Origin of the sequence: Streptomyces cyaneofuscatus (assembly GCF_042718795.1) — a bacterium.
In the GTDB taxonomy this organism is placed as follows: domain Bacteria; phylum Actinomycetota; class Actinomycetes; order Streptomycetales; family Streptomycetaceae; genus Streptomyces; species Streptomyces cyaneofuscatus_A.
The window spans coordinates 1-57,671 of record NZ_JBHXOX010000025.1 but is presented as its reverse complement, the minus strand read 5'-3'; the positions used below and the strand labels follow the sequence as shown (position 1 = coordinate 57,671).

General features: G+C 73.1%; 35 protein-coding genes and 1 pseudogene. 13 read left to right on the top strand and 23 right to left on the bottom strand.

Features of this window, described 5'->3' with window-relative positions; all coding sequences use genetic code 11:
• Positions 1-138 precede the first annotated feature (138 nt).
• The 18 genes from ACFWRT_RS26710 to ACFWRT_RS26625 form a co-directional block, all read right to left on the bottom strand.
• Entirely contained in the window at positions 139-738 is a 600-nt protein-coding gene (locus ACFWRT_RS26710) for a 4'-phosphopantetheinyl transferase family protein (protein ID WP_380952179.1), read from the bottom strand.
• A 35-nt stretch (positions 739-773) separates the two neighbouring features.
• On the bottom strand, positions 774-2,111 hold the full coding sequence (locus ACFWRT_RS26705; RefSeq protein WP_380952180.1) for an MFS transporter: 1,338 nt from the start codon (positions 2,109-2,111) through the stop codon (positions 774-776).
• A 49-nt stretch (positions 2,112-2,160) separates the two neighbouring features.
• On the bottom strand, positions 2,161-3,207 hold the full coding sequence (locus ACFWRT_RS26700) for a polysaccharide deacetylase family protein (protein WP_380952181.1): 1,047 nt from the start codon (positions 3,205-3,207) through the stop codon (positions 2,161-2,163).
• The gene (locus ACFWRT_RS26695) at positions 3,204-4,577 is read right to left on the bottom strand and encodes a condensation domain-containing protein (protein ID WP_380952182.1); all 1,374 of its coding nucleotides are present in this window, start codon (positions 4,575-4,577) and stop codon (positions 3,204-3,206) included. The genes ACFWRT_RS26700 and ACFWRT_RS26695 overlap by 4 nt, the downstream gene beginning before the upstream one ends.
• Positions 4,578-4,682: 105 nt before the next feature.
• On the bottom strand, positions 4,683-5,528 hold the full coding sequence (locus ACFWRT_RS26690; protein ID WP_380952183.1) for a hypothetical protein: 846 nt from the start codon (positions 5,526-5,528) through the stop codon (positions 4,683-4,685).
• Positions 5,525-5,866: an acyl carrier protein gene (locus ACFWRT_RS26685; RefSeq protein WP_380952184.1), complete on the bottom strand. Its 342-nt coding sequence runs from the start codon at positions 5,864-5,866 to the stop codon at positions 5,525-5,527. The genes ACFWRT_RS26690 and ACFWRT_RS26685 overlap by 4 nt, the downstream gene beginning before the upstream one ends.
• Positions 5,866-6,858 carry a 3-oxoacyl-[acyl-carrier-protein] synthase III C-terminal domain-containing protein gene (locus ACFWRT_RS26680; protein WP_380952185.1) on the bottom strand — a complete coding sequence of 331 codons (993 nt, stop codon included), beginning with the start codon at positions 6,856-6,858 and terminating at the stop codon, positions 5,866-5,868. The genes ACFWRT_RS26685 and ACFWRT_RS26680 overlap by 1 nt, the downstream gene beginning before the upstream one ends.
• Positions 6,858-7,682 carry an SAM-dependent methyltransferase gene (locus ACFWRT_RS26675; RefSeq protein ID WP_380952186.1) on the bottom strand — a complete coding sequence of 275 codons (825 nt, stop codon included), beginning with the start codon at positions 7,680-7,682 and terminating at the stop codon, positions 6,858-6,860. Before ACFWRT_RS26675 ends, ACFWRT_RS26680 begins: the two co-directional genes overlap by 1 nt.
• A gap of 39 nt (positions 7,683-7,721) precedes the next feature.
• On the bottom strand, positions 7,722-7,955 hold the full coding sequence (locus tag ACFWRT_RS26670) for a phosphopantetheine-binding protein (protein ID WP_380952187.1): 234 nt from the start codon (positions 7,953-7,955) through the stop codon (positions 7,722-7,724).
• Positions 7,956-7,971: 16 nt separating this feature from the next.
• Positions 7,972-8,397, bottom strand: coding sequence for a holo-ACP synthase (locus ACFWRT_RS26665; protein ID WP_380952188.1), 426 nt, complete (start codon positions 8,395-8,397; stop codon positions 7,972-7,974).
• The gene (locus ACFWRT_RS26660; RefSeq protein ID WP_380952189.1) at positions 8,394-9,425 is read right to left on the bottom strand and encodes a class-II aminoacyl-tRNA synthetase family protein; all 1,032 of its coding nucleotides are present in this window, start codon (positions 9,423-9,425) and stop codon (positions 8,394-8,396) included. Before ACFWRT_RS26660 ends, ACFWRT_RS26665 begins: the two co-directional genes overlap by 4 nt.
• A complete protein-coding gene (locus ACFWRT_RS26655; RefSeq protein WP_380952190.1) occupies positions 9,422-10,294 on the bottom strand; it encodes a diiron oxygenase in 873 nt (290 codons plus the stop codon). The genes ACFWRT_RS26660 and ACFWRT_RS26655 overlap by 4 nt, the downstream gene beginning before the upstream one ends.
• Before the next feature lie 275 nt (positions 10,295-10,569).
• Complete coding sequence (locus tag ACFWRT_RS26650; protein WP_380952191.1) at positions 10,570-11,196, bottom strand: pyridoxamine 5'-phosphate oxidase family protein; 627 nt, start codon at positions 11,194-11,196, stop codon at positions 10,570-10,572.
• The gene (locus tag ACFWRT_RS26645; RefSeq protein WP_380952192.1) at positions 11,193-12,230 is read right to left on the bottom strand and encodes a LuxR C-terminal-related transcriptional regulator; all 1,038 of its coding nucleotides are present in this window, start codon (positions 12,228-12,230) and stop codon (positions 11,193-11,195) included. The genes ACFWRT_RS26650 and ACFWRT_RS26645 overlap by 4 nt, the downstream gene beginning before the upstream one ends.
• 551 nt (positions 12,231-12,781) lie before the next feature.
• Positions 12,782-15,550, bottom strand: a complete 2,769-nt coding sequence (locus tag ACFWRT_RS26640) for a BTAD domain-containing putative transcriptional regulator (RefSeq protein WP_380952194.1) — start codon at positions 15,548-15,550, stop codon at positions 12,782-12,784.
• Positions 15,551-15,869: 319 nt separating this feature from the next.
• A complete protein-coding gene (locus tag ACFWRT_RS26635; protein WP_380952195.1) occupies positions 15,870-18,869 on the bottom strand; it encodes a hypothetical protein in 3,000 nt (999 codons plus the stop codon).
• 12 nt (positions 18,870-18,881) lie between these two features.
• The gene (locus ACFWRT_RS26630; protein ID WP_380952196.1) at positions 18,882-20,738 is read right to left on the bottom strand and encodes an HSP90 family protein; all 1,857 of its coding nucleotides are present in this window, start codon (positions 20,736-20,738) and stop codon (positions 18,882-18,884) included.
• 110 nt (positions 20,739-20,848) lie between these two features.
• Complete coding sequence (locus tag ACFWRT_RS26625) at positions 20,849-21,844, bottom strand: tetratricopeptide repeat protein (protein ID WP_380952197.1); 996 nt, start codon at positions 21,842-21,844, stop codon at positions 20,849-20,851.
• Positions 21,845-22,070: 226 nt separating this feature from the next.
• Between ACFWRT_RS26625 and ACFWRT_RS26620 the strand changes: the two are divergent.
• From ACFWRT_RS26620 to ACFWRT_RS26610, 3 genes and pseudogenes are all read left to right on the top strand, one after another.
• Positions 22,071-22,403: pseudogene (locus tag ACFWRT_RS26620) on the top strand (CYTH domain-containing protein); the annotation flags it as partial.
• A 157-nt stretch (positions 22,404-22,560) separates the two neighbouring features.
• Entirely contained in the window at positions 22,561-25,608 is a 3,048-nt protein-coding gene (locus ACFWRT_RS26615; protein WP_380952198.1) for an AfsR/SARP family transcriptional regulator, read from the top strand.
• Positions 25,609-25,664: 56 nt separating this feature from the next.
• Positions 25,665-26,714 (top strand): DUF1015 family protein, encoded by a 1,050-nt coding sequence (locus tag ACFWRT_RS26610; RefSeq protein ID WP_380952199.1) that lies wholly within the window; start codon positions 25,665-25,667, stop codon positions 26,712-26,714.
• Between the two features lie 58 nt (positions 26,715-26,772).
• Here ACFWRT_RS26610 and ACFWRT_RS26605 read toward each other — a convergent pair whose 3' ends face one another.
• The 5 genes from ACFWRT_RS26605 to ACFWRT_RS26585 form a co-directional block, all read right to left on the bottom strand.
• Entirely contained in the window at positions 26,773-28,587 is a 1,815-nt protein-coding gene (locus tag ACFWRT_RS26605; RefSeq protein ID WP_380952200.1) for a fatty acyl-AMP ligase, read from the bottom strand.
• Between the two features lie 71 nt (positions 28,588-28,658).
• Entirely contained in the window at positions 28,659-30,050 is a 1,392-nt protein-coding gene (locus ACFWRT_RS26600) for a condensation domain-containing protein (protein ID WP_380952201.1), read from the bottom strand.
• Complete coding sequence (locus ACFWRT_RS26595) at positions 30,047-30,337, bottom strand: acyl carrier protein (protein ID WP_380952202.1); 291 nt, start codon at positions 30,335-30,337, stop codon at positions 30,047-30,049. The genes ACFWRT_RS26600 and ACFWRT_RS26595 overlap by 4 nt, the downstream gene beginning before the upstream one ends.
• A 77-nt stretch (positions 30,338-30,414) precedes the next feature.
• The gene (locus tag ACFWRT_RS26590; protein ID WP_380952203.1) at positions 30,415-32,109 is read right to left on the bottom strand and encodes an acyl-CoA dehydrogenase; all 1,695 of its coding nucleotides are present in this window, start codon (positions 32,107-32,109) and stop codon (positions 30,415-30,417) included.
• Positions 32,106-34,019 carry an acyl-CoA dehydrogenase family protein gene (locus tag ACFWRT_RS26585; protein ID WP_380952204.1) on the bottom strand — a complete coding sequence of 638 codons (1,914 nt, stop codon included), beginning with the start codon at positions 34,017-34,019 and terminating at the stop codon, positions 32,106-32,108. The genes ACFWRT_RS26590 and ACFWRT_RS26585 overlap by 4 nt, the downstream gene beginning before the upstream one ends.
• Before the next feature lie 211 nt (positions 34,020-34,230).
• Here ACFWRT_RS26585 and sbnA point away from each other — a divergent pair, with 211 nt between their 5' ends.
• The 10 genes from sbnA to ACFWRT_RS26535 all read left to right on the top strand — a co-directional run bounded on the left by sbnA (position 34,231) and on the right by ACFWRT_RS26535 (position 57,583).
• A complete protein-coding gene (sbnA, locus tag ACFWRT_RS26580) occupies positions 34,231-35,214 on the top strand; it encodes a 2,3-diaminopropionate biosynthesis protein SbnA (RefSeq protein WP_380952205.1) in 984 nt (327 codons plus the stop codon).
• A gap of 5 nt (positions 35,215-35,219) precedes the next feature.
• A complete protein-coding gene (sbnB, locus tag ACFWRT_RS26575) occupies positions 35,220-36,209 on the top strand; it encodes a 2,3-diaminopropionate biosynthesis protein SbnB (RefSeq protein ID WP_380952207.1) in 990 nt (329 codons plus the stop codon).
• Positions 36,210-36,294: 85 nt separating this feature from the next.
• Positions 36,295-36,492: an MbtH family protein gene (locus ACFWRT_RS26570; protein WP_272586797.1), complete on the top strand. Its 198-nt coding sequence runs from the start codon at positions 36,295-36,297 to the stop codon at positions 36,490-36,492.
• Positions 36,493-36,582: 90 nt separating this feature from the next.
• Positions 36,583-41,622: an amino acid adenylation domain-containing protein gene (locus ACFWRT_RS26565; RefSeq protein ID WP_380952208.1), complete on the top strand. Its 5,040-nt coding sequence runs from the start codon at positions 36,583-36,585 to the stop codon at positions 41,620-41,622.
• Positions 41,619-52,532 carry a non-ribosomal peptide synthetase gene (locus ACFWRT_RS26560; protein WP_380952209.1) on the top strand — a complete coding sequence of 3,638 codons (10,914 nt, stop codon included), beginning with the start codon at positions 41,619-41,621 and terminating at the stop codon, positions 52,530-52,532. Before ACFWRT_RS26565 ends, ACFWRT_RS26560 begins: the two co-directional genes overlap by 4 nt.
• A gap of 71 nt (positions 52,533-52,603) precedes the next feature.
• Positions 52,604-53,566: an ornithine carbamoyltransferase gene (locus ACFWRT_RS26555; protein ID WP_380952210.1), complete on the top strand. Its 963-nt coding sequence runs from the start codon at positions 52,604-52,606 to the stop codon at positions 53,564-53,566.
• Positions 53,563-54,819 (top strand): MFS transporter, encoded by a 1,257-nt coding sequence (locus ACFWRT_RS26550; RefSeq protein WP_366379984.1) that lies wholly within the window; start codon positions 53,563-53,565, stop codon positions 54,817-54,819. The genes ACFWRT_RS26555 and ACFWRT_RS26550 overlap by 4 nt, the downstream gene beginning before the upstream one ends.
• Entirely contained in the window at positions 54,816-55,757 is a 942-nt protein-coding gene (locus ACFWRT_RS26545) for a TauD/TfdA family dioxygenase (protein ID WP_380952211.1), read from the top strand. The genes ACFWRT_RS26550 and ACFWRT_RS26545 overlap by 4 nt, the downstream gene beginning before the upstream one ends.
• Before the next feature lie 6 nt (positions 55,758-55,763).
• A complete protein-coding gene (locus ACFWRT_RS26540) occupies positions 55,764-56,591 on the top strand; it encodes a 4'-phosphopantetheinyl transferase family protein (protein ID WP_380952212.1) in 828 nt (275 codons plus the stop codon).
• Between the two features lie 14 nt (positions 56,592-56,605).
• The gene (locus ACFWRT_RS26535; protein WP_380952213.1) at positions 56,606-57,583 is read left to right on the top strand and encodes a TauD/TfdA family dioxygenase; all 978 of its coding nucleotides are present in this window, start codon (positions 56,606-56,608) and stop codon (positions 57,581-57,583) included.
• The last annotated feature ends 88 nt before the right edge of the window (positions 57,584-57,671 follow it).

The following is a 57,671-nucleotide window of genomic DNA, read 5'->3' as shown; positions in this document are numbered from 1 at the left end:
GGCCGACCGGTGTCAGGCCCGGCCGACCGGCCACGAGGGGGCGTCTGCCCTCCATGGCCGTGTGGCGCTCGCCGTCGGCTGTGTAGCGCTCGCCGTCGGCCGTGTAGCGCTCGCCGTCGTGCCGTTCTCTGCCGCCGCTCAACTGGCCGCCGGAGGCGAGGCGTTCCACGCGCAGCCGACCGGGACCGGTTCCCCGTCGCGCGGGGCGCACCAGCTCACCCGCCCCCAGTCACCCACCTGTTGGCCGAGGTCCACCGGCACGTCCCACGGGCGGCCGGAGAGCCCCCGCCCGACGGCCTTCACACACGCCTCCTGGACCGTGAAGACCCAGGCGAACTCACGTCTGCGCCGGGCCTCGGGCATAGCGGCGAGCGCCTCGGCGTCCACGGGCGGACAGCACAGGCGCAGCAGCCGGTCCCCCACGGCGGCGGGGGTCTGCACATCGACGCCGACGTCACGGCCCCGGCCGACCGCGGCGGCGACCCAGCCGGAGGAGTGCGAGAGGCTCACGCCCAGGTCCGGCCGGCCGGGCAGGTACGGCCGGCCGCTCGGGCGGGCGGCGACCGGCCCGCCCTCCAGGTCCTCGCCGGTCTCCCGCAGCAGGGCGCGCAGCAGCGTCCGCGCAGCGGCGTACTCCTCCGCACGCCACGGCGGCAGCCGCGATGCCGCCGCCCGGTCCCGCGCGGCGACGGGCAGCGCGTCCAGCACCTCCGCGCCCCGGCCGACCACGTAGTGCACGCCCTCGGCGGCCGTGCGCAGGCGGAGGGCCGCGCTCAGAGCCGGTCCGGCACCCGCCGCAGCTCGCGGATCGGGCGGGCGATGAGGAGCGAGGAGGCGGTGAGGAAGGAGACCACGACGCCCACCATGAGCACCGTCTTCGTGGAGAACAGGCCGACCGCCGGGCCGGCCAGCGCGCTGCCGATCGGGTACATGCCGACGGAGCCCGCGACCTCGTACGCGTGGATGCGGTTGAGCATCTCGCCCGGCACCTGGGTCTGCACGCTGGTGGACCACATGACGCCCCAGATGCCGATGCCGGTCCCGACCGCGATCTGGGCGACGATGAGCATCCAGACCGGCCAGCCGAGCACGATGCCGAGCGGGTAGAGCGGGTACGCCATCATCGCCACCGCCCCGGCGGCGAGGGGCCGTTCGGGCTTGTAGCGGATGGCCAGCAGTCCGCCGATGATGGTTCCGGCGCCCAGTGCGGCGTTGACCAGGCCGAAGGCGCGCGCACCGTGCTCGGGGACGATGACCCCGGCGGCCAGGGAGAGTTGGGGGCCCCAGGCGAGGACCGCGTAGAACATCCAGATCACGATGACGCCCCAGAGCCAGCTACGGGACCAGAACTCCCGCCAGCCGACCGCCAGGTTGTGCCACATCGACTCACCGGCCGGCGGGGCGGGCACCACGCCGAGCCTGAGCACGAACAGGCAGAGCGCGCTGGTCCCGTAGGCGACGGCGGAGATCACCATGACCCAGCCGGTGGACCCGAACCCGACCAGGGTTCCGGCCAGCGCCGGGCCGCCGAGACCGGTGATCGCCTCCGAGGTGCGCAGGATGCCGTTGGCGCCCTGTACGTCACGGGAGACCAGCGGGACGGTGGAGGCGGCGCCGGGCTGGAAGAGCGCGTTCGCGGTACCGGCGACCACCAGCAGCGAGTAGAGCTGCCAGAGGTGGTCGATGCCGTGGATGAAGAGGAGGGCCAGCAGGACGTGGGCGACCAGGTTCGCCAGGTCGGCGAGGATCATCATCCGGCGGGCGGTGAACCGGTCGGCCAGCACCCCGCCGAACAGCACCAGACCGGCGAACGGGGCGACCAGGAAGGCCATCGAGTAGCCCGCGGTCTCCAGGCCGTACCCGTCGATGAGCAGGCCGGCGGCGACGGCGACGGGCAGCATGGCCCAGCTGAGAAGCCCCGCGCTGCGGCCGACGAAGTAGAACTTGAAGTTACGGGACCAGATCGCCGGCTCCCCCGCCGACGGGCCGCCGTCGGACCCGCTCGGCCCGCCGGACCCGCCCGGCCCGCCGGGTCCGTCCTTCGATGGCGGTGGCGGGGGCGGGGGCGGAGGTGATTCCGCCGCTGCGTGCTCTGCCAGGCGCTCTTCCATAGCCGTTCAATCCTTCGGTCGTTGATCGGTGACTTCGTGAGGGGTGTGTTCAGACGGCGTCGGGCGGCGCCGCCAGCTCCCCCACCGGGACCAGTTCCAGGCCGCGCTCCAGCAGGCCCTCGATGATCGACGGGAGGGCCTGTACGGTCTGGGCGCGGTCGCCGGCCCCCTCGTGCATCAGCACCACCGAGCCCGGCCCGGCGCCCTCCAGGACGGTCGCGGCGATCTGCTCGGGCCCCGGCCTCGACCAGTCGCGGGCGTCCACGTCCCACATCGCCAGGGTGGTCGGGTAGCCGTCCAGGGCGGCCAGCACCTCGGGGGTCAGGGACCCGTACGGCGGCCGGAACCACGCCGGGGCCGCGCCGGCCACCCGGGCCAGCTCCTCCCCCGTACGGTCGAGCTGCTCACGCAACTGCTCCGGCGTCAGGTCGGGCAGGAACGGGTGCGACCACGAGTGGTTGCCCAGCTCGTGTCCGGCCGCCGCGATCCGGCGCACCTCGTCGGGCAGCGCCGCGACATGGTGGCCGACACAGAAGAACGTCGCGCGGGCCCCGTACCGCCCCAGGATCTCCACCACCTGGCGGGTGAACACCGGGTCGGGCCCGTCGTCGAAGGTGAGCGCCACCCGCCGGTCGTCGCGGCGGCCGTGGTCGAAGCAGCCCCCGGCCGCCGTCAGCGCCGCCCGGGCCGGCTCACCGCGCTCGACGCCCTCGAAGTACTCCTCGGCGCGGCCGGTCAGCGTGCCGCCCTCGGCGGTCACCCGGGCCAGCGCGCCGGGTGCGGTCCGGGCCTGCTCCGCGAGCTGTACGGCGGTGACGGAGCCGAAGTCCGGGCGCGGCGGCAGCAGCCAGGGGTCCGCCCGGTACACCTCAAGACCGGCCGCCGTCATCGGGCCGTCGAGCAGCCCGTTGGTGCTGTCCAGGACGACCGCCGGGACCTCCTGGCCGTCACCCAACTGGCGCAGCCAGCCGATGAGTTCGGCGACCCGGTCGCCGCTCCAGCTCCTCGGCTCGGCCACCTGGCGTCCCGCGTCGTCCAGGACCTCGACCCGGTACCCCTCCGCCGCCCAGGCGATGCCCGCGTACCGCTTGCTCATCGCCCCTCCAGCGCGATCGCCCTGGCGACGATGTGCCGCTCGACCCCCCGCAGGAACTGCTCCATCCCCGGACGGCTGATGACGGCCGGGTCGGCGGTCATGGCGAGGTCCAGGGCGCCCGGGGCGGTCAGCGCGTCCACGGCGATCGAGACGTTCTTCCGGGGCAGGAACTCGGTCGGCCAGCTCAGCTCGGTCCGGCCGGTCAGCTCGCTCAGCGGGACGTCCGGGCGCTCCACGGTGTCGAACGGAGTGACGGCCGGATCGCGGGTGTCGTTCCACCAGTACGAGTGGTCGGCGGCCGCCTCCTTCTCGACCAGCCCCGCCACCTCGCGGTCCAGCGCCCACTTGTCGTACGCGGCATGGCGGAACGCGCTGAAGGCGACCGACCGGGTCCGCCGCACCGCGTCCTCGAAGTCCCGGTCCGCGTCGGTGAGCCGGAACAGGGCCTCCTGCGCCACCGTGGAGACCACTGCGGCGGCGGCCGGCTGGAACCGGTTGCCCACCACCACCTGGAAGAGCACGTCGCTGCTCCCGGACGACAGGGCCAACTGGTGGGAGACCGCGCCCAGCAGCACGGCGGCATCGCTCACCCCCAGCTCCTCGGCCACCCGCCCGACGGCCACGGCCAGCGCGGGCGAACGCAGCAGGGCGCCCGGGAAGCGGCGGTCCGGGTCGTCCGCGAGCTCGGGGGCGGCGGGGTTCCGGAAGATCTGCCGGGGGCCGGCCGTCAACTGCTCGGTCCAGTAGCGGCGGGCCGCCTCGTCCCGGCGGCGGCCGAGCGGGGACGCCTGGACCTCCGCGGCCTCCAGGGGCTGGAGGGCGGAGCGGGAGTCACGGAGTGAGGCGGCGGTCTCCCCCGCCTGGACCGACTCCAGGTCGCGGAGCAGCCGGCCGAGGCCCCAGTAGTCCATCCCGGTGTGCGCGCCGACCAGCACCAGCCGGTGGACCAGGCCCTCGCTCTCCACCAGGCCGACCCGCAGGGGCCACTCCCGGGTGTGGTCGAAGGCGCGCCCGCCCAGCTCGGCGAGCAGGGCGGCGCCCACCTCCTGGACCTGCCCGGGCGCGCTCGTACGGAGCTCCACGGGCAGCTCGCCGCTGCCGTCCACGACCTGTTCCAGGCCGTCCTCGCCCTGGGGGAGGAAGCGGGTGTGCAGGCTGTCGTGGAGCAGCAGCAGCTCCGTCAGGTCCGCGAGCACGCGAGGGACCGGGCGGGGCGGGGAGAGCGGGAGCGCGACCGGCAGGTTGTACCGGGGGGCGTCGTCGCCGAGCCGGGAGACGACCCCCCAGATCGCGCGCTGCCCCCAGGTCGCCGGGCCTCGCCCGGCTCTCGCGGAGTCCAGCCTGATGGTCCGGTCCTCGGCCGTCGTCATCGTGTTCCCGCCTTCCCTTCGTTTCGTTGCCTCTGGTGTCCGTGGTGGCTCTCTGCGGTGACCGGGCCGGACGCCTCACCGCGTCCGGCCCGGTCACCAGGCGCCCTAGGCGGCGGTGGCGGCAGCGGCGTCGGCGTTGGCGAAGAGCGCCACATGGCTGCGGCCGGAGCGCGGGTCCGTGTCGCACAGCACGATCCGCCGGTGGTCGCGCTGCCACTCCTGCCAGTGGTCGGCCAGCTCCAGCCAGAGGCTGGTGCAGTAGCTGCCCGGGGCCACCCGGTGCACCGCGCCGTGGTCCGGGACGTCCTCGCTGACCCAGGGGCCGAGGACCAGCAGCGTCCCGTCCGCCCCGCCCTTCCTGTCCTCCCCCAGCTCCCGGCCGAGGGCGGCCGCCGCCGAACCGGCCGCGTGCGCCCGGACGAACGCCGGCCCCTCCCCGGTGGAGGCCCCGAGGACCAGGGCCGCCGCCGAGTCGGTCAGCGGGGTCTCGTCCGGGAGCGGCAGCGGGAACGGTGTCGGCAGGGTCGTCTGCTCCAGCACCGTGATCACCACCTCCGCCGCCCGCCCCGAGCGCTGGTATGCCGAGGCGATCCGCAGCGCGGTGAAGGGCGCGGCCAGACCCTGCTGGCCGATCGCGAAGTTGACGGCCCGGCCGCCGAGCCGCTCCGTCAGGTGCGGGGCGACGGCGGTGAACGGCACCACGTCCGGCAGGGCATGGGTGACGATCGCCAGCTCCGGCCGGCTCCGGCCGACGCCCTCGTCGGCGACGAGCAGGTCCACGAGGTCGCGGTGGTGAACGTGGGGGCCCCGGCTGAGCAGCTCCTCGTCCGGCTTCTCGCCGAAGGGGGTGAGCAGATCGCGGAAGTAGTCGAGCGCGGCCGGGACGCCTTCCGGCGCCCGGCCCCGCGGTGAGCGCACCGATGCGGCGGCCCGGAGAGCGAGCCCGCTCATGACGTCCCCTCTTCCTTGCGGATCTCTTCCTTGCGGATCTCTTCCTCGCCGGTCTCGTCCTCGCCGGTCTCGTCCTCGCCGGCCTCTTCCTTGCGGATCGCGGCCTCGACGTAGTCGGCGAAGGACCCGAGCGTCCGCAGGTCGTCGATGTCGAGCCCCTCCGGGTCGACCGAGATCCCGGTCGCCTCCTCGACGCTCATCAGCATCCCCAGCACGGCGAGGGAGGTGAGCTGCAGCTCGTCGAAGAGCGCGGTCTCCTCCGTGAGCCCGCTGACCGGCCGCTCCAGCACCTCGCTGAGCGCCTTCTCGATGGTCAGCACCAGTTCCTGACGCTCCATCAGGCGCCGCCTCCCGCACGGTGGGTGATCACCATCGCGCCGAAGGTGGCGCCCAGGCCGACGGAGACCAGCAGATAGTGGGCGCCGTCGACCAGGCGGCCCGCGTCCCGCAGGGTGGTGTAGTTGACGAAGACGTCGGAGGCGTAGGTGTGGCTGAAGCGCGGGACGTTGTCCAGGAACACCTTCTCCGGCTCCACCTCCAGCTCCTTGATGGTCTGCCGCCAGGCCAGCTTGTTGACGTTGTGCGGGATCACCAGGTCGACGTCGTCGAGGCTCAACCCGGCCTCCTTCAGGGCCTCGTGGATGACGTCGGCGATCCGCCGGCCGTACTGCTCCCCGAACTCGGTGTTCTGCTCGGGGGTCAGCTCCAGCCACTGCGCGTACTCGCCGAGCGTCCGGAGGGCGAAGGACCGGACCACGTCGCCCTCGCCGTCCAGGGTGATCAGGCAGGAGGCCGCGGCATCCGCCATGATCGAGGTGTTGGGGATGTGCTGGACCATCGGCGAGTACGCCTGTTCGCCGGTGACCATGAGGGCGTACGCGCCCTCCTCCCCCTCCGCGCGCAGCAGTTCACCGAGCACCTCGATGGCGCCCAGACTGCTGACGCACGCCTGGTGGCTGAAGCCGAAGGCCTCGGCATCGGGGAGACCGAGGTCCTCGCCGACCGCCTGGGCGATGTCCACATCGGGCGGGGCCACCGCCTGGGTGGTGTGCGCGTACGCCAGGTAGTCGACCCGGCCGCCCTCGGGCAGGGCGGCCAGGGCGGAGCGGGCGGCGGGCCGCAGCAGGTCGAGCAGCGGGAGTTCGGGGTCGAAGCGGAGGGTGTCCAGCCCGTAGAACTTGCGGAACACCCCGAGCTGGGCCCGGTGCAGGCCCAGCCGCTCGCCCAGCTCCTCGATCCGTACGCTGCGCTCGGGCACGTACGACTCGATCCGCTCCAGCGTGATCCGGCGCTCCGGGGCCGGGGGCCGGTCGGTGGTGGCGTGACCCATCAGCCCGTCACGACCTCGGCGCGAATCAGCCACAGCCGGTTGGCGCCGCGACGCCCCCGCGGCTGGACCTCGTACGGCCAGCGGCCCTCGCCCGCGCCTGGCTGCCCGGGCTCCCGCAGGTCGGTGGTCTTCCAGCCGTGCGCGGTCAGGAACTCCTCGGGCTCGTCGGTGCCGAACACCCACGGCGTTCCGTCGGCGGCGAGGGCGTCCAGGAAGCGCTTGGAGAACGGGCTGCGCAGCATGGCGCGCCCGAGGATGTCGAAGGCCAGGTGGCTGCCGGGGGCGGAGGCCGAGGCGAGCAGCTCCAGCAGCCCGCCGGCCTGCTCCTCGGTGAGGAAGAAGGTGAGCCCCTCGGCGACCCACAGCGTCGGCCGGCCGCGGTCGAACCCGGCCGCCTCGAGCTCCGGCAGCCACTCGGTGGTGAGGTCGGCGGAGACCTCGCGCCGGTCGGTGCGCGGCTCGGCGCCCAGGGCGTCGAGGCGGCGGCGCTTCTCGGCGATCAGCGGTCCGTGGTCGACCTCGTAGAGCTCGGTGCCGTCCGGCCAGTCGAGCCGGAACGCGCGGGTGTCCATGCCCGCCGCGATCAGCACCACCTGCTGGATTCCGCTTCCGGCGACGATCTCCTTGATGGCGTCGTCCAGGAAGCGGGTCCGGATGGAGATGAAGGGGATCACGCCGCCACCGACGTACCGCTCGATCAGTTCGAAGCCCCGGGGTGCGGCCAGGTCACGGGCGAGCGGGTCGACGAAGAGCGGGTCCTCCCGCTCGGACTCCTGTGCGCGTGCCGCGGCCATCCACTGGGCGGTGTAAGAGACTGCATCCATGGTGAAGACCCCTCCTCGGGATCGGAAGAACCCTGGGGATCAGGCGAAGAAGGCCTTTTCGATGGTGGCGAGGGTCTGGAAGTCCTCGATGTCGATGGTGTCGAAGTCGATCTCGATGCCCGCCGCGTCCTCGATGGTGTAGACGAGCTCGACGAAGGCGAGCGAGTCGACCAGCCGGCTCTCGATGAGGTCGACGTCGGCGGCGAGCTCGGTACGCTCGGGGTGACGGCCGAGGATCCAGTCCCGGACCTTGTCGATACCTGCGGAACTCATGGCATTCCCTTCGAAGTCACTGATCCAGCGGGATGAGGTGGTCGAGCGGTGGTGTTCGTGAGGTGGTGGCCGCCGCGACGGCGATCGCGAAGCCGCCGTCGTGGCTGATGCTGACGTCGATGGGGCCGAGTCCGGCGTGCTGCGCCAACTCGGCCGCCGTACCCGACAGCCGGACCCCCGGGCGGCCGCCGGGGCCGCGCAGGACCTCGATGCCCTGCCAGGGAACCGGCCGCCCGACCGCCCCGAGGAGCTTGAAGACGGCCTCCTTGGCGGCCAGCCGCCCGGCGATCCCGGCCCGGTCCGGTTCCCCGTCCGGGGTCCGGGACGCGGCCAGTTCGTCGGCGGAGAGGAACCGCCCGAGCACCGGCCCGGCGCGGGGTTCCAGCAGCTCGCCGACCCGGGCGAGCGGGACGAGGTCGACGCCGATCAGGGGCTGGCTCACGACGGTTCTGCGGCGGCGGGTGACGGCGCTTCCTGTGCCGCCGTGCGTACGGCGTCGAGCGCGGCGTCGAGGTCCGACGCGAAGTGCTCGGTCAGCACGGCGAGCCAGCGCTCCAGGCCGAAGGCCACACAGGAGGTGTAGGCGTGCTCGCCGGAGTCCAGCCGGATCGAGCACCGCTCGCCGAAGAAGTTGCGGTGGGTGTTGACCGAGGCGATCGCCAGGTCGCCGTACTGGAACTCGTACTTCACCGGGCTCAGCTTCTGCATCAGGGCCCGTCCGCTGTCGTTCTGGAAGAACGGGTCGCCGGCCGCCTCCCGGCCCAGCTCGATGCCGAGCGCGGCGGCGAAGGCCTGGATGCGTCCGGTGAAGCGGGCCAGCACCTCCTGGGTGTGGTCGAAGCTGCCGAGCGCGACGATCTCGCGCATCTGGAAGCTGGCGAGGCGGCGCAGCCCGCTGTAGTGGTCCTCGTTGCGGAAGCAGCGGTTGACCAGGGTCACCAGGGAGTCGTCGGCGACCTGGCCGCCCTCGTGGAAGAGGTACGCGCCGTAGCAGGTGGCGTGCGGCAGCCCGTACCGCGCCTCGGTGACGGCACCGGGCCCGAACTTCCCCTCCACCGGCTTGAACTGGTTGTCCGTCAGTGCCAGTGAACCGGCCACCCAGGCGAGATGGGGGAAGTTGGTGTAGACGTCGAACTTCTCCAGGTCGGTCACCGGGAAGAGCGGCGGGGCACTGATCTCCTCGGCGCCGTCCGCCAGGCCCCAGCCGGTGAAGATCCCATCGAGCTCCTTGACGAGCGCGGTGGCCTGCGGGCCCAGGATGGCGAGGGCGGGCTCACCGTCGCTGCCGGTCAGCCGGGTCGCTCGCGTCGCTCCGGCCTCTCCCGTCTCCCCGGCCTCTCGGGTCGGTCCGGCCGCTCCGGCCTCTCCGGTCTCCCCGGCCTCTCGGGTCGGTCCGGCCGCTCCGGCCTCTCCGGTCGCTCCGGCCTCTCGGGTCGCTCCGGCCTCTCGGGTCGGTCCGGTCACCGTCATCGGATGAGTCCCGTCTTCTCCAGGAACTTGGCGGTCTTACGGAAGGTGCGCGACTCGGCCTCGGCCCGGGCCGGGGACTCCAGCAGGGCCCGGCGCAGCTCGTGCGGGCGCTCGATACCGGCGTCGCGGTAGACCTGGGGGTGGTAGAGGGATTCGAAGCTGTGCCGCATGTAGCGGCGCAGGTACGTGGAGACCTCGTCCAGCTCCTGCTCGGTGGCGGTCAGCTTCAGGTCCTGGTGCAGCAGGTTGACCAGTTCGCGCCCGAAGGCGATGTGCCGGGACTCGTCCTGGTGGTGGATGCGGTTGATGCCGCGGATCGTCTCGTGCAGCCGCTCGTCCTCGGCCATCGCCGAGTTGAAGTGGTCGACCAGCTCCTCGAAGATCAGGATGCGGGCGAAGACCAGCAGGCTCTGGACCTTGTCCGAGGGCGCGGCCGTCTCGGCGCCGCCGGCGGGCTGCCGGTAGATCTTCTTGCCGTAGCGGAGGCAGAATTCGGCGAAGAACCACATGTGCTCGTTCTCCTCACCGATGAAATGGTGGAAGAACTCCGACGGCGTCTCGAAACCGGCCGTGTGGATCCGGTTGACCACCTCGACGAGCAGTTCCCGGATACCGTGGACATTGAGGCTGTAGAAATTGATGCTCTCGTGCTTGGAAAGCGTGTGGAGCTGCTCGGGTGTGAGCTTCTCGGCCCATTCCGTCCCGTAGGTGGTGGTGAGCTCGGGGCTCATCCACCACATGTCCTCGGGAAGCTGCTCCGGCCACTCGAAGAGCCGGTACGGGTTGTAGTAGTCGTCGATCGACTTGGTGGCGAGCCGGTCCAGGATTCCCCTGAACCGGTCGTTCCGGTCGATCACTTCGCTGACCATCGAGTGATTCCTCCGTTCGCCTAGAGGGCTCGTTGCTGAATCCAGATTAGGAATCCGGGCACGGGTTCCTCAATGCCCGGAACCGGCTGCCGATTTCGGCCAGTGGGCCGTTCGGTTCTGGTCAGGTATTTCCCTCGCGGAGGTGCTGGATGACCGGATCCGGCTGCCGTTTCCGGACAGCCGGCGAAAGCCGCCGGTTACCGCCGGCGGACAGGGCTGACGGGTACGGCCGGCGGGTAGAGACGGCGGACACGACCGACGGTTACGGCCAGCGGTTACGGGCGGGCGGCGAGTTGCGCGCGCAGGGCGGCGTTCTCCTCCTCCAGTCGCGCGAGGCGCTCGTGGAGCGGGGCCAGCGCCTCGGAGACCTCGCGCTGACTGAAGCGCGGCGTGATGTGGTTGGGGCAGTTCCAGGCGTACGCCTCGACCCGGACGGTCATGATCTGTTCGACCCGGCCCTCGGTACGCGGCGACTCCAGCCGCTCGGCGAGCGCGAGGTCATCGTCGACCGGTACGGCGGTGGCGTGGCCGAACACCTTGAGGCGGGTCTGCCGGGCGTGGTCGATGAAGAAGAGCGCCACCCGGTCGTCGCCGCGCACATTGCCGGTGGTGACGTACTGCCGGTTGCCCCGGACGTCCAGGAAGGCGAGCGTGTACGGGTCCAGCACATGGACGAACCCCTGCGGCCCGCCCTTGAACTGGATGTACGGCCAGCCGGTCTCGCCCACACTGGCGAACAGGAAGCCGTCGAGGCCGCGGATGAAATCGGCCGACCGCGCGTCCAGCGGATCGGGTTCCTCCGCCTGCTCCCGCAGCCGCCGCCCGGCCGCCTTGGCACTGCCCATCTCCTCCTGCACCTGACGGACCATCGTGGTCTGCGCGAGCTGGTTGAAGCGGCTCATACGGCACTCCTCAGGGCGAGATCGACCAGGCCGGTACGGGCGGCCAGCACGCCGGCCTGGAAGCGGCTGCTGGCGGACAGGTCCTGCATGATCGTGGCGACATGGCGGCGCAGGGTCCGCTCGGACATGCCCACCCGGCGCGCGATGACCTCGTCCTTGGCGCCGGAGGCCAGCAGGGAGAGCAGGGTCGCCTTCAACTCCTCCATGGTCCCGGCGTAACCGGCCGCGCCGGAGTCGAAGTCGACGGCGGACTCCCAGACACGGGCGTGCAGCCCGGCCAGGAAGGCCGCGACCGTACTGTCGTAGACGACGGCGATCTCGCCGTCCTCGCCGTCGGCCCCGGACGGGATGAAGGCGGTCTTCCGGTCGAAGACCAGGAAGCGGTCGCTCACCTCCTTGGTGGTGCGCACCTGCCCGCCCGCGGGCAGGAGTTCACCGAGGTGGGCGCGGGTGCCCGAGTCGCCGCGGGCGGTGTGCGGGTAGAGGATCCGTCCGTGCGCGCCGCGCCGCAGCGCCTCCAGCACCAGCGGGCGGGCCAGCCGCAGCTCGCGGGTCTCGCGGGCCACGCAGGGCTGCATGACCAGGACCTCGGTGGTGCAGCTCTGCGCGGCCTCCAGGAGCCGTAGCTCGATCTCGTCCCGGTCACCGGTGATCACCACCGGTTCGGCGCGGGTTCTGGACTGCCTCTCGAAGGCCGCCGCGAAGGCGCTCAACTGCCCCTTGAATCCCGCGAGCCGGTGCCGGCTGTCGAGGATCTCCCGCTCCAGGGGGACCAGCAGCTCCATCTGGGCCGCCTCCGGGCTGACCGCCACCAGCCGGTCCGCCCGGCTCTCCGCCTGCTTGAGCAGCCGCAGTTCGCGCAGCACGCCGACCGCGTGCTCGGCGTAGCGCGACGGGGCGCCCAGCTCCTCGGCGATCCGCAGCGGATCGAACTCACCTCGCCCGATCGCACGTTCATAGAAGGCCACGGCGAACTCGTCCAGTTCTGGCGCCCCTTGGGCTCCTTGCTGCGGGGCCTGTGCCACGAAGTGCATCGTTACCTCATTCTCAGCGCGCGGATGATGGTGGCCTGGCCGAAGGAGAGGAGCCCGGAACGCGCCGCGCACGGGCGGTGGCGAGGCCACCGTGAGCTGTGGCAACGCGTCACCTCATGAGTCGGCACGGGGACTGGCCTTGCGGTGCGGAACGGTGCGGTGCAGTGCAGAGGGTGCGGAACGGTGCGGTGCAGAGGGTGCGGTGCGGTCCGGCGTGGTTCGGTGCCGCCACAGTACGGTCCCGGGCTGGTCGGTCTCCTACAGCCGGACCAGAGACCGCGGAACGCCCGGCGGGCCGGTTCCGGCCGGGTACGGGGGCGCTGACCTGGAGTTCTGCCGGTCGCCGCCGGTGGGTGCACGGCAACCGGCAGAACCGGTCCAACTGCCGGAGTAGTTGTCCTGCCGCCGGAGACGGGAGCGGCTCGTCGCCCGGAGAGGGAGCGGCTCGTCGCCCGGAGACGAGCACGGCTCATCGCCCGGAGACGAGCGCGACCGTCGCCTCGGGGCGGGCAGGGCGCGGATGCGGTCCCGCCCCGTGGCGGGCGCGGCCCTCAGTGGATCAGGTCCAGGCCGACGATGCCCTCGGGGGACCCCGCCACGCCGCCGTGGCGGGTGAGCTCACGGGCAGGAGCGGGGTGGTCGCAGACCGGCCGCCCGCCGCCGTTCTCCCTCCCCTCCCGGCTCTCCCTCCCCTCCCCGCTCTCCCGGTGGGCCGCGCCGATGCGGCGCAGCGCCAGCGCCTGGCCCTCCGCCCAGCCGGCCTGCCGCGCGAGCTCCAGCGCGCTGCCGAGCAGCTCCAGGGCCTGCTCCCGGTCCGCCAGCAGCCAGTGGCATTCGGCGCGCCGTAGCTGGGCGGCGGCCTGGGCCCGCGGCTCTCCGTCCGCGACGGCGGCGAACAGGCCGGCGGTCGCGACCTTGAGGCACTCGCCCGTGTACATCCCCACCGAGAGGAAGCCGTGCAGGCTCTCCGCCAGCCGCCAGGCGAGGGTGGTGAAGCCAGCGCCGGCCGCCTGCGGGACGGCCCCCGACAGGTTCTCCCGTTCGCCGTCGAGCCACTCCGAGGCCTCACCGTGGTCCGAGAAGACCAGCGCGGCCGAGGGCGCCGCCCCGGCGCACGGGCCCGGCGCGGGCTCCACCGGGTAGAGCAGCCGGGCCGCCGCGTCGGCGTGGTAGAGGTACCACTCGAAGAGCCGTTGCCGTGCGGCGTGCGCCTCCCCGGCGCCGGCCAGCTCACGGGCGTACGAGCGCACGAGGTCGTGCAGCCCGAAGCGGCCGGCGGCCCGTTCCCGTACCAGATGGGCGTCGGTCAGGGTCACCAGCAGCTCGGCCGCGGCGGCCGATGTGGTGTCCGCCAGGGCCGCCGCGCCGTTCACCGAGACGTCCGGCCCCGGCATGAGGCCCAGGAGCCGGAACATCCGGCGGGCCCCGGGCGGGAGCGCGAGGTAGGAGAGGTCGAAGGCGGCCCGCACGGTCGAGCGCCGGTCCCCTTCGACGCACAGCCGGCTGAGCAGGTCGTCCCCGGCCAGCTCGGCGCAGTAGCCGGCGATGCCCGTGTCGCGGGCCACCAGATTGGCGCCGGCGATCCGGATGGCCAGCGGCAGCCCGCCGCAGAGCCGTACGAGCCGGCGGGCCGCCTCCTCCTCGGCGGAGGCGACGCACTCGCCGACGATGCTGCCGAGCAGCCGGCGGGCCTCGGCCGGGTCGAGGACGTCCAGGGCGAGCTGGCGGGCCCCGTCGCTCGCGACGAGCCCCGCGAGCCGACTGCGGCTGGTGATCACCACCGCGCAGCCCCGGGCGCCCGGGATGAGCGGTCTGACCTGCTCGGCGTCGCGCGCGTTGTCCAGCACGATCAGCATCTGCCGGTCGGCGAGCAGCGTGCGGTACAGCGCGGCGGCCTCGTCCTCGTCGGCGGGCAGCCGGGCGGGCGTCGCGCCCAGGGCCCGGAGGAACTGCGCCAGGACGTCGCCCGGTCGCAGCGCCGGCAGCGGGGAGTGGCCGCGCAGGTCGACGAAGAGCTGCCCGTCCGCGAAGTGTTCGCGCCGGGCGTGCGCCCAGTGCTTGGCGAGGGCGGTCTTGCCGACGCCGGGCGCGCCGACCACCGCCATCACCTGGGAGCGCCGGGCCGGGTCGGGCGAGACGAGGGCGTCCAGGTCGCGCATCTGCCGCAGCCGTCCGACGTACGAGCCGGACATGGCGGGCAGTTGGGCCGGGAGCGGGCCGGCCGGGGCGGCGCGGCCGGCGGGCGCGGGGCGGGCCGGGTGCTGTGCGCGGGGCAGTTGCTGGCGCAGCACCCGCAGGTGGGCGTCGCGGACCTCGGCGCTGGGCTCGATGCCCAGCTCCTTGTCGAGCCGGTCGCGCAGCCGGCCGAAGACGTTGAGCGCGGCGGCCTGCTCCCCGTAGCTGCCGAGGGTGAGGATCAGCCGGGCGTGCAGGCCCTCGTGGAGCGGCTCGGTGTTCACCATGGACCAGAGCACCGGGACGGCCTCCTCGGGCCGGCGCAGCAGCAGCGCGGTGTCGGCGTACAGGAGGACCGCCTTGACCCGCCGCTCGTTGACGACCACCGCGGCCGGGTGCTGGCGCAGCACCGGATCGGCGTCCGCGAGGACCGGACCCCGCCACCACCGCAGCGCCTGCGTCAGCGACTCGTACGCGGCCGCCGGGTCGGGCGCGCGGTGCAGGCGCTCCGCCTGGGCCAGCAGTTCGTCGAAGTGGCCGAGGTCGGTCTGGCTCCGGGAGGCCTGGAGGAGGTAGCCGGTGGGGGTGCGGACGACGGTGGGGGCGGGGGCGGTCCGGGGGCCGCCGGGGTCCAGCAGGCGGCGGACCTGGCTGACGTAGGTGTGGATCAGGCTCTGGTGGGAGCTGGGCGGCCCGGACGGCCAGAGGGTGTCGGTGATCTCCCGCTGGGTGGAGGGCTCGGGGTGCTTGAGCGCGAGCAGGCCGAGGAGCCGGCGCAGCATGGGGCTGGTGACGGGGACGGGGTCCCGGCCGCGCTGGAGGGCGAGCGGGCCGAGGATCAGCAGGCGCGGGCGGGCCACGCCGCGCGGGGGTCCGGTACGGGTGGCGGCCAGCAGGTCCGCCAGCTCGCCGCCGGTCAGATCCAGGACTTCGGCGAGGTGTTGGAGGGTGCGCGTCTGGGGCCGCTGGACCCGGCCGCGCTCGATGTCACGGAGGGCCCGGGTGCTGATCCCGGCCCGTAAAGCGGCCGCCTCCTGGCTCAGTCCGGCCCGTCTTCGGAACGCCTGGAGCCGGAGACCGAAGGCGCCGTGCTCGCCCGCCGGACCTCCCCGGGACAGCTCCGCGACCGACGTCCGCTCTGACATGGCATCCCCCTCGTCCGATGACCGCCCCCCTGCCGATCACGGCCTGCGGCGGCATTGCGGGCCGTGCGCGGCCGACTCTCCCGGAGGCTTCGTCGCGGATCAGTTTGGACTAGACCAATGAGTGAGGCAAGAGGGCCCCCACCGCACCCAGGAGGACGAGCCGGAGAGCCGGACAGCCGGACAGCCGGACAGCAGGACAGCAGGACAGCAGGACAGCAGGACAGCAGGACAGCAGGACAGCAGGACAGCAGGACAGCAGCAGCCTGGCGACCGGGCGCGGCGCCGGCAAAGCACCGCACCCGACCGCCCGGCCGCCCCCTCACCCCTCGTCGCGCAACTGGGCGGCCAGGGAGGCCAGCGGCTCGCACTCCTCCAGGTGACCGAGCGCCGTCAGCCGGGCGACCGCCGCGTCGAGCCGGACGAGCGCGGGCGCCGGGCGCTCCAGGTAGATCCCCTCCACCGCACCCGAGAGGCGGACGCACTCCGCCCACTCGCCCGCGCCACCCTCCTCCGCCCCCGGCTCACCGAGCAGGGCCAGCGCCTTCTCCAGGGCGGCGAGGGCGTCCTCGTACGCGCCGACGTAGGCATGGACCCGCCCGTACTCGTAGGCCAGGGCGGTCTCCAGGGAGCGCCCCGCGGGCCGGAACCCGGCGGCGCGGGCCGCGTCCACGACCCGGCCGGCCTCGTCCAGGTGGGCGAGGGCGGCGGCCAGGCCGTCGGGGCCCTGCCGCTGGGCCCGGAGACGGGCGAGCTCCCGCAGGCAGTTGCTGATCAACTCGTAGCGCGGGGAGAGGACATGGGCGGCGAGCGCCCGGTCCGCGACCTCGCCGGCCCGGTCGAACTCGCCCGCCTCGCCGAGGATCATCGCCGTCTCCGCCGCGATCATGGCGTGACTCCCCGGGTCGTCGTCCCAGCCGGCCGACTCGGCCGCGAGGGCGACGAACTCCGCCGTGGCGGCCTTGAGATCGTCGCCCGCGTGCAGGGCCCGGGCGCGCAGAAGACGCAGTTGGGCGACCAGCCGGTCGTCCAACTCCCCTCCGATGACGTCCGGTTCGCCGAGCAGCGAGTCGAGCAGCGCGATGGAGTCCTCGATGCGGCCGTGGTCGAGGCAGAGCTGGGCGGCGCCGACGTACGTGCAGAACGCGTCCACCCGCTTGCCGTCCCGCAGATCCACCTCCGCCGACCGGGTCAGCTGGGTCAGCGCCTCGTCGGGGCGGCCGAGGTACAGGCACGCCTGGGCCAGATCGGCGTGCAGCCGGGAGGTGTCGACCGCCTCGGTCGGCCACGCGGCGGCCAGCCGCAGCCCCTCCGCCAGGTCCGCGTGCGCGGCGGCAGCGTCCCGGAGGCCGAACTGGAGCCGGCCGCGCAGGCCGAGCGCGCGCGGCAGGTGCCAGGCGGGACCGTCCGACGCCAGCCGGTCGCGGAGGGCGTCGATCTCGGCGACCGCCGCCGGCAGATCGCCGGAGAGCGCGTGCGTACCGGCCCTCAGCAGCATCGCGCCGGAGACCTGCGTGGTGAGGCCGTGCCGGGCGGCGAACTCCTGGAGCAGGTCCGCCTCGGCGAAGACGACGGCGGCGTGCGCGGGGTCGCCCGACGTCTGGAGGCGCACACCGAGCGCGGACGCCCGCAGCCTGAGCAGCCGCCCCTCGATGTACGGGGCGAGACCGGTCGCCTCCTCCTGCAACCGGACCACGGCGGCATGCGCGTCGGCCAGGACGGCGGCCTTCATCTCGGCCTCGGCCTCGCCGCCCTCCCCGGAGGCCTCGGCGGCGGCGAGCAGGGCGCAGGCCCGGGCCAGCACCACGTCGTCCGGCGCTCCGGCGTCCTCGTACAGCCCGGCGGCCTCCTCGTGGAGATCGACGGCACCGGCGTAGTCGCCGCGCTCGGCCGCCCGGTAGGCCTCGTCGGACAGCAGGTCCGCGCAGAGCCGGCCGTACGGGCCGAGTGCCGGGTCCTCGGGATGGCTGTACTCGCGGGTGGCGACGAGGGTACGCAGCCGCGCCCAGCAGGCCCGCGCGCCAGGGTGCCCCTCCTCTTCCAACTCCCGAGCACGACTGATGAGTTCGGACACCTCCTCGGGCACGTCCGCAGCCGCACGCGAGGCGGAAGCGCCAAGGGAAGCAACGGGAGCGCCCACAGCAAGGGAAGCACCCTCAGCACCAGCAACACCCGCAGCCCCACCCACCCCCAGCTCGCCCAAACTCCGGCTGCGCAGGGTCAGTTCCAGCGCGTCCAGGAGCGGGGCCCGGTCGAGTCGGGCCGTGCGGCGGCCGGAGTGGGCCGTGGTTCCGTTACGGGTGTCGAAGCGGGCGGCGAGGCCGTCGCCCCGTCCCCGTACCTCGGCGCACAACCCCGCCACGGTCCAGGCCCGGCCCGCGTACCCGGCCACCGGCAGCCCACCGTGGCCGAGGCTCTCCACCCGGCGCAGCAGCACCTCCACCCCGGTCAGGAAGTCGAGCTGGTCCAGCGGCGAGTCCACCTCGTCGAACAGGTTCCGGTTCTCCGCGAGCAGTTCGAGCCCCCGCGCCTCGTTGCCGGTCAGCGCACAGAACTCCAGGTGCCGGCCGACCTCCCCGGCCATCGACGGATTGCGGCGGCAGGCGCGGTACCCGGCGAGGTGCAGCTCCCGGGCCCGGTCGGCGTGGCCGGTGCGCAGCAGGGGCAGCAGCGCGTACGCGACGGAGCGGGCCGGCTCCTCCTGGCAGGACTCCTTCCCGGCCAGGACCGGCGCCCAGACCTCCAGCGCGCGCTCGTCGTCGCCCGCGGCGATGCGGTACAGGGCGCGCTCGCAGATCTCGCACGCCTCGCAGTCGCTGTACGGGGTCCGGCGGCGGCCCGCCCACAGCTCGTAGGCGAGGGTGGTGTCCTCACCCACGTGGACGGCGAGCTGGTAGGCCTGCCCGTAGTACGGCTGAAGGCCGAGCCCCTCCTTCTCGTACCGGTCACGCATCTCGGTCAGCCACTGGCGCAGGCTGGCCAGCGGTATCTCGGGCAGCGCGCGCAGGGCGTTGGCCACCCACTTGAACCGCCAGAAGAGCTGGTGGCGCAGGCGCTCGTCGAAGGCCTCGGGCCGGTCGTCGAAGAGGGTGAGCAGCCGGGCGAAGACGACGGGCGACTTCCGGGGGTCGGAGCCGTAGGTGTACGCCTCCTGGAGTTCGAGGAGGGCGTGGACGAGCGGGAGGGGCTCGGCGAACCGCTCGGCGGCGTCGACGAGTTCCTCGGCGGTGACGGTCCGGGTGCGGCCGTAGGGGAGCTGGTGGTTCTCCCGGAGCGCGTGGAACAGCTCGTCGGTGCTCTGGGGGTGAGGTGCGGTGGGCATCGTCGGCTGTCCTTAGCTGTCCTTGCGGAGGGCGTGGGCGAGGAGGTCGAGGAAGGAGCGGTTGATCAGGCTCGACTCGGCGGGCCGGAGCGGGCGCCGGGAGAGCAGCGCGGCCTGCCCGTAGAGGGCCTCTGCGCTCGTACGGGCCAGCTCGGGCTCGTCGATGGCCACGGCGGTGCGCACCAGCGGGTTGAGCTGGTTGAGGATCAGTTGGGCGCGCGGGGCCTCCTGGCGCAGCGCGCCGAGGATGTCGCCCCACAGACCGCCCTGCTGCTCCCGGGCGAGCTGGGAGCGGGTGCGCTCGTGCCGGGCCTCGCGGCTGTCGACGAGCAGGGCGGGCGCGGACGCGGGATGGAACGTACGCAGCGCGACATCGCAGTCGAAGACGGCCAGCGCATCGCGGGCCAGGGCGAGGTAGGCCGACGCGGCCAGTTCGGTCTCCCGGTCGACGGGGTCGAGGTGGGCGGTGAGGGTGGCCGGATCGAGATCGGCGACGCTCGCCTCGGGCCTGATCTCGGGGAGCCGGTGGACCAGTTCGCGGTCGTAGGTGTAGCCGCCGTTGACGACGCCGAGCCCGGCGGCCGAGGCGATCGCCGCGACCTGCCGGAACTCCTCCACGCTCGACGTCACGAGCACGGTGCGGTGGGTACGCGCGAACGCGTCGAGGGTGGTGTGCCCGTCGGTGGTCTCGAACGGCAGCCAGGGCAGCAGCAGCCGCAGGATCTCGTCGTCGTGCACGGCGAGCGACTTCACGGCCAGGTGGTGCGCCTGGAGGAACCGGCCGAGCAGCTCCGGATCGCTGGCGGCGGCCCGGGCGATCCACTCCCGCAGCCGCTCGGCGAGGGCGTCGCGTACGGCGGCGAGCGTGTCGTCCTCGTACAGGGACTCGCGGGACGCGGTCGGGCGCAGGCTCTCGGCGTCGATGACGCAGCGGACGAAGAAGGCCCACTCCGGCAGGATCTCGTAGGCCTGCTCGGAGAGCAGCATCCCCTTGACGTGCACCCGGTGGCCGTGGCGCCGCCCGGCGGGCACCGCCTCGGGCAGCACGCAGGCGATACCCTTCAGCCCGACGGCCGGCAGGTCCAGCTCGATGGTGTCCAGCGGGGCGAACCCGAAGACCTCCTCGCCGTACGCGGCCAGCGCACGGGACCGGGAGCCCGGGGTGGGGAACGTACGGGCCCAGGGGGCGGGTTCGGGATTCACGGAGACCGTCGGGGCCCCCGCCGTACCGTCGCTGAAGCTCACCGGATGCCCCAGCAGGGACCCGAAGTGCCGCCCCAGTGCGTGCACCTGCGCAGGCCGGGTCCACTCCCCCGTGTCGGCGCGCGGGGTGAGCGTGACGGTGGTGCCGGGCCGGGGCCGGGCGGAGGCGGGCAGGATCCGGACGCTGTAGCTGCCGTCGCCGTGCCCGCGCCACTCCACGGCGGGGGCGTCGGAGGTCCGGGCGGAGCGGCTGAGCACGTGGATCTCATCCGCCACCAGAAAGCAGGACAGCAGCCCGATCCCGAACTGCCCGATGAAGTCGCCGCGTTGCTGGGCGATCCCGTCGGCGCGCTTGCTGCTGCGCCCGATGGTGGCGAGGAAGGTGTGGACGTCCGCCTCGCTGAGCCCGACGCCGTCGTCCTCGACGCGGACCACGGACCCGTCGGCGAACAGCCGTATGCCGAAGGCGCCTTCGGGCGCGTCCGGTTCGAGGCCGTGCCGGGCGGTCAGGGCGTCGACCGCGTTCTGGAGGAGTTCGCGGAGATAGACGCGGGGGCTGGAGTAGAGGTGGTGGGAGAGGAGATCGACGAGGCCGCGCAGATCCACCTGGAAGGCGCGGTCGGCGCCGTCCGGGGACTCCGGGGATACGGGAAGAGGGAGAGTCATCGGACCGTCCAGGGAAGAGAGCCGCCGAGGCATAGGAAGAAGGAGCGGCATAGGGAGAGAAGCTCCGTACGGAGAGGAGCGGCGTACGGAGAGGAGCCGGAACCCGCCGCTCAGGCGCGGTTGTGGCGGTGCCGATGGGCGAACTGGCCCTCGGGGTCGTCGAAGTAGGTCCAGGGCCAGCCGGTGTAGGCGCCGTCGAGCGCGCGGAAGACACGCCGGACCGTGTGGGCCTCGTCGGCGATCGACAGGGCCATGGCGAACATGCCGAAGTCGTGCTGCCACCCCGGACGCCGTACGTAGGCGGGGTTGAGGATGCTGTGGTCGGCCGCGTCGCGCAACTCCGCCCGGATGTCGTCGGTTCCGAGGATGTCCGCGTCGTCCGACTCGACCCACTCCTCGATGGAGGCCATGGCGATCACGCAGCCGAGCGGATGCCCCTGCGGAGCCCGCCCGAGCGCCTCCCGGGCGAACGCCAGCGCCTCCCCCGGCTCGCCGCCCCACCGGGGCTGCAACTGCGACACCCGGTCGATGTGGACCTCCAGGTCCAGCGGATCACGGCGCAGGGCGGCGTCGAACCGGGCCCGGTTGACGTCCTCCCCCAAGGACAGCCCCCGCCCGGAGGTGAGGAGCCGGCTCCACGGGGTGACCCACGAGGGCTCCAGCTCCGCGGCGGCCAGGAGCTGTTCCTCCGCCAGCGCGAGCCGCTCGCCGAAGACCTGCCACTGCTCCCGGGTGACATCGACGGCCCGCGCGGAGGTACGCGCCTCCCACCCCCAGCTGACGTGCCGCGCCCCGGATATCAGGAGGGCGGCCGCCCGATGCGCACCGTCCTCCCCTCCCACGGCCCGCCCGATCCACTCCTCCACCCCGTCCACCTCGGCCAGCTCGGCGAGCACGCGGTGGTCCCGCCCGATGTCGAAGGCCCCGAGCGCGGCTTTGACGCCCTCCCACTCCCCGGCGTCGGCAGCCTCGACCAACGCGAGCACCCGCCGGTCCCCCAGCGCCCGGAGCGAGTGGGTCCCGTTCTTCCGCTGACGCGCGGCGGGCAGAGCGTACGGATCCTCCGCCGGTCTCTCCCCACTCCTGCCGAACAACTTGCCGAGCATGCCGCGCCCTCCCCGGATCCCGCGTGATCGTCGGGTGCAGCATAAGGGGGCCCTAGGACCCTGTTTCCACAGGGTATTCACAGATACTTCACGCTTACGCGTACTGACTGCTGCTGCTCGCGGCCCGGACGTCCACCCTCACCGACCACTTCTGAGAGAAGACCCCATGAAGCACGAATACGAAGCGGAGTTCCTGGCCGTGGACGTCGCCTAGCTCCAGAACAAGCTGGGCGCACTCAATGCCGTCCAGGCATTCCCCCGCACGCTCCTCACCCGCAAGATCTTCGAGAACGACTCCCTCGACGGCGGAGCCTGGATCCGCCTGCGGGACGAGGGCACCCGCTCGACGCTCACGCTCGAGCAGGTCACCGACGCCACGACGATCGACGGCACCAAGGAGATCGAAACCGAGGTCACCGACCTGCACGCCATGGCCGACATCCTGCGCCGGGTCGGCCTCAGCGAGGTCCGGTACCAGGAGAACTACCGCGAGGAATGGCGCCTGGGCGAGGTCGCCTTCGACTTCGACACCTGGCCCGACCTCCCCGCCTTCCTGGATGCAGCTATGTGAACCCTTCGTGAAGACACACAGCCTCTCTGTGTTGGCTTCGTGTTTAAATCGTTGATCGATTGAACTATTGAGCATCGTGTCCGGCGGCGCTCCTCGAACGCGGGGGATCCGCAGAGCACGGTACGGCGGGGGATATGGGGGATGTATGACGGAGCGAATACGGTTCAGCCTGCTCGGACCGCTGGAGATCGAGGTGGACGGGCGCCCTGTGCGGGTGAGCAGCGGCCGGCAGCGGGCGGTGCTGGCGATGCTGCTGATCTCTCCGGACCGGGTCGTTTCCGTGGACGCCCTCACCGAGACGGTATGGCAGGGGACGCCGCCCGCCACCGCTCGCAACCAGATCGCCATCTGTGTCACCTCACTGCGCAAGACGTTCCGGGCGGCGGGGGCGGATGACGGGCTCATCGAGACGAGCCACCCCGGGTACATCCTGTCCTCGCGGAACTGCCGGATCGATCTGAAGGAGCTCGGCGAACTCATCGGGCGGGCCCGCCTCGCTGCCGCGCACGACGACCGGGCACCGGAGGCCACCGAACTGTTCGAGCAGGCCCTCGGGCTGTGGCGGGGGCAGGCCCTGGAAGGCCTCGGCGGGGGCCGGATCGACGACACGGCCACCGAACTCCACGAGCTGTGGCTCGACGTGAACGAGGAGTACGCCGCCCTCCAGCTCCGGCTCGGCTGGCACCGGCCCGTCGTCGCGCGGTTGACGCCCTTGGTCAGGGAGCACCCGCTGCGCGAGCAGGCCCGCGCTCACCTCATGCAGGCGCACCACCTCGCAGGGAGGCGCGCCGAGGCACTGCAGCTCTACCGGCTGGGCCGCGAGGCGCTCGTGGAGGAACTGGGAGTGGAACCAGGTCCCGCGCTGCGGGAGATGCACCGCCGGGTGTTGCAGGAGGAGGACGGACACGGCGCCGCTCCGCGCGGTAAGGCCCCGGCGGTACCAGCGGCTCCGGCGGTGGCCGCGCTGACGTCGGGGGCGTCGGTACCGGCCCAGCTTCCGCTGCCGGCGGCCGCCTTCACCGGCCGCGAGCCCGAACTGGCGACACTGGACCAGCTGCTGCCGGGCCAGGACGACGGGGTGCTCGCCGTCGCCGTCGTGTCCGGGGTCAGCGGGGTCGGCAAGAGCGCCCTGGCCGTGCACTGGGCGAACCGGGCGGCCCGGCACTTCCCCGACGGGCAGCTCTTCATCGATGTCCACGGCTACCGCGAGGACGACCGGCCCCTGTCGCCGATGACGGTGCTCGACCAGGCGCTCCGCGCGCTCGGGGTCTCCAGCGCCCAGATACCCGCGGGGCTGCCGGAGCGCTCGGCGTTGTACCGGTCCGTGCTGAGCGGCAGGCGGTTGCTGATCATCCTGGACGACGTGCGGTCCTCCACCCAGATCAGACCGCTGCTGCCCGGGCGCGGCCAGTGCGTCGTCCTGGTGACCAGCCGCGACCAGCTGGACGAACTGGCCGGGGACTACGCGGCCGTGCACATCCCGCTGAAGGTGCTGACACCCGACGAGGCCGACCGGATGCTGGCGGCGGTGATCGGGGCCGAGCGGGTGGCCACGGACCCCGTGTCGGCAGCCAGGCTGGTCGAGCTGTGCGGACGGCTCCCGCTGGCGCTGCGGATCGCGGCGGGGCGGCTCGCCACCCGCCCGCACTGGTCACTGCACCAACTCACGTCCCGTCTGGAGGACCGGTTCAGCAGGCTCGACGTGCTGAGCCCGAACGACGGCGGGGTACGGGCCGGATTCCAGCTCAGCTACCGCGAGCTGTCCCCGGAAGCGGCGCAGCTGTACCGGCGGCTGGGTCTCCTGCCGGTGACCACGTTCACCGGCTGGATGGGAGCGGCGGTGCTCGACGTGGGCGTGCACCGGGCCGAGGACCTGATCGAGCAACTGGTCGACGCGCAGCTGCTCGAGGTGTCGACGCCCGGGGCCGGCACCCTGCAGAGCCGCTTCCGCATCCAGGAACTACTCCGGCTGTTCGCATGGGAGCGCGCCCACGTCGAGGACGGCGAGCAGGAGCGGGAGGCCGCCGTGGCGCGCGCGTTCGGCACGCTGCTCACCCTGGCCGACGAGGCCCACCGGAGGCTGTACGGCAAGGGCACGCTCATGCCGCACCGGGCGCGGCACGCGGTCGCACTGCCCGGGACCACGGTGGCCCGGCTGCTCGCCGACCCGATCGAGTGGTTCGAGTCGGAGCGCACCACCGTCCTCGGCCTGACCGGGCATGCGGCCCAGAACTCGGCGCTCGGACACGCCTGGGAGCTGATCGCGCGGACGGTCCCGCTGTTCGAGACGCGCAACTACCTGGACGACTGGGAGCAAGCGGCCCGGGTGTCCCTGGAAGCGGCGCGGACCGCCGGGGACGGCCTGGGCGCGGCGGTGATGCTGCGTTCGCTCGGCACGCTCGCCATCACCCGCCGCCGGTACGGCGATGCGGAGGAGCTGCTGTCACAGGCGATGGAGCTGCTCGACGGGCGGTCGGCGGACGGCAGCGGGGAGCGGGCGCTCGTGCTGCGCAACCTCGCCCTGTGCGCCCGCTTCAAGGGGGATCTGGACGGGGCGGCCCACTTCTGCCGGTCCGCGCTCGACCACTTCGGGCACGGCGACGATCTCGCGGAACGCTCGCACGCGCTCGGGCTGCTGGCGCAGATCGAGTTGGAACGGGGCGATACGGAGGCGGGCATCGCGCTCACCCGGGAGGCGATCAGGTCGGGCGAGGCGGCCGGGTCCGTGCGGGGCAAGGCCCAGAACATCTACCGGCTCGCGGAGGCATATCTGCGGGCGGGAGAGGTACGGTCGGCCGAGGAGGCGTGCCGGGAGGTCGTCTCCCTCACCCGGGTGCAGGGTGACAGGCTCGGTGAGGCGTACGCGCTGCGCGCCCTCGGCGAGACCCAGTGGCGCCAGGACCGGCCGCACGAGGCGGAGGCGACGCTGAAGGAGGCGCTGGCCGTGGCGGAGGAGGTCGCGGACCGGTTCCTCCAGGCCCGTACAGAGGTGGACCTCGCGTGCGCGGAGGCCACCCGGCGGGGCGCGGGGGCCGTGAGCCGGCTCCGCCGGGCGCGGGAGGTCTTCCGCAGGATGGACGCCGGGAGCTGGGAGCGCCGGGTGGGCCGCGCGCTGGACAGGGTGGTGGCCGGCGAGCGGGAAGAGGTCGTCGTGGAGGCCACGGTGCTCGCCCGGGAGCTTGCCGCCCGGTAGACGGGGCGGGGCGCGGGGGAAATCGGGGTGAAAGGCGGGCTTCCTATGTTTGGGGGATGAGACGCCTTGGGGTAGACGTGGTTCCGTTCCGCGGGGTGCGGGTCGGCGCGGGAGGATTCCTCGCCTTCGACGAGTGGCCCGCACTGTACGGGTACGAGTGGGGCGGCGGGCGGCGCGGGATCATCGGTGCGGTGCGGCTGACCGGTGCGGTGGTGCCGCACGAGGACGTGGCGGCTCAGGCCGTGGAGGAGCGGGTGGCGTTCCTGCGGGCGGGGCGCGCACAGCTGGAACCGGTGCTGCTCGGGTACCGGGGCGGCGACGGCGGGGCCGCCGGGGTGCTGGAGCGGACCGCGCACGAGGTGCCGGCGCTGCTGGACGCGTGGGACCCGGACGGCGTACGGCACCGGCTGTGGGCGATCACCGGCCGCGCCGACCAGGAGGCGGTACGTGCGGACCTCGGTGTCCGGCAGGCGCTGATCGCGGACGGGCACCACCGCTGGGCAACCTACCGCGAGCTGCAGGAGGTGGACGCGGCGGCCGGGGAGTTCGGGCTGGCGCTGCTCGTGGACACCGGCCGCCATCCGTTCGCCATGGGCCCCATCCACCGGGTGCTGCCCGGGCTGCCGCTCCGCGACGCGCTGGCGGCGGTCGCGGGCCTCTTCCGCGTTCGGCGGCTGCCCGGTGGCTGCGTGGAAGCGCTCGAAGCGCTGGACGGACGGGCGGCGGCTTTGGAGGTGCGGGGCAACGCCTTCGTGGTCACGGACGGGCGGGCCTTCCACCTGCTGGACGCGCCCGCCCCGGAGTTGACCGGGCACACAGTGCGTCACGACCGGCCCGCGCGCTGGCGGGAGCTGGACGCCACGGTGCTGCGTGACACGCTGCTCGGCCACTTGTGGAAGGTGCCGGCGCACGACGCGCGGCAGGTCGGGCACGCGCACGACGCGGACGAGGCGGTGCGTCGGGCGGTCGGCGGGACGGCGGTCCTGATGCGTCCGGTCGGCGAGGACGTGGTGCGCGAGCTGGCGCAGGCCGGTGTCACGCTGCCCTGGAAGTCGACGTCCTTCGAGCCCAAGCCGCTGCGCGGACTGGTCTTCCGGATGCTGTGAGCGAGGTGGGGCCGGCAGGGGTGGGGCGGCCCGGAGGACGGGGCCGCCCCTGCTTCGCTCAGGCCAGTACCGGCACGGACCGCGTGGCCGTGGCGACAGTCCGGGCCAGGGCGTCGTTCGCGGCCAGGTGGCGAGCGCTCAGGCCGCCCGCCAGGAACAGTTCGCGCATCGCGGCACGCTGGATCTTCCCGCTGGTCGTCCGCAGTACGGCGCCGCGCCGGACCAGGGCGACCGCACCGGGCCGGACGCTGAACGCGCGGGTGATGTCGGCCCTGATCCGCTCCGCGAGCGGCCCGAGCGCGTCGGACCGTACCCCGCCGCGCACTTCGTGCACAACGACGAGCTGTTCGTCCACCTCGCCGTCGTCAGTCCTCACGGGTACGAGGAAAGCGGCACCGAACAGGCCCACCAGGTCCTCGTGGCCCGCACGCATGAAGTGCTCGATGTCCTGCGGGTAGATGTTGCGGCCGCGCAGGATGATCAGCTCCTTGATCCGGCCGGTGACGTACAGGTCGCCGTCGTGGACCGTGCCCAGGTCGCCGCTCCTGACGTATCCGCCGTCGCCCTGGGCGGTGCGCGCGCCGAAGGTCGCGGCGGTGGCCTCGGGACGGTCCCAGTACCCGCGGGCGACACTCGGGCCGCGCAGCCACAGCTCACCGACCCGGCCCGCCGGCAGCGCCGCCAGGGTGGCGGGGTCCACGACCGCGACGTCGTAGTCGAGGGCGGCGCCGCAGCTCACCACCGGGCGGCCCGGCCGGTCCGCGTCGACGGGGGAGAACGCGTGTTCCTCCAGGGCCGCTTCGTCGACCCGGGTGACGGTCAGCTCGCGCGGTCCGGTGCCGGAGACGAACACGGTCGCCTCCGCCATGCCGTAGCAGGGGAGCATCGCGTCGGCGCGGAAGCCGGCGGGCTCGAACCGCTCGCTGAACGCGGTCAGGGTGGACGCCTGGATCGGCTCCGAGCCGTTGGCGGCGTACCGCCAGCGGGACAGGTCGAGTGTGGCGAGCTGCTCGTCGGTGATCTGGCGGGCACACAGCTCGTACGCGAAGTTGGGCCCCGCCGACCAGGTGATGCCGTAGTCGTCGATGACCTTCAGCCACCAGTACGGGCGCTTGAGGAAACTCGTCGGGCTCATCAGGACGCAGGAGCCGCCGAGCAGCAGCGGCGGCAGCAGGATGCCGAGCAGACCCATGTCGTGGTACTGGGGTATCCACGAGCCGAAGCGGGTGGTGCGGTCGAGGCCGAACGCCCGGCTGAGACCGTCCGAGTTGTGCAGCAGGTTCCCCTGGGTGACCATCACGCCCTTGGGGTCCGAGGTGGAGCCCGAAGTGAACTGGAGGAGGGCCAGGTCGTCGTGGGTGACCGCCTCGGACATCACCCAGGCGTCCGCGTGCGCGTCGGTCAGCTCGGGGCCGTCGGTGACCAGGCAGGCGGGGGCGGTGTCCGAGGCGGCCGCCCAGTCGAGGACGGACGGCGCGACCGCCTCGCTGGTGAGCACCACGGAGACGGTGGCGCTGCGCGCGATGGAGTCGACGCGACGCCGCTGGTGGGCGTAGGCGCCCGGCAGCGACGAGGGGACGGCGACCACACCCGCGTACAGGCAGCCCACGAAGGCGGCGGCGAACTGGAGGCTCTCGGGGTAGAGGAGCAGGACGCGGTCGCCCGGTGTGCACAGCTCCTGGAGCCGGCCGGCGATCCTCCGTGCCTCGTGGTCGAGCCGTTCGTACGACCATCGCTCGTGGCTCTCCGGGCCCGGGGACGCGGGGTCGCGGACGAAGACGACGGCGGTCTCGCCGGGTGTGGCGGATGCGTTCTCGCGGATGCGGGCCGTGGCGCTCGACGCGGACGGCAGGGCGCTGGGCTGCCAGGACATGTTTCCCCCAAGGGGTCGGCTGGATCGGGTGGAGCGGGCTGGGCGGGGTGTACGGGGCCGTGGCGGCGGGGTCACCAGTCGTCGTCCGCGCCGAGGGCGAGCAGCGAGTCCAGCTCGCCCGCCCGCACCAGGGCGGGGCCGGTGACCGGCTCCTCGGGGTGGTCGACGGCGGCGGTGAGCAGCTGGACGTAGTGGTCGAGCAGTCGGCGCACCGTGCTCTCGTCGAACAGGTCGGTGGCGTAGCGGAAGACGGCCGTCAGGGACGTCTCGCTCTGCCGCATCTCCACCGAGATGTCGAACTGGCCCTCCAGCATGGGGACGTCGACGAAGGCGACATCGAGGCCCGCGTACCGGGTGGTGGTGCCGGTGGCAGCGGCCTCGGTGACGCGTTGCAGGAGCGGTTCCAGCCGGGTGGGCGCGACCATCGTGAACGCCATCCGCACCGGCGGGTTCCGGGTGCTGTACGGGTCCTCGCCCGCGAGCAGGGCGTAGGGGAAGGCGATGTTGCGCATCGCCGTCATCACCTGGCGCTGGGCCGCCCCCGCGGCCTGGGCGAACGTCGTCTCCGGTGTGAAGTGCGCGGGGACCACGAGGGTGTTGACGAGATAGCCGACGACCTGGCGCATACCGGGGCCGCTGCGGGTGGTGGTCGGGGTGCCGATGAGGAAGTCGCGCCGGCCGCCGTAGCGGTGCACCAGGCTCTGGAAGACGCCGAGCAGCAGCGCGAAGCCGGTGACCTTGGTCCGCCGGGCCGTCTCCCGCAGGCGCGGTACCAGCTCGTCAGGCAGCCGCAGTTCGCAGGTGGCGCCGTGCAGGACGCCCGCCTCGGCGGCGGCGCGGGGGCGGTCGGTCGGCACCTCGCCGGCCGGCGCTCCGGCGCAGAAGTTCTCCCAGAAGGCGGCGAGTTCGGCGCGCCGCGGGCTGCTCAGGACACGCTGCTCCTCGGCCACGTAATGGTCGAAGGTGCTTCTCAGCGGGGGTGGCGGCTGGTGCGCGTACAGGTCCAGGAGGTCCTGGAGGAGCAGCCACTGGGAGGTCGCGTCGGAGACGATGTGATGGGTGCACACCGCGAGGACGGCGTCCGTCGGGGAGCGGCGTACGAGGAGGGCGCGGGAGGTTCCCTCGGCCGTCAGGTCGAAGGGCAGCCTGCCGAACTCGGCGACGAGCTTGGTGAGGTGGTCGTCGTCGGTGGACTCCGGTACGTCCATGACCTCCAGGGGGAGCAGGGCGGGGGGACCGGGCACGCGCTCGGGGCCGCCGGGGCCCTCCGTGAAGGTGGAGCACAGCACGTCGTGGCGTTCGGCCAGGGCGTGCAGGGCCTGCCGCAGGCGGCTCTCGTCCAGGGCGCCGCGCACGCGCAGGGCGGCCTGGACGTTGTAGGCGGGGCTTTCCGGGGCCATCCGGTACAGGAACCAGAGGGCCTCCTGGCCCACGGACAGCGGTCTGCCGGGGGCCGTGGTCATCGCGGATCGGCGATCTGCGCGTGGATGTGGGTGGTGAGGGCGTCCACGGTGGGGTGGTCCCAGGCGAGGGTGGCCTCCACGACGATGCCGAACTGCTCCTCGACGTCCCCGCAGAGGGTGAGGGCGTAGACCGAGTCGAGGCCGATCTCCACGAGGAGGGCGTCGGAGGCGATGTCCTGCGGCGTCACGTCGAGGAAGTAGGCCACCCGCTCGGTGAGCCACTCACGGACCTCCTCCGGCGTCCGGACGGTGGTCGTGGTGGTCGTCGTGGCCCGGTCGGTGCTCATGGGTGCTCCTTGGTGGGTGGAAAGGTGGTGTGAGGCTTCAGGTCGCGGGCCGCCGGCGGTACGTCGACGGGCGCGGGTCAGGTGCGGGTGAGCGACAACGGGGTGTCGCTGCCGGTGAGGGAGTCGAAGAGGACGGCCTCGGTCTCCGGCGGGAGGACCGCGGCGTGTCCCAGGCGGGTCGCCAGGCGGCTTAGGGCGGCGGTCAGCCAGTGCGGCGACGTGAGGAACGGGTCCGCAGCGTGCTGGTTGTGGAACCAGATCCCGAGGCAGGCCGAAGCGGCCGCCAGATGGGCGTAGCGGTCGGCGAGGGCGTACCCCGCCCGGCCCGCCATCACCGAGGTGTCCGTGGGCCGCAGGGCGAGACAGCGCTCCCGCAGGTCCGCCAGGTCGGCGCGGAACAGGGCGACCAGACGGGCGGCGGCGTCCGGCAGGAGCTCCGCCACGCCCGGGTGGCCCAGCGTCGCGGTCAGCCGGTCGGCACCGCGCGCGGTGAGTTCGAGGGTCTGGTAGTCGATGTCGCCCAGCGGCGCGTCCAGCCGGAACAGGCCGGCTGGCGGGGTCTCGGCGAGCCCCCAGCTCGTGGCGGCCATCCGGGGCAGCTGCGGGAGCATCGTCGCCAGGCAGACGGAGGCGTTGGCGTGCGCGAAGGTGATCGCGGGCAGATCGCGGGCGAACTTCTGGAAGATCGCGTAACTGCCGTCCCGGAGGAAGGAGTTGGCGCTGAGGATCGCCCCTAGGTCACGGCTCGCCCGGTGCAGGAGCTTGGGGGCCAGGTATTTGTTGGCCGCCGTGAGGACGCTCGTCTGGCCGGGCAGGACGTGCAGCGCCCGGCAGGAGACCGTGGTGAGGGCGTCGGCGGCCAGCAGATCGGCGTACGCGGCGACCAGGGTGGCCCGCGCGTGCGGCAGGTCGGCGACCCGGCGCCCGTACAGCCGGCGCTCCAGGGTGAAGCGGGTCACCGTACGCAGGATCGTGTCGAAGGCGCCGGCCATCATGCCGGGGGCGACGGCGCGGGTGGTCTGGAAGGCGCGCAGGACGGTCTCCATGGCGCCGCCCACCGGTCCGATGTGGGCGTCGGCGGGGACCGGGAACGCGGTGAACTCGGCACCGCCGATGAGGCAGCCGCGCAGGCCCGCCGTGGGGAAGCGCTCGTCGCGCCGCACCCGGTCGGCGTGGCCTTCGGTGAAGTCCACGAAGACGTGCGAGTGGCTGCGGTTGCCGGGGCCCTCGCCGGTGCGGGCGAGCAGCACGACGGCGTCGGCGCGCCCGATGTTGTTGACGACCTGCTTGTGCCCGTCCAGCAGCAGCCGGCCGCCGTCGGGGGTGGCGGTGAGATCGGTGCGGGTGAAGTCGTTGCCGTGCGGGAGCTCGTTGTATGCGGCCGCCGTCCTGCCGCCGGCGAGCAGGATGTCGGCCATCCGGCGCTGCTGCGCCGGGCTGCCGGAGGTCCACATGGCCGAGCCGGAGATGTAGTTGGTGAATCCGTAGCCGAGGGCCAGCGTGGGGTCGCGGCGGGAGACCGTGCGCATCACGTGCATCAGGCGCTCGATGTCGGTGAGCCGGCCGCCCAGGCGGGCCGGTACGAACTCGGCGTTCAGCCCCCAGTCGTCGAGGGCCCGTTCGCCCTCGGGCAGCAGCTCGGCGCGCTCGTCGGCGGCCAGGACCGCGTGCAGGCCGAGCGGGTTGGCCGGGTCGTGCGGATCACCGAGGACGACTTCCAGGTCGGCCGTCGAGGGGCGGCCGGTGGTGGGTGCGGGGGCGGTCGGGGTCACGGCGTCTCCTGGAGCTGCGGTACGGCGGCGGACCGGGCGGGCCGCTCGGCGTCGTCCGCGGAGGGGGCGAGGGGGAAGGGCAGCAGCGAGAACATGCGCCCGCCGGTGTGCTGGTCGAGGAGGTGGGGCAGCAGGTCGTCCAGGACGGCCTCCTCGTCCCCGGTCCCCTCAGCGGGCAGCCGGCCCGGCGCCAGCCGGGCCGCGAGCCGGGCGAGACACGCCTCCAGCCAGAGGCCGTCGCGCCAGGCGCCCTCGGTGCGGGCGGCCCGGTTGTGCAGAAAGATCTGTACACAGGCCGCCGCGGCCGCGCACAGCGTGTACCGGTGGGCCAGGTCGAAGGCGTCGGCGGGCACGTCGCGGGGGGTGGGCCGGTGGGCCGCCATCCGCTCGTGGGTCTCGTCGGCGACCTCGCGCAGGTGCGCCGCACGGTCGGCCAGGGAGACGGGCACCGCGCCGGCGTCGGCCAGCACGCGCAGCGCGTCGGCTCCGGCGGGCAGCGACGCGGTGACGCTGTTGCCGCCCCGGGAGGTCAGGTCGAGCCGGACGGGATCGAACTCCGGTACCGGCAGGCCGAGGTCGGCGGCCGTGGCGAGCGCGTCGGCCTCGGTGCGCCCGGCCCGGTAGCCGCGGGCGAGTGAACCGAACTGGTTGATCAGGGCGTTGAGGTTGACCAGCGAGTTGCCGTCGAAGATGCCGACGATGCGGTGGTCACGCTCCAGCTTGGCGAACGCGCCGTGCGCGAAGTCCTCGCTGAGGAAGGACCGCGCGCCGAGGAACTGCCCCATGTCGGTGACCAGTTGGTCGACGGTCGCGGGCACCAGGTACTTGAGCGTGGGCGATGTGACGCTCATCTCCTCGGTGAGCGTGTGCACCCCGCGCGCCGCCAGGAGGGTGACGGCCTCCGCCGTGAGCAGGTCCGCGTACGCCTCGGTCAGGGAGCGTCGGGCCTGCGGGAGATCGATGAGGCGCTTGCCGTACAGCTGGTGCTCCAGGCCGAAACCGGTGGCGATGCGCAGCGCGTGGTCGCCCGCCCCGAGGGACAGCGAGGCGCACAGGGTGCGGGTGATCTGGAGGGCCCGCAGCACCGTCTCGATGCCGCTGCCCTCCGCGCCGAGCAGGGCGGAGGCGGGCACCCGCGCGCCGGTGAAGGAGATGCCGCTGATGTCGGCGCCGCGGATGCCGTGGGTGCGGGCGGCGGGCAGCGGGGTGTGGGTGCCGTCGGCGAGCGTGGACCGGTCGACGAGCAGCAGGCTGTAGCCCCGGGTACCGCCCGCGGGTCCGGTGCGGACGAGTACGCAGATCAGGTCGCAGCGGGTGGCGTTGTTGATCAGCCATTTCTCGCCGTCGAGCCGGTAGCCGCCGTCCGGGGTGCGGGTCGCGGTCAGGGTGCCGGACAGCAGGTCGCTGCCGTGCTCGCGCTCGGTCAGGCCCCAGGAGACGACCGCGCCGGCCGCGACCCGCTCGCCCAGGGCACGGGCCTGCTCGGCCGAGCCCGCGACCCAGGTGCTGACCGCGCCGAGATAGGTCTTGGTGTGCGCGATGGCGACGGTCAGGTCCCGCCGCGCCACCACCCGGACCAGGTGCAGCAGGTCCTCGTAGCTGTGCAGGGCGCCGCCGTGGCGGGCCGGCACGTAGTGCGCGGGCAGGCCCGCCGCGTCCAGGAGGCGCACCTGGTCGGCCGGGAAGTCCTCGGCCGCGTCCAGCTCGCGCAGCCGGCCCGGGAAGAAGGGCAGATCGGGGCGGGCGGGGTCGCCCAGCTCCCGGTCGAAAGCGCCGGCCAGCGCGTACGGAGGGTAGTCCGGTGCGGGCCGCGGCCCCTCCCGCGTCACCACGTCCTGGCCCTCCCCCTGCCCGATGCGTCCCGCCGCGGCCACACCCCCACCGGAAACGACGGTCCTCACGGAATCCACGACCTCACCTGAATCCACTGCCCCCACCTGAATCTGCGAACGGTTCACGGCTGTTTCTGATGACCTCAGTCTTGGCCAACAAGGGGCCCCTGTGGCGGTCCCGGGCTGTCAGGACCTTGCGGTGACACTTCCCTGCCATGGCCAAAACTGTTCCCTGGCGAAGTCGCGCTCTAGTGTCCTCAGTGCACGCCCAACAGGTGAGGGGGAATCCATGCCGAGCACATCGCATTCGGGGATTCTGGGGACGATCGGCAAGACACCTCTGGTGAAGCTGGACCGCATGTTTCCTGGCGAGAGCGTTCACGTCTACGCCAAGATCGAGCGGTTCAATCCAGGGGGCAGCATCAAGGACCGGAGCGGCCTGAACATGCTCCTCGAAGCGCTGCGCAACGGCGATATAGAGCCGGGACGTTCGGTGATCGTGGAGTCCAGTTCGGGAAATCTCGCAGTAGGGCTCGCACAGATATGCAGGTATTTCAACCTGCGCTTCCTGTGTGTGGTCGACGCCAAGACCACGGAACAGAACCTGGCCATTCTCCGGGCGTACGGAGCCGAAGTGGAGGTCGTCGAAGAGCGGGACGAGGAGACGGGCGAGTTCCTGCCCAACAGATTGCGCCGGGTGCGCGAACTCATGGCACGGATTCCGCACGCTTATTCGCCCAACCAGTACGCGAACCTGTTCAACCCGAAGGCGCACGAGAACACGATGCACGAGATCGTCGAGGCCCTCGACGGCCGCGTCGACTATCTCTTCGCCTCGGTGAGCACCTTCGGCACGCTGCGCGGCTGCGCGGACTACCTGCGCAAGGCGGGCCTCGACACCAAAGTGGTCGCGGTCGACGCCGAAGGCAGCGCGATCTTCGACCGGTCGCCCACCCGCCGCCTCATCCCAGGCCACGGGGCATCGGTGCGGCCGGCCCTGATGGACCCGGCGGCGGCGCACGAGGTGATCCACGTCTGCGATCTCGACTGCGTGGTGTTCTGCCGCCGGCTGGTCGGGCGCGAGGCGATCCTGGCCGGCGGGTCGTCCGGCGCGGTGCTCGCCGCCGTGGACAAGTTCCTCCCGCGGATCGAGCCGGGATCGGTGTGCGCCGTCATCTTCCCCGACGGCGGGGACCGCTATCTCAAGACCATCTACTCCGACGACTGGGTGCGTGACCACTTCGGTGAAGTCTCGCACCTGTGGAAAGGCTGACCCCCATGCTCGTAATCCGGCAAGCGGATGTGGAGAAGCTCCTCAGCAACAAGGAGCGGGAACACATCGATGCCGTCAGGGCGACCTACCTGCTCCACGAGCAGGGCGCCACCGTCATTCCGCGCTCCGTCTTCCTGCGGTTTCCCGACCAGCCGTCCGACCGCATCATCGGGCTTCCGGCCTTCCGGGGCGGAGAGCACCCCGCGGCAGGGATGAAGTGGATATCCTCCTTCCCCGGAAACGTACAGTCCGGAATTCCCCGGGCGAGCGCCGCCATGCTGCTCAACTCCCTGCGCACCGGTCATCCGGAGGCGCTACTCGAAGGGTCCCTGATATCCGCAGCGCGCACGGCCGCTTCCGCCGCGCTCGCCGCCGAGATGCTCACCCGGGAGAGCCGCCCCACCGGAATCACCCTGGTCGGCTGCGGCGTCATCAACCTGGAGATCCTGCGCTATGTGAACGCGGCGATCGAACCCCTCGAAGAAGTGACGATCCACGACAGTTCTGCTCCCCGCGCCGGTGAATTCGCGCGCCGCTGCGCGGAATTGCTTCCGCAGGCCCGCGTCGCCGTGGTGGATTCCCTCGACGAGGCGCTCGCCGCCCAGCGGCTGGTGTCGTTCGCGACCTCTGCCGGCGTCCCGCACACCGATCTGACCGCGGTGGCGCCCGGTTCGGTCGTCCTGCACGTCTCGCTGCGCGACATCGACCCCGAGACCCTGCTGCACACGCACAACATCGTCGACGACGCCGATCACGTCTGCCGTGAGCTCACCTCGCTGCACCTGGCCGAACGCATGAGCGGCCACCGCCGCTTCATCGACGCCTCGATCGGTCAGCTCATCGCCGGGACCCGCACCTTCACGCCGGACCCGGACAAGGTGACCGTCTTCTCCCCCTTCGGCCTCGGCGTCCTCGACCTCGCCCTCGCCGTCGAGGTGCACACCTCGGCCCGTGAGCTGGGCCTCGGCGTCGACATCACCGACTTCCTCGCCTGAGCGCGCGCCCGCGGCACCGCGAGCGCGACCACGGCGCCCCGGGCGCCGGACACCACCCATCACCCCTTTCCGAAGGAGAACCACCATGTCCAGCGAGCAGACCTCCTACCGCGTCGTCCTCAACGACGAGGAGCAGTACTCGATCTGGTGGACGGACCGCGCCCTGCCCGCCGGCTGGCAGGCCGAGGGCACCGAGGGAACCCGCGAGGAGTGCCTCGCGCGGATCGCCCAGGTGTGGACCGACATGCGTCCGCTGAGCCTGCGCGAACGCCTCGCCGCCTGATCACCGTCCCGCGAGGGCCCCGCTCAGGGCCCGTTCCCTCCATCCCATGCCTAGTTCACACCTGGCGCCAGGTCATTTAAGGAGTACCTGTTGAACGCCGCACAGTTGCCGGGGACGTCCCTGAGCGGAACCGTCTCCACCGCGCAGCCGGAGTCGCTGCCCGCGCTCTTCGCCGCGCAGGCCGCCCGCACCCCTGACGCGATCGCCCTCGTCGAAGGAGGTGGCCACACGGTCGACTACCGCACGCTGGACGCCGCCGCCGAGCAGGTCGCGCGCTTCCTGCGGGCGGCGGGCGCCGGCCCCGGGACGCTGGTCGGCGTGTGCCTGGACCGGGGCAGCGATCTCGTCGCCACCCTCCTGGGCGTGGGACGGGCCGGGGCCGCCTATCTGCCCCTGGACCCCTCCCACCCCCAGGACCGGCTGACCGCGCTGCTCACCGCCGGCGGCGCCGCCCTCGTCGTCGCCGAACCGCGGCTCGCCGCTCACATCGCCCCGCCTGGGGTACGCGCCCTCACCCCCGCCGCCATCGACGCCACCGGCCTGTCCGACGCGCCGTTCGCGGCACCCGACCCGGCCGCCGTCGTCTGCACGATCTTCACCTCCGGCTCGACCGGGCAGCCCAAGGGCGTCCAGGTCACCCACGCCGGCCTCGCGGGCCGGATCGCCTGGTCCGTACGCAAGCACGGGCTGGACGCCGACGACCGCTGGCTGTTCAAGACGTCCCCCGGCTTCGACGCGGCGGGTCTGGAGATCCACGCGCCGCTGATCAGCGGCGGCCGGGTGGTCTGCGCCCCCGAAGGCGCCGAGCGCGACCCGCGCGCCCTGCTGGGCGCTGTGGCCGACGCCGGAGTCACCGTCCTCCAGGCCGTACCGTCCGTCCTGCGGCTGCTCGCCGAGGAGTCCGGCTGGGCCGGCTGCGACCGGCTGCGGCTGCTGTTCAGCGCCGGCGAGCCGCTCCACGCCGAACTGGTCTCGCGGCTGCGGCAGGTGGCCCCCGGCCCGGTCGAGGTGTGGAACACCTACGGGCCCACCGAGTGCTCCATCGACATCACCGCCCACCCCGCCGACCCCGCCCAGGAGTCCGGCCCCGTCCCGATCGGCCGCCCCCTCAAGGGCATGCGCGTCCTGGTCATGGGCGCCGACGGCACCCCCGCCCCCAAGGGCGTCGCCGGTGAGCTGTACGCCGGCGGCACGGGTCTGGCCCAGGGGTACGCGGGCCGCCCCGACCTGACCGCCGAGCGCTTCGTGCCCGACGCTTACGGGCCGCCCGGCAGCCGGCTCTACCGCACCGGTGACCTCGTGCGCTGGAACACCGACGGCGTCCTGGAGTACCTGGGACGCCTCGACGACCAGCTGAAGGTCAACGGCGTACGCGTCGAGCCCGGCGAGGTCGAGGCCGCGCTCACCGCCCACCCCGAGGTGACCGGCGCCGTCGTCGTCGCCTTCACCGCCGCGGACGGGAGCCGCCGGATCGGTGCGGCCGTCACCGCGTGGACCCGGACCGGCTCCGCCGACCTTCGCCGTCACCTGCGCACCCGGCTGCCCGACAGCCACGTACCGTCGCTCTTCCTGCCGCTGGACGCGCTGCCGCTCACCGCGAACGGCAAGGCCGACCGCAAGGCCGTCACCGCCCTCCTGGACGAGACGACGGCCGTCGGACCGGACGCGTACGTCGCCCCGCGCACTCCTGCCGAGCAGCAGGTCGCCGATGTCTGGGCGGCCCTGCTCGGGTGCGAGAGGGTCGGCGCGACCGACGACTTCTTCGCGCTGGGCGGCACCTCCCTCCAGCTGACCCGGCTGGCCGCCCGGCTGCGCGCGGCAGGCGTCACGATCTCCATGCGCGGCCTGTTCAGCGCCACCACCGTGGAGGCGCAGGCCCGCCTGATCGACGCGCCGGCCGCCGACGCCGACGCCGTGACAGCCGTCCCGCGCACCGGTGAACTCCCGCTCTCCTCAGGCCAGCGCCGCCTGTGGGTCCTGGACCGGATGAACCCGGGCAGCCGTGAGTGGGTCGCCCCGCTGATCGTGCGCCTGCCGGGCGGAACCCCGGTCGCCGCCGTCCAGGCGGCCCTGGACGAGCTGTCCGCCCGCCACGAGATCCTGCGCACCAGCTACGAGGAGAGGGACGGCGAGCCCCGGCAGGTGATCGGCGCCCCCGTCCCGGTGGAGCTGCGGGTGGCCGACACCGGCCGCGAGGAGCTGGCCGGCCACTTCGAGGAGCAGTTCGCGCGGGGCTTCGGCCTGGCGGGCGGACCGCTGTGGCGGGCGCTGCTCGCCCGCGTCCCCGGTGAGGACCACGTCCTGCTCGTCACCCTGCACCACATCGCCTGCGACGGCTGGTCCACCGTCGTCCTGGAGCGTGAGCTGCGCGAGCTGTGCGCGGCCTCCGTCGAGCGCCGCGCGCCCCGGCTGGCCGCGCCCGGCCTCCAGTACGCCGACCACGCCGCCTGGCAGAGCAAGCGGCTCACCGACGCGTTCCTGGCCGGGGAGCTGGCGCACTGGCGTGCCGCACTCGACGGCGTCGAGCCCGTGGAGCTGCCGGCGGACCGGCCCCGGCCCGCCGAGCGTGACTCGCGCGGCGCGGTCGTGCCGATCCGTGTGGAGCCGGAACTGTTCGCCCGGGTGGAGGAGTTGGGCCGCGCCCACGCCGCGACCCCGTTCATGACCCTGCTGACGGTCTTCGCCACCGTGGTGGCCCGCTACAGCGGCCGGTGGGACATCCCGGTCGGCACACCGGTGGCGGGACGCGGCCGGCCGGAGGTGGCCGGCACCGTGGGGTTCTTCCTCAACTCCCTCGTGGTGCGCTGCGCACTGGAGGGCGACCCCACCTTCGAGGAGGCGCTGGGCCGGGTGCGGGCCGCGTCCGTGGCGGCCTTCTCCCACCAGGACCTGCCCTTCGACCGGCTCGTGGAGGAGCTGGCGCCGGAGCGTGACCTGTCGCGCACCCCGCTCTACCAGGTCGCCTTCGACATGCACAGCGAAGGCGTCACCAGCGTCGCCACCGGCACCGCCGACCTCGCGGCCTTCGCCGAGGCGTGGACGGTCGCCAAGACGGACCTGTCGGTCTTCGTGGGCCGCTCCGCCGACGGCGCCCTGGAAGGGGTCCTGGAGTACGCGACCGCCCTCTTCGACGAGGCCACGGTCGTCCGCTTCAAGGACCACTTCGTCCGGGTCATGGAGGAGGTCACGGCCCGGCCAGGGGTGCGGCTGTCCCAGGTGGCGCTGCTGCGCCCCGAGGAGCGCACCCTCGTGCTGGACGTGTGGAACGCGACCGGGGCCGATCTCGGTGACACGAGCGTCGTCCGGCGCTTCGAGGAACAGGCCCGGGCCACGCCCGAGGCCCCCGCGGTGTCCTTCGGCGACGCCTCGGTGACGTACAAGCAACTCGACCTGCGGGCCGACCAGCTCGCGCACCACCTGCGCGCGCTGGGCGTGCGCCCGCACACCCCGGTCGGCGTCCTGCTGGACCGGGGGCCCAATCTCCTCGCGGCGTTCCTCGGGGTGTGGAAGGCCGGCGCGTCGTACGTGCCGATCGACCCGTCCTACCCGGCCGAGCGGATCGCCTCGATGCTGGAGACGGCCGGCGCCGCCTTCGCCGTGACGCAGGAGGCGTACGGGGAGCGGTTCGGCGGCTTCACGACCGTGCTCGTCGACCGGGACCGGGCCGCGATCGACGCCCGTCCCCGGACGGCGCCGGAGCGCGGCGAGGACCCGCAGGCGCTGGCGTACACCATCTTCACCTCGGGCTCGACCGGCCGCCCCAAGGGCGTCGAGGTCACCCACGCGGGTCTGGCGAATCATGTCGCTTGGGCGGCACGGGAGTTGGCGTCCCAGGGACAGGGCGGCGCACCGCTGTTCTCCTCGGTCGCCTTCGACCTCGTCGTCCCCAACCTGTGGGCCCCCCTCGTCACCGGCCAGAAGGTGCACACCGTCGCCCAGGACATCGACATGGCCGACCTCGGAAGGGAACTCGCCGGATCGCGGCCCTACAGCTTCGTCAAGCTGACCCCGGGCCATCTCGACGTCCTCGCGGAGCAGTTGACCGCGGAACAGGCCGCCTCGCTCGCCCCGGTGCTCGTCGTCGCCGGCGAGGCCTTCACCCGCGCCACCCTGGAACGCTGGCGGACCCTCGCCCCGCACACCCGGCTGATCAACGAATACGGACCCACGGAGGCGTCCGTCGGGACCTGCGTCTACCCGGTGCCGGCCGAGGAGGCGGCCGAGGTGCTGCCCATCGGCACCCCTCTGCCCAACATGACGATGTACGTCCTCGACGCGGCACTCGAACCCACCCCGGTCGGCGTCCCGGGCGAGCTGTACGTCGGTGGCACCGGGGTCGCACGCGGCTACGCCGGCCGACCCGACCTGACCGCCGACCGCTTCCTGCCCGACCCGTACGGGACACCCGGCAACCGCCTCTACCGCACCGGCGACCTCGTCCGCACCCGCCCCGACGGCGCCGTCGAATTCCTCGGCCGCCTCGACGACCAGATCAAGATCCGCGGCTACCGCATCGAACCCGGCGAGATCCAGAGCATCCTCACCGACCACCCCGCCATCCGCGACGCGGTCGTCGTGGCCCGCCCCACCGCCACCGGCGAGACCCACCTCGTCGCGTACTACGTGGCGCACCGGGAACTCGACCCGGCCGACCTCGGAAAACACGCCGCCACCCGACTCCCGGACTACATGCTGCCCACCGCCTACGTCCAACTCGACGCCATCCCGCTCAACGCCAACGGCAAGACCGACAAACGCGCCCTCCCCGACCCCGACGACCCCGCGAGCGCCGCGGCGGGCATCGCGCCCCGCACCGTCACCGAGGAGCGGATCGCCGACATCTGGAGCGAACTCCTCGGCACCCGGGTGGGCGTGGAGGACAGCTTCTTCCAGAGCGGCGGGAACTCCATCCTCGCCATCCGCCTCATCTCGCGGATCCAGGAGGAGTTCGACATCGACTTCAAGGTGCGCACCGTCTTCGAGGGCCCGACCGTGGCCCGGCTCGCCGCCGCCGTGGAGGCCGCGGTCACCGCCGAGATCGACGCGGAGCTGGCCGCGTACCCCCCAGCCGCACACCCGCACGCAACCCCGACGAACGGCCAGGCACTGGCGAAGGAGTTCACGGTATGAGCACGGACGCGATCATCCCCGCCGGCCTCGGCACCGACGAGCCCGGAGCGGGCCCGGAGGTCCAGGCCGCCGAGCGGGCCCGCCAGGAGCTGATCCGGCGGCGCCTGGCCGGCCGGGGCCCCGGCCGCAGACCGGCGATACCGGGGGCCGACCGGGCGGCCCCCCTGCGGCTCTCCTACGGCCAGGAACAGATGTGGTTCCTCAGCCGCCTCGACCCGGACAGCACCCAGTACCTCGTCCCGTTCGTCGTCACCCTGACCGGGCCCCTCGACGCCGGCCTGCTCGGCACCGCCTGGCAGCGCCTCACCGACCGCCACGAGATCCTGCGCACCCGCTACACCCTGGCCGGGGAGAGCCCGGTCCAGGTCGTCTCCGACGCCGAGCGGGTCACCCTGCCCGTCGTCGACCTGACCGGCACCGCCCCCGGTGCGCGGACGGCCGCCGTCCAGGACGTCATCGACCGCGAGCTGTTCCTCCCCTTCGACCTGCAGCGCGACCTGCCCGTCCGGGGCCGGCTGCTGCGGCTCGCCGACGACGAGCACGTCCTGGCCCTGGTCTTCCACCACATCGCCTGCGACGCCTGGTCCACCGAGGTCGTCGCCCGCGAACTGAGCGCCCTCTACACGGCCCTCGCCGAGGTTACGGAGGCGGCCCTTCCGCCGGTCCCCGTGCAGTACGCCGACTTCGCCGCCTGGCAGCGCGCCGAGATGTCCGGTGCGACGCTGGAGCGCCACCTCGACTACTGGAAGAGCCAGCTCGTCGGGCTCACCCCCATCGAGCTGCCCACCGACCGCCCCCGCAAGGCCGTCCGTGACGCGTCCGGCGCCACCGTGGCCTTCTCCCTGCCCGGCGAACTCGCCACCCGGCTCAGGGCGTTCGCCGAGGACCAAAACGCCACGCTCTTCATGGTGGTCCTGGCCGCCTACCACGGCCTGCTCGCCCGGTACACGGGCACCACCGACATCGCCGTCGGCACCGTCGTCTCCGGGCGCGGCCGCCCCGAGCTCCAAGGCATGGTCGGCTACGGCATCAACAGCCTGGTCCTGCGCGGCCACTGGGAGGTCGAGCCGACCTTCCGCGAACTGGTGGCCCGCACCAAGGACACCGTGCTGGGCGCCTTCGACCACCAGGGCGTGCCCTTCGCCCAGCTCATCGACGCCGTCCAGCCCGAACGCGACCTCGCCCGCAACCCGCTGTTCGACGTGGCGCTGACCATGCACGGCGAGCGCACCGACGCCTTCGCCCTGCCCGGCATCGCCGCCGAACCCTTCCAGGGCGAGGGCGACGCCGCCAAGTACGACCTCGACCTCCAGGTCCGCGAGGGCGCCGACGGGTCCCTGCACGGGCACCTGGAGTACGCCATCGAACTCTTCGACCGCACCACCGCCGAGCGGCTCACCGGGCACCTGGTGCGGTTGCTGGACGCGGCCGTCACCACCCCGGACCGCGAGATCGGCGCCCTCGGCCTGCTCGGCGCGGACGAGCACGCCTGGCTCACCGCGGGCGCCGCCGTCACCGGCGAGGTCACCGGCACCGTGCACGGCGCCTTCGAGGCGCAGGTCCGGCGGACCCCGGACGCCGTCGCCGTCACCTTCGAGGCCGAGGAGCTGACGTACGCGCAGCTCAACGAACGGGCCAACCGCATCGCCCACCGGCTGCGGGCGGCGGGCGTCGGCCCGGAGACCCTCGTGGGCGTCTGCCTGGAGCGCTCGGCCGACCTGGTCCCCGCGCTGCTCGGCGTCCTCAAGGCGGGCGGCGCCTATCTGCCGCTCGACCCGGCGGCGCCGGCCGACCGGCTCGGCTTCATGATCGCCGATGCCGCCGTCCCGGTCGTCGTCACGCAGAGCGCTCACACGGGGCTCCTGGCCCCGCTGCACTCCGGCACGACCCTGGTCCTGGACGCCGACGGGACGCTGGAGACGGCCCCGGCCCACGACCCGGAGCCCGTCGCGGGCGCCGACCACCTCGTCTACGTCATCTACACCTCGGGCTCCACCGGCCGCCCCAAGGGCGTCTGCCTCACCCACGCCAACGTGCTGCGCCTGTTCGACGTCACCGGCCGCCGCACCGGCTTCCACGCCGACGACGTGTGGACGCTGTTCCACTCCTACGCCTTCGACTTCTCCGTGTGGGAGATGTTCGGCGCGCTGCTGCACGGCGGGCGCCTGGTCGTCGTGCCGAAGGAGGTGACCCGCGACCCGTCCGCCTTCCTGGACCTGCTCGTCGAGCAGCGGGTCAGCGTCCTCAACCAGACGCCGTCCGCGTTCCGCGCCCTGGTCGCCGCCGCCCGCGAGGGCGACCCGCGCGTGGACCGGCTGGCGCTGCGCACCGTGGTCTTCGGCGGGGAGAAGCTGGAGGTCGCCGACCTGCGGCCGTGGGCCGACCGGCTCGGCCTCGACCGGCCGACGCTCGTCAACATGTACGGGATCACCGAGACCACCGTGCACGTCACCCACCACGAGCTGACGGCGACCGACCTGGGCGCGGGCGTCAGCCCCGTCGGCGTCGCCCTCGACGACCTGGCCGTCCACCTTCTCGACGGACGTGGCAACCCGGTCCCCGTCGGCGTCTTCGGCGAGATCCACGTCGCCGGGCGCGGTGTGGCGCGCGGCTACCTGGGCCGGCCCGAGCTGACCGCCGAGCGCTTCGTGCCCGACCCCTTCGGGGAGCCCGGCAGCCGGCTGTACCGCAGCGGCGACGTGGCCCGCCGGCTCGCCGACGGCAGCCTGGAGTTCCTCGGCCGCAACGACGAACAGGTCAAGATCCGCGGCTTCCGCATCGAGCTGGGCGAGATCAACGCCGTGCTCGCCGCGCGGGAGAGCGTCCGTGACGCCGTGGTCCTGGCCCGTGAGGTCACCCCCGGCGACCGCCAGCTCGTGGCCTACGTGGTGCCCGCGCCCGGCACGGAGTTCGACGCCGTCGCCCTGCGCACCGCGCTCGGCCGCGACCTGCCCGAGTACATGGTCCCGGCCTACTTCGTCGCCCTCGACCAGCTGCCGCTGACCGTCAACGGCAAGCTCGACGACAAGGCGCTGCCCGCCCCGCAGCCCGGCGCCGTACGCGCCGCCGGCCAGACGTACACCGCGCCGCGCACCGGCCTGGAGCGCCAGGTGGCCGCGATCTGGGGCGAGGTCCTCAAGGTGCCGTCCGTCGGCGTCCACGACAGCTTCTTCGACCTGGGCGGGCATTCGCTGCGCGCCATCAACCTCTCCGGGCACCTGCGCGAGGCCGGTCTCGACGTGTCCGTGCGCGATCTCTTCGAGCACCGCACGGTGGCCCGGCTGGCCGAGCGGCTCGCCGAACGCGCGCCGGTGGTCCGCACGGTCGGCGTCCAGCCGTTCGAGCTGGTCACGGCCGCCGACCGGAAGCGGATGCCGACGGGGCTGGCGGACGCGTACCCGATGTCGCAGGTCCAGATCGGCATGGTCGTCGAGATGCTCAGCGACGCCCGCCACCCGTACCACAACTCCACGTCGTTCCGGGTCCGGGACGACCGGCCCTTCTCGGTCGAGGCGCTGCGTGCGGCGGTCCGGGCGGCCGTGACGCGCCACGAGGTCCTGCGCACTTCCTTCGACCTCAACTCCTACGACGTGCCGATGCAGTTGGTGCACCGCGACGTCGATCCGCCGGTCACGGTCAACGACCTCGGCGGCCTGGACGCCGCCGGCATCGAGAGCGCGCTGCGGGAGTTCACCGCCCGCGAGCGGGCCGCGCTCATCCCGCTGGACGCGGCCCCGCAGCTGCGGCTGACCGGGCACGCCTGCGACGACGGCAGCTGGTGGCTGACGATCACCGAGTGCCACGCCATCCTCGACGGCTGGAGCCACCACTCCCTCCTGATGGAGATCGTCGAGGGGTACGACCGGGCGCGCGGCGGCGCCGCGATCACGCGTCCCGAGGCACCCGGCGTCCGGTTCGCCGACTTCGTCGCGGCCGAGCTGACCTCGCGCGAGGAGGGCGCGGACCGCGCGTACTGGACGGACATCGTCGAGCGCTACGAGCCGTTCGCCTTCCCCGAGGCATGGGCGGGCGACGGGGAGGCAGGTGAACCGCACCGCGTCAAGGTTCCCGTGCACGACCTGGAGGACCGGCTGCGCGCACTGGCCTCGGCGGCCGGGGCGTCCTTCAAGAGCGTGCTGCACGCCGCGTACCTCAAGACGCTGAGCGCGGTCACCGGCCAGGACAGGTTCTTCACCGGCCTGGTCTGCAACGCGCGCCCCGAGGCGCTGGGCGCCGACGGCGTCTACGGCATGCACCTCAACACCCTGCCGTTCGCCTTCGACGGCGCCTTCGGCACCTGGACCGACCTGTTGGCGCGGGTCTTCGGCCGCGAGGTGGAGCTGTGGCCGCACCGCGGCTACCCGATGCCCGACATCCAGCGTGCCGCGCCGGACGCCGGCCGGCTGGTCTCGGTCCGCTTCAGCTACCACGACTTCGACCAGGTGGACCGCGAGCAGGTCGACTACCTGGCGAGCATCGACGACAGCCCCACCGAGTTCCCGCTCGGCGTCTCCGCCCGCCTGGGCCACCTCTTCCTCACCGGCGGACGCAAGCACCTGACCGAGCAGGCCCTCCAGCACCTCGCGGGCATCCTGCGCCAGGTGCTGGAGGCCATGGCCGCCGACCCGCTCGGCGACGCCGCCGCCTCCTGCCTCCCGGCGGCCGACCGGGACCGCCTGCTGGCCGAAGGCACCGGTGAGCGGGCCGATTTCGGCACCGCCGCCGTACCGTCCCGGTTCGAGGAGCAGGCCCGCCGCACCCCGGGCGCGACGGCCGTCTCGCTGGCCGGCACGTCTGTCACGTACGCGGAGCTCGACGCGCGCGCCAACCGGCTCGCGCACCACCTGCGCGCGCTGGGCGTGCGCCCGCACACCCCGGTCGGCGTCCTGCTGGACCGGGGGCCCGACCTGCTCGCGGCGTTCCTCGGGGTGTGGAAGGCCGGCGCGTCGTACGTGCCGATCGACCCGTCCTACCCGGCCGAGCGGATCGCCTCGATGCTGGAGACGGCCGGCGCCGCCTTCGCCGTGACGCAGGAGGCGTACGAGGCACGCTTCAGCGGCTTCACGACGGTACGGGTGGACGACCCGGCGATCGACACACAACCGGCCACCGCACCCGAGCGGGCCGAGGACCCGCAGGCGCTCGCCTACACCATCTTCACCTCCGGCTCGACCGGCCGCCCCAAGGGCGTCGAGGTCACCCACCAGGGCCTGGCCAACCACGTCGCGTGGGCGGCACGGGAGTTGGCGTCCCAGGGACAGGGCGGCGCACCGCTGTTCTCCTCGGTCGCCTTCGACCTCGTCGTCCCCAACCTGTGGGCCCCCCTCGTCACCGGCCAGAAGGTGCACACCGTCGCCCAGGACACCGACATGGCCGATCTGGGCCGTGAGGTCGCCGCGGCGGCACCGTACAGCTTCATCAAGCTGACCCCGGGCCATCTCGACGTCCTGGCCGAGCAGTTGACCGCGGAACAGGCTGCCTCGCTCGCCCCGGTGCTCGTCGTCGCCGGCGAGGCCTTCACCCGCGCCACCCTGGAACGCTGGCGGACCCTCGCCCCGCACACCCGGCTGATCAACGAATACGGACCCACCGAAGCCTCCGTCGGAACCTGCGTCTACCCGGTGCCCGACGAGGAGCCGGCCGAGGTGCTGCCCATCGGGCACGCCCTGCCGAACATGACCATGTACGTCCTGGACCGGTGGCTCCAGCCGGTCGCCACCGGCGTCCCGGGCGAGCTGTACGTGGGTGGCACCGGCGTGGCACGCGGCTACGCGGGCCGACCCGACCTGACCGCCGACCGCTTCCTGCCCGACCCGTACGGGACACCCGGCAACCGCCTCTACCGCACCGGCGACCTCGTCCGCACCCGCCCCGACGGCGCCGTCGAATTCCTCGGCCGCCTCGACGACCAGATCAAGATCCGCGGCTACCGCATCGAACCCGGCGAGATCCAGAGCATCCTCACCGACCACCCCGCCATCCGCGACGCGGTCGTGATACCCCGTACGACAACGGCCGGCGAGACCCAGCTGGTGGCCTACTACGTGGCGGACCAGGAGATCGACGCGGCCGGCCTCGGAAAGCACGCCGCCACCCGGCTCCCCGACTACATGCTGCCCGCCACCTATGTCGCCCTCGACGCCATCCCGCTCAACGCCAACGGCAAGACCGACAAACGCGCCCTCCCCGACCCCGACGACACCGCGGACGGCACCGGCACCCCGTACGTCGCCCCGCGCACCGGAACCGAGGCGCGTGTCGCGGAGATCTGGGCGCAGGTCCTCCAGCTGGAGCGGGTCGGCGTCGAGGACGGGTTCTTCGACCTCGGCGGCCACTCCATCCGCGCCGTCGCCCTGGTCGGCGCCCTGCGCGCCGCCGGGTTCGACGTCGGGGTACGCGAGGTCTTCGAGCACCGCACGGTCGCCGAGCTCAGCGAGTTCCTGACCGGGCGCCCCGCGCCGGCCGAGACGGCACCGCCCGTCGAGCCGTTCGCGCTCCTCGGTCCGGACGACCGGGCGAGGCTCCCCGAGGGGACCGTCGACGCCTACCCGATGTCGCAGGTCCAGCTCGGCATGATCGTGGAGATGCTCGCCGACGAGGAGAAGCGCGCCTACCTCAACGTGGCGTCCTTCCGCATCACCGACGGCGTCCCCTTCGAGGTCGCCGCGTTCCGCAAGGCCCTCAACATCGTCACCCGGCGCCACGAGATGCTGCGCACCTCCTTCGACCTCGACGGCTACAGCACGCCCCTCCAGATCGTCGCCCCCACCGCCCACGTGCCGCTGGTGGTCGAGGACCTGAGGCTCGCGGGCGACCGGGAGGAGCGGACGCGCGCCATCCTCACCGAGGAGCGCGCGGTCCTCTTCGACCTGGCGAAGGCGCCGCTGCTGCGGATGACCGCACAGCTGGAGGACGACCACGCCTGGCGGCTCGTCGTCACCGTCTGCCACGCCATCACCGAGGGCTGGAGCCACCGGGCCCTGCTCATGGAGCTCCTGGAGACCTACCGCGTGCTGCGGGACGGCGGCGAGCCGGCCCCGTACACCGCCCCGCCGGTGCGCTACGCGGACTTCATCGCCGCCGAACTGGCCTCCTTGGACTCCGAGGACGACCGCGCCTACTGGAAGGACCTGGTGAGCGGCCATGCCCCGTTCGCGCTGCCCGCTCCGTGGGCCGGGGACCCGCTCGCCCCGCGCGAGAAGTACCGGGTGGCGGTCGAGCTCTTCGACCTTCAGCCGAGGCTGCGCGCGCTCGCCACGCGGGCCCAGGTGTCGCTGAAGAGCGTCCTGCTCGCCGCCCACCTGAAGGTCCTCTCACTGCTCACCGAGGAACCCGCCTTCCACAGCGGCCTGGTGTGCAGCGCGCGCCCCGAGTCGCCGGGCGCCGAGCGGGTGTACGGCATGTACCTCAACACGCTGCCGTTCGCCTTCGCCGGAGCCCGGGGCACCTGGACCGACCTGGTACGGGAGGTGTTCGCCGCCGAAGGGCGCGTCTGGGACCGCCGGCGCTTCCCGATGCCGGTCATCCAGCGCGACGCCGGGACCGGCCGGCTCCTCGACGTCCGCTTCAGCTACCAGGACTTCGACCACGTCGACACCGAACTGGTCGACCCCGAGGCCAGCAGCGGCGAGGGCGGCACCGAGTTCGCCCTCGCGGTCTCCGCGGTCTCCGGGCACCTGCTGCTGACCACGCACACCCACGCCCTGGCCCGGGAGCACGCCGACCGGCTGACCGGTCTGTACCGGCGGGTCCTGGAGGCGATGGCCGCCGACCCGGACGGCAGCGCGGAGTACGCCCCGCTGCCGGCGGGCGAGGCGGAGTGGCTGGGGGCGCTCAACGGGACTGCCGAGGACTATCCGGTGCTCTCCGTCCTGGAGCGCTTCGAGCGGCAGGCCCGGGCCACCCCCGGGGCGGTCGCCGTCACCTTCCGGGGCGAGGAGGTCAGCTACCGGGAACTGGACGAGGCGGCCAACGCGATCGGCCACCGCCTGCTCGCCGAGAACGTCGGCCGGGAGTCCGCCGTCGGCGTGCTCCTCGACCGCTCCCCCCGGCTCATCGCGGCCCTGCTCGGGGTGTGGAAGGCGGGTGCGGCGTACGTGCCGGTCGACCCGTCCTACCCGGCGGAGCGCATCGCCTCCATGCTGGAGACGGCCGGTGCGGCGCATGCGGTCACCCAGCCCGAGTACGCGGCGCGCTTCGGTGGCCTCACCCCGCTCCTGGTCGGCGAGGCCCTCGCCACGCAGGAGCGCGCGCCCGCCCGGACCGACGACCCCGACCGGCTCGCGTACGTCATCTTCACCTCCGGCTCGACGGGCCGGCCCAAGGGCGTCCAGATCCCGCACCGGGGCCTGGCCAACCACGTGGCCTGGGCGGCGGTGGAGCTGGCCGCGCGCGGCACCGGCGGCGCACCGCTGTTCTCGTCCGTGGCCTTCGACCTGGTCGTGCCCAACCTGTGGGGTCCGCTGGTCACCGGGCAGGCCGTGCACGTCGTGCCGCAGGACACCGTGCCGGGCGACCTCGCGGAAGCGCTCATGGACCGGGCCCCGTACAGCTTCGTGAAGCTGACCCCCGGCCACCTCGACATCCTCTCCGAGCAGCTCGCGACCGACGAGGTGGACCGGCTCGCCCAGGTGTTCGTCGTCGCGGGCGAGGCGCTGCCCGCCACCACCGGCAACCAGGCGCTCGAACTCCTGGGCGCGGGACGGATGATCAACGAGTACGGGCCCACCGAGGCGTCCGTCGGCTCGACCGTCCACCCGGTGACCGAGCCGGTCACCCTTGATGTGGTGCCGATCGGCACGCCCCTGCCGAACATGACCACCCACGTCCTGGACCGGGCCATGCGCCGGGTGCCCGTGGGCGTGGTCGGCGAGCTGTACGTCGGCGGCACCGGGGTGGCACGCGGCTACGCGGGCCGTCCCGACCTGACGGCGGAGCGCTTCGTGCCCGACCCGTACGGGCCCCCCGGCGGGCGGCTGTACCGCACGGGCGACCGGGTGCGGATGCTCGCCGGCGGCGCGGTCGAGTTCCTCGGCCGCCTGGACGACCAGGTCAAGATCCGCGGCTACCGCGTCGAGCTCGGCGAGGTGCAGGCCGTCGTGGCCGCCCACCCCGCCGTGCGGGACGCCGTGGTCACGGTCCACGAACCCACCCCCGGCGACAAGCGCCTCGTCGCCTACTGCGTGCCGCACGAAGGAGAGCGGCTCCCTGACGCCTCGGCCCTCGCCGAGGAATGCGGCCTGAGGCTCCCCGAGTACATGGTCCCCTCGGCGTTCGTCGCCCTGGAGACCATGCCGCTCAACGCCAACGGCAAGGTCGACCGGCGGGCGCTGCCCGCCCCCGACCGCTCCTCCCTGCGCGGCGACGACCACCCCTACGTCGCCCCCCGCACCCCCACCGAACAGCTCCTCGCCACGATCTGGCAGGACGTGCTCGGCGTCGGGACCGTCGGCATCCACGACCGGTTCCTCGACCTCGGCGGCCACTCCATCCTGATGATCCAGGTACTGGCCGCCGCCCGGCGAGCGGGCCTCACCGTCTCCGTCTGGCGCATGTACCAGCACGGGACCCTCGCCGACCTGGCCGCGGCCATCGACGAGGACGCGCACCAGGCGGAGGCGGAGGCGGCCCCCGTGGCCCCCGCTCCCCCCGCCCGCGTGGAGGTCTCCGCCGACCTGCTGGCCTCGCTGCTCGACCGGGCGAGCGGCGGGGACAGCGCCAAACTGGCCGAGGGGCCGCTCGCGGAGGTGGCCGCCCTGATCGGCCGGCCGGCCGCGCCGGCGTTCCCCCTCGACGAGCTGACGGCCCTCATGGCCGAGCACCAGGTGCCCGGTGTGAGCGTCGCCGTTCTCGGCGCCGACGGCTCGACCGAACTGCACGGCGTCGGCCACCTGCGGGCAGGGGGCGGCGCACCGGTGACCCCTCGGACGCTGTTCCAGGTCGGCTCGATCAGCAAGCACGTCACGGCGTTCGCCACCCTGCGACTCGTGGCTCAGGGGCTCATCGGCCTCGACGACCCGATCGACCGGCACCTCACCTCGTGGCGACTCGCCGACCTGCCCGAGGCGCCCGGACCGGTCACGGTCCGCCAGCTCCTCGGGCACACGGCGGGCTTCGCACGCCACCGCAGCGTCGGGTTCCGGCCCGGCGATCGGGTGCCCGCGCTGCGGGAGCTGCTCGACGGGACCGGGCCGGTGTCCACGCCCCGGGTCAGCCGGCAGCTCGTACCCGGTGAGGTCTTCCGCAAGAGCAGCACGCACTACTGGGTGCTGCAGCAGCTCCTGGAGGACGCCACCGGCGAACCCTTCCAGGAGCTGATGGACCGGCTCGTGCTGACGCCCATGGGCCTCACGGGCAGCAGCTTCGACCAGTCCTTCCCGCACACCGCCGGACGCCCCGTGGCGCTCGGCCACCACGTGAAGGGCAAGCACCTGGACGGCGGCTGGCGCGAACGCGCCCACCTCGCCGCCGCCGGGCTGTGGACGACCGCCGAGGACCTCGGCAAGGTCGCCCGCCACTTCCGGGCCGCACTCCTCGGCCTGGACGGCGCCCTGATCCCCCGGGACACCGCCGCCGAGCTGCTCCACACCCATCCGGGCAGCTTCTACGGACTCGGCACCATCGTCGACGACACCGGTGACGACGCCGAGTTCGGGCACGGCGGTGAACCGGCCGGCTACTGGAACCTCTCGCTCACCCATCTCAGGAGCGGTGTGGGGCTGGTCGCCCTGACCAACTCCGACAGCGGAAAGGACATCGTCAAGTTCCTCACGGCGTCCCTCAGCAAGCGTGAGCACGCCTTCGGCCAGGGCGAGTTGATGGCCGACTGGGCGGCGGCCGGCACCGGCGCCGCCGCCCCGGCCGACCACCCTCTGCTCACCCCCGTGGTGACGGAGGAGGACCGGGCCTGATCCGAGGCCGGGCCGCCCCGACCGGGCGGCCCGGCTCCCCGGCCGACTTCCACCCCCTCCAGGAGGACCCCGTGACCCACCCGTCCGCCCGCCACCTCATCTCCATCGACGACCTCTCCGACTCCGACCTGCGCCGGATCGTCCACGACGGCGTGACCTTCGCCCAGGCCGGCCCCGGCGCCCGGCGCCCGCTGGCCGACCAGGTGGTGGGCGTCTACTTCAAGCGGACCTCCACCCGGACCCGTACCGCCTTCTCCAGCGGCGCGCTGCGCCTGGGCGGCCACCTGATCACGTACGGAGCCGGGGACCTCCAGCTCAACACCGGCGAGACCAGCGAGGACACCGGCGCGGTGCTCTCCCGGATGCTCGACGTGCTGGTCGCTCGCACCGCCGACGACCCGGCCGAGATGCGGGCCTGGGCGGACCAGCGGCGGATGTCCGTCATCAACGCCATGAGCGCCGACGAACACCCCACCCAGGCACTCACCGACCTCACCACCCTCCAGGCGCACTTCGGCCGCCTGGACGGCCTGCGCGTCCTGTACGTCGGTGAGGGCAACAACACCGCCTCCGCGCTCGCCCTGGCCCTCACCCGCTTCGAGGGCGCGCACCTCGAACTGCGCACACCGCCCGGCTACGGTCTCGACCCCGCCTTCCTCGAACGCGCCCGGCGCACCGCGGCCCGCTGCGGCTCGACCGTCACCGAACGCCATGACATGGACGGCCTGCCGGAGGACGTCGACGCCGTCTACACCACCCGCTGGCAGACCACCGGCACCACCAAGGCCGACCCCGAGTGGCGGCGCGTCTTCGCCCCCTTCCAGGTCACCGCCGACCTCTGGCAGGCCAGCCCCAAGGCCGTCTTCCTGCACGACCTGCCGGCGCACCGTGGTGACGAGGTCACCGGCGAGGTCCTGGACGGGCCGCACAGTCTCGCCTTCCAGCAGGCCGAGAACAAGATGCACAGCGCCATGGCGGTCCTCGCCTGGGCCCGCGGCGGGCGGGCCGGCTCCGAGGCAGCGGCCACCGCATGAGCGTCCTCGACGAAGCGCCGTCCGCCGCTCCCCCGCCGCTGCGCCGCAACCGCGACTTCCTGCTGCTGTGGGGCGGGGCCGGGTTCACCCTGCTCGGCTCCCGCGCCTCCATGGTGGCCTACCCGCTGCTGCTGATCTGGTCCACCGGATCAGCGGCGGCGGGGGCGGTGGCTGCGGCCGCCGCGCAACTGCCTCACCTGCTGGTGCAGTTGCCTGCGGGTGTCCTGGTCGACCGCTGCGACCGGCGGCGGCTGATGGTGCTGTGCAGCGTGGGCTGCGCGCTCAGCACCCTCAGCGTCGTGGCCGCCGTGGCGAGCGGCCGGGTGTGGCTCGCGCACCTGGCGGCGGCCGCGTTCGTCGAGGGCTCCCTGATGGTCTGCTACCGGCTCGCGGAGCGGGCGAGCGTGCGCCATGTCGTTCCCGCCGCGCAGCTCACCGCCGCGCTCTCCGGCAGCGAGGCGCGCGGTCGCGCCGCCGGACTGCTCGGCCAGCCCCTGGGCAGCGTGGCGTTCGCGCTCGCCCGCTGGTCGCCGTTCCTGCTGGCCGGCGTCGCCCACCTGCTCTCGCTCGCCGCAGTGCTGCTCATCCGCTCCCCGTTCCAGGGCCCCGCAAAGGACCGGCCGCCTCGTGGGCGGCTGGGCCCGCAGATCGCCCAGGGGCTGCGCTGGCTGTGGCGCAACACCTTCCTGCGCCTGGTCATGCTGCTGGTCTCCGGCAGCAACGTGCTCTTCCAGGCCCTCGCCCTGCTCCCTGCCTTCGTCCTGTACGAGGACGGGCTCTCACCCGGAACGGTCGGCGTCATCGCCGCCATCAGCGGGGCCGGCGGCGCGCTCGGCGCACTGGCCGGCGGCCGGGCGATGAAGCTCCTGGGCCTGCCGTCCCTGGTCCGCTGGGCGCTGCTCGCCTGGGCGGTCCAGGTCCCCGCGCTCGCGCTGACCCGCTCGCCCTGGCTGCTCGGCGCGCTGTTCGCCGTGATGAGCATGGTCGGCGGCGCCGTGAACGTCGCGGGCGGCGTCCACCAGGTGCTCACCACCCCCGATCGGCTCCAGGGCCGCGTCAACAGCGCCCTCCAACTGGTGGGTTCGGGCGCGAACGCGCTCGGCGCGCTCCTCGGCGGGCTGCTCCTGGACGCGACCGGAGCGGCCGGTACCGCCGCCGTCCTCGGTGCCGCGATGGCAGCGCTCGCGCTCACCGCACTTCTCATCGACCTTCCACGACACCACCGGAACACTCCCCAAGGAGATCAGGAATGAACACAACGCCCAGCTGGTCCCCGCTCGTCATCACCCCGCAGGACGCGGGCGTCGAGGCGTCGGCGGCCGGACTCCTGCGCGTGGTCGGCGACACCGCCGCCATCAGCGACCAGCTCGTCAAGGAGAAGGCGCTCATCTTCCGGGGTTTCGGCGTCACCGAGGAGACGCTCGACCCCGTCATGGACGAACTGCTCCCCAACCGCCTCGCCTACGTGCACGGCAACTCGCCCCGCACCAAGGTCGGCAAGAACGTCTACACCTCCACGGAGTACCCGCAGGAGTTCACCATCTCGATGCACAACGAGATGTCCTACGCCGCAGCCTGGCCGGCCAGGCTGCTGTTCTTCTGCCAGAGGGCCGCCGCGACCGGCGGCGCGACGCCCGTCACCGACTCCGCGCTGTGGCTGGCCTCGCTCGACGACGAGGTGCGCGAGGCGTTCGGCGGCGGGGTCCGCTACCAGCAGAACCTGCACGACGGGCTCGGCCTCGGCAAGAGCTGGCAGGACACCTTCGAGACGACCGACCGCGGTGTGGTGGAGGAGTTCCTCACCCGGACCGAGGCCGAGTACGCGTGGCAGCGGGACGGCTCGCTGCGGGTGCGCCAGATCCGGCCCGCGACCGCCGTCCACCCGGTGACCGGTGACGAGGTCTGGTTCAACCAGTCCGACCAGTGGCACCCGGCCGGGCTCGGCGACGACACGGCCGCCGCGCTCGCGCAGATCCTGTCCTCCGACGAGCTGCCGCAGTCCGTGACGTTCGCCGACGGCTCCCCGATCCCCGACGCCTACATCCTGCAGATCCGTGACCGGGGCCTGGAGCACGCCCGCGACTGCGACTGGAACACCGGCGACCTCATGCTCATCGACAACATGCTCGTGTCGCACGGCCGCCGCCCCTTCACGGGCACCCGCCGGGTGCTCGTGGCGATGTCCGACTGAGGCGCCATGAGCGACAGCGACTCCCCGGCGGAGTATCGGGCGCTGGCGGCGGACGGCGGTGTGCACGTCTGGCAGGGCTCGACCTGGCAGGCGCCGCCCGCCGCCGCCCTGCGGCTGCTCTCCGCCGCCGAACGCACCGTGATGCAGCGCAGACCGCGTACCGAGGGACTGCGCTACGCGGGAGCGCACATCGCCGTGCGGCAGATCCTCTCCCGCTACCTGGGCGTCCCCCCGGCGGGCCTGCGCTTCGGCACCCGGCCCTGCCCGTGGTGCGCCGACCCCGGTCACGGCCGCCCGGTCGTCACCAACCCCCTGACCGACCTCGACTTCAACCTCTCGCACGCCGGCCCGCACTGGGCCCTGGCGGTCACTGCGGCGGGACCGGTCGGCATCGACGTCGAGGACGGACGCTCCGGGAGCTCGGCGGGTGCCGCGGCCCTCGTGCTGTCCGCGTCCGAACTGACCTACGTGAACGGCCTGAGGGAGGGAGACGCGCGTGAAGCGGCCTTCCTTCGGTGCTGGACCAGGAAGGAGGCGGTGGTGAAAGCGATCGGCACCGGCATCACGGCGGACCTCAAGGGCCTGGAGGTCCGTCCCGAGCACGAGGGTCCGCTGACCGTGCGCAGTACCGGGCAGGGCGGCACCGGCGAATGGCTGGTGCAGGACCTGCCCGGCACGGGCGGCCTGTTCGTCGCCCTCGCCCGGCCCGCCGGCAGCGCCGGCCCGGTGACTCCGCGGACCCTGACCAGCGCCACCGGCCCCGCCCCCGGGGCGGCCCCCCTCCCCGCACGGGACACCGCCGCCACCTCCCTGCTCGTACCCTTCCGTTCCTGAAGGAGCCCCTCACCATGACGACCACCACACCCCTGCCCGGCCCCACCGTCCGTGCGGAATATCTGCCGCAGGTGTACGAGGCACCGGCCCCCGGCATCCCGGTCGCGGAGTTCATCGAGAGCAACCGCCCCGCGATCCGTGCTGCGCTGCACTCGCGCGGGGCCGTGCTGCTGCGCGGCTTCGACGTGGCCGGCGTCGACGGCTTCAACGGTTCCGTGCACGCCCTGTCGGGCACGCCGCCGCTGACGTACGCCGAGCGCTCCTCACCCCGTTCCACCATCAAGGGCCAGGTCTACACCTCGACCGACTACCCGGCGGACGAGGAGATCTTCCTGCACAACGAGAACTCCTACCAGGCCGTCTGGCCGCAGGCGCTGTACTTCTACTGCATCGAGCCGGCCCACACCCTCGGGGCGACCCCGCTCGCCGACATCCGCCAGGTGTTCCGCGCCATCGACCCGGACGTGCGGGAGGAGTTCACCCGGCGCCGCTGGCGCGTGGTGCGCAACTTCCACGAGGACTTCGGCGTGCCGTGGCAGCAGGCGTTCAACACCGACAACCGGGCCGCCGTCACCGCGTACTGCGAGGGCAAGGGGCTGGGCGTCGAGTGGACCGCCGGCGGACTGCGGACCACGGCGATCCGCGACGCCGTGCACCGCCACCCGGTGACCGGCGAGGACGTGTGGTTCAACCACATCACGTTCTTCCACGTCAGCACGGTCGCTCCGGACGTCCGCGAGGGCCTTCAGGAGATCTTCGCCGACGAGGACCTGCCGACGAACTCCTACTACGGTGACGGCGCCCCCATCCCCGACGACGTGGTGGCCCACCTGCGCCAGTGCTACCGCGACGCCTCCACCCGCTTCGACTGGCAGCGGCACGACATCCTGGTGGTGGACAACATGCTCGCCGCCCACGCCCGTGAGCCGTTCACCGGCCCGCGCAGGATCGCGGTGGCGATGGCCGAGCCGTCGCAGCCGGCGGCCGGCTGAGCCACCGCCCGCCGGACCGCACGAAGGGGCCGGCCGCCCTACCCGGGAGGGGGGGGGGGCCGGCCCGACGTGGGGGCGGGTGTGGCCG

What these genes read in the sequence shown, in the direction of transcription:
- ACFWRT_RS26705 (WP_380952180.1), bottom strand. Translation starts at nt 2,111, where the DNA reads ATGGAAGAGCGCCTGGCAGAGCACGCAGCGGCGGAATCACCTCCGCCC.
- ACFWRT_RS26700 (WP_380952181.1), bottom strand. Translation starts at nt 3,207, where the DNA reads ATGAGCAAGCGGTACGCGGGCATCGCCTGGGCGGCGGAGGGGTACCGG.
- ACFWRT_RS26695 (WP_380952182.1), bottom strand. Translation starts at nt 4,577, where the DNA reads ATGACGACGGCCGAGGACCGGACCATCAGGCTGGACTCCGCGAGAGCC.
- ACFWRT_RS26690 (WP_380952183.1), bottom strand. Translation starts at nt 5,528, where the DNA reads ATGAGCGGGCTCGCTCTCCGGGCCGCCGCATCGGTGCGCTCACCGCGG.
- ACFWRT_RS26685 (WP_380952184.1), bottom strand. Translation starts at nt 5,866, where the DNA reads ATGGAGCGTCAGGAACTGGTGCTGACCATCGAGAAGGCGCTCAGCGAG.
- ACFWRT_RS26680 (WP_380952185.1), bottom strand. Translation starts at nt 6,858, where the DNA reads ATGGGTCACGCCACCACCGACCGGCCCCCGGCCCCGGAGCGCCGGATC.
- ACFWRT_RS26675 (WP_380952186.1), bottom strand. Translation starts at nt 7,682, where the DNA reads ATGGATGCAGTCTCTTACACCGCCCAGTGGATGGCCGCGGCACGCGCA.
- ACFWRT_RS26670 (WP_380952187.1), bottom strand. Translation starts at nt 7,955, where the DNA reads ATGAGTTCCGCAGGTATCGACAAGGTCCGGGACTGGATCCTCGGCCGT.
- ACFWRT_RS26660 (WP_380952189.1), bottom strand. Translation starts at nt 9,425, where the DNA reads ATGACGGTGACCGGACCGACCCGAGAGGCCGGAGCGACCCGAGAGGCC.
- ACFWRT_RS26655 (WP_380952190.1), bottom strand. Translation starts at nt 10,294, where the DNA reads ATGGTCAGCGAAGTGATCGACCGGAACGACCGGTTCAGGGGAATCCTG.
- ACFWRT_RS26650 (WP_380952191.1), bottom strand. Translation starts at nt 11,196, where the DNA reads ATGAGCCGCTTCAACCAGCTCGCGCAGACCACGATGGTCCGTCAGGTG.
- ACFWRT_RS26645 (WP_380952192.1), bottom strand. Translation starts at nt 12,230, where the DNA reads ATGCACTTCGTGGCACAGGCCCCGCAGCAAGGAGCCCAAGGGGCGCCA.
- ACFWRT_RS26640 (WP_380952194.1), bottom strand. Translation starts at nt 15,550, where the DNA reads ATGTCAGAGCGGACGTCGGTCGCGGAGCTGTCCCGGGGAGGTCCGGCG.
- ACFWRT_RS26635 (WP_380952195.1), bottom strand. Translation starts at nt 18,869, where the DNA reads ATGCCCACCGCACCTCACCCCCAGAGCACCGACGAGCTGTTCCACGCG.
- ACFWRT_RS26630 (WP_380952196.1), bottom strand. Translation starts at nt 20,738, where the DNA reads ATGACTCTCCCTCTTCCCGTATCCCCGGAGTCCCCGGACGGCGCCGAC.
- ACFWRT_RS26625 (WP_380952197.1), bottom strand. Translation starts at nt 21,844, where the DNA reads ATGCTCGGCAAGTTGTTCGGCAGGAGTGGGGAGAGACCGGCGGAGGAT.
- ACFWRT_RS26615 (WP_380952198.1), top strand. Translation starts at nt 22,561, where the DNA reads ATGACGGAGCGAATACGGTTCAGCCTGCTCGGACCGCTGGAGATCGAG.
- ACFWRT_RS26610 (WP_380952199.1), top strand. Translation starts at nt 25,665, where the DNA reads ATGAGACGCCTTGGGGTAGACGTGGTTCCGTTCCGCGGGGTGCGGGTC.
- ACFWRT_RS26605 (WP_380952200.1), bottom strand. Translation starts at nt 28,587, where the DNA reads ATGTCCTGGCAGCCCAGCGCCCTGCCGTCCGCGTCGAGCGCCACGGCC.
- ACFWRT_RS26600 (WP_380952201.1), bottom strand. Translation starts at nt 30,050, where the DNA reads ATGACCACGGCCCCCGGCAGACCGCTGTCCGTGGGCCAGGAGGCCCTC.
- ACFWRT_RS26595 (WP_380952202.1), bottom strand. Translation starts at nt 30,337, where the DNA reads ATGAGCACCGACCGGGCCACGACGACCACCACGACCACCGTCCGGACG.
- sbnA (WP_380952205.1), top strand. Translation starts at nt 34,231, where the DNA reads ATGCCGAGCACATCGCATTCGGGGATTCTGGGGACGATCGGCAAGACA.
- sbnB (WP_380952207.1), top strand. Translation starts at nt 35,220, where the DNA reads ATGCTCGTAATCCGGCAAGCGGATGTGGAGAAGCTCCTCAGCAACAAG.
- ACFWRT_RS26570 (WP_272586797.1), top strand. Translation starts at nt 36,295, where the DNA reads ATGTCCAGCGAGCAGACCTCCTACCGCGTCGTCCTCAACGACGAGGAG.
- ACFWRT_RS26560 (WP_380952209.1), top strand. Translation starts at nt 41,619, where the DNA reads ATGAGCACGGACGCGATCATCCCCGCCGGCCTCGGCACCGACGAGCCC.
- ACFWRT_RS26550 (WP_366379984.1), top strand. Translation starts at nt 53,563, where the DNA reads ATGAGCGTCCTCGACGAAGCGCCGTCCGCCGCTCCCCCGCCGCTGCGC.
- ACFWRT_RS26545 (WP_380952211.1), top strand. Translation starts at nt 54,816, where the DNA reads ATGAACACAACGCCCAGCTGGTCCCCGCTCGTCATCACCCCGCAGGAC.
- ACFWRT_RS26540 (WP_380952212.1), top strand. Translation starts at nt 55,764, where the DNA reads ATGAGCGACAGCGACTCCCCGGCGGAGTATCGGGCGCTGGCGGCGGAC.
- ACFWRT_RS26535 (WP_380952213.1), top strand. Translation starts at nt 56,606, where the DNA reads ATGACGACCACCACACCCCTGCCCGGCCCCACCGTCCGTGCGGAATAT.